This is a genomic window from Caballeronia sp. HLA56, from assembly GCF_054655155.1.
The window spans coordinates 975,676-1,033,162 of record NZ_BAAHOB010000005.1; the positions used below are offsets into that span (position 1 = coordinate 975,676).

The following is a 57,487-nucleotide window of genomic DNA, read 5'->3' on the forward strand; positions in this document are numbered from 1 at the left end:
GCGTACGTCGATAGGATTGCCGCCGAGGGTAACTTGACTCATGTTGCGCTCCAGAGAATGTGTCAGATGCTGACGGGAAAGCGCGCGCGTTCGTTCATCTTCGATGCCAACGCGCGCGTCAGAAGGGACAGGGTTCGTGCGGCCGCGCGGGCACGCATCACGGATAGAAAACTTGAACCCTGTAGTTCGCGGCGACCGCATCGCCCGTATCCAGCCTCACGACGACCGGCTGCGCGCTTTGCGGCGGAAGGCCGATGGGGAATATCGTACCCGGTCGGGCGTAATCCTGCGGCCACAGCACGCGGCGCACGGCGACGTTGCTTTTGTCGTCGAGCAGGGTGAGTTCGAGCGCAGGATAAGCCAGCGATACCTCCGACCGATTGCGCAGCGACAGCTTCAGTTCGAGCTTGTGCGGACCGTCGACCTGACGCAGCCCGGAGCTCTCGATCTGCAGCCCGTCGATATAGCGCGGCGGCGCGATGGTGCAGCCGAGCTGATAGCAGATATCCGCGTAGAGCGAATGCGTGCCGGGAACGTAGACCATGACGGATTCGCGTTGCCACCACAATATCTGGCCGATCAGCGTCAGCACGAGCAGCACCGAGAGCACGATACCCGCCGCGCGCCAGCCCGTGCGCGGACGCGTCCATTCGGGATCGGGCGGATCGAGCGGACCGAGTGCATCGCGCGATTCGCGGATGACCGGGAACGCTTCGTTGGCGCTGGCCGCGTGCGCGGCGCCCGGCGGGCGCGGTGACTTTGCGCCGAAGGCCGGCTCGGGGTCCTTGCCCCAGTCGGCGGCGGGCGCTGGCTCCGGTGCGGGGCGTGGCGGTTCGGCCGCGGTCGGCGTCGGCCCGATGAACGGCTCCGCGCGATCGTCCGGCGGAACGAAGCGTGCGGCGGGTGTCTCGGACGGAGGGACAGGGCGCGTTGGAGATTGTGCGGCCGGGGCGACGTGATCGGCTGGCGGTGCATCGACACGAACGAACTGCTTCGCGGGATGGTTCTGCGCTGGTTGCGTGGATGCAGGCGTATTCGCGTAGACGGTGCGGTCGCTGTCCTCGCCAGGCGCCAAAGGCACGGGCGGCGCGGGCGGATTATTCGCGCCGAGATCGAGCGGTCGAGGCGCAGATGCAGACGGTCCGCTTGGAACCGGCGCGGGTGTCTTTCGCGTGATCGGCTTGGCGGCGGGAGGCGTCGAAGGCTTTACAGCGGCAGGCGCTGCCGGACTCGGCGTCGCCGGCTTCTCTATTTCCTTCGCTATCTTCGGCGTTGCCGGCGCCGTAACACCCGGAGATTCCGCTGCCACCGAATTCGCCGATGCATCGCCATTCGCGTCGGACGCAAAGCTTGCAGGACCGACGGCGACTTCATCGTCGATGATCGCCGCATGTTGCGCCTCGTGCGGCGCGGCATGCTCTTCCGGAAGCTCGAAGCGATGATGCGCGGCGTCGAAGACTTCCTGACAATGGCCGCAACGCACGCGGCCGTCATGCGGCGCGAGCAGATGCGGGTCCAGCCTGAAGACGGTTTCGCAGTGTGGGCAGCGGGTTGCCAGCGCCATAGGAGAGTGCCATTGGCCTCGCGGCCTAGTCGTGGACGATGGCGTTATTCTAAAGGCTTTCGCGCCGAGTTCCGGCGAGGCACACCCAGCCTTCGTGCTCGCGCCAGACAGCGATGTCGATCCACTGCGCGTAGACCGCCGCGACCTCGTCGGCCTGCCGCGCGAGAATGCCCGACAACGCGATACGGCCGCCCGCTTTCACCTTCGAGGCAAGCATCGACGCCATCAGCTTGAGCGGATTGGACAGAATGTTGGCAACGACGATATCGAACTCGCCGGCAGGACATTCGTCGGGCAGACCGTAGATGACGTCGGCGTGATTGCGTTCGCTATTCTGACGCGCGGATTCCACCGCCTGCGGGTCGATGTCGATGCCATATACCGGCTGTGCGCCGCACTTCTTCGCGAGAATCGCGAGGATGCCCGAGCCGCAACCGTAATCGAGCAACGACTGTCCGGGTTTCACCGACTGCTCCAGCCACTCCATGCAGAGCCGCGTGGTCGGATGGCTGCCCGTACCGAACGCGAGGCCCGGATCGAGTTCGAGCACGAGCGCGTCCGGGTCGGGCGCGTCATGCCACGAAGGCACGACCCAGATACGCTCGCCGATATGAATCGGATCGAACTGCGCTTGCGTGAGCCGCACCCAATCCTGCTCTTCGACTTCGCGCAGGGAATAGGCGGGCGTGTCGGCAAGACCGATCTCATTCGCGGCGGCCGCGAGAAGCACGGCGGGATCGGCGTCGTCGGCGAGCAGCGCGACCACGCGCGAACGCTTCCACGCGCTCTTCTCCGGCGTGAGGCCGGGTTCACCGAAAAGCGGTTGCTCGTCAGGCGTGTCGGCGTCGGCGTCCTCGACGGAGACCGACAGCGCGCCCACGTCGAGCAACGCATCCGACAGCGCTTCCGCGTGCTCGCGATCCAGCTCGGCGATCAATTCCCGGTAACTCATGCTAATCGACTCGCTTATGCCTTCGACTCTTCGGCCACCGCCGCCTTGCGCGCGGCGAGCTTGTTTTCGAGGTAATGGATGCTCGTGCCGCCTTCGACGAACTTGGCGTCGATCATCAGTTCGCGATGCAGCGGGATGTTGGTCTGAATGCCTTCCACGACCATTTCCGAGAGCGCGATCCGCATGCGGTTGATCGCCTGCTCGCGCGTCGCGCCGTAGGAGATCAGCTTGCCGATCATCGAGTCGTAGTTGGGCGGGACGAAATAGCCGTTGTAGGCGTGCGAATCGACGCGGATGCCCGGACCGCCCGGCGCGTGCCACGACGTAAGACGTCCCGGCGACGGCGTGAACTTGAACGGATCTTCCGCGTTGATCCGGCATTCGATCGCGTGGCCGCGAAACTGGATGTCTTTCTGGCGGATCGAGAGCTTCTCGCCAGCCGCGATGCGGATCTGTTCCTGCACGATATCCACGCCCGTGATGAGTTCCGTCACCGGATGCTCGACCTGCACGCGCGTATTCATTTCGATGAAGTAGAACTCGTTGTTCTCGTACAGGAACTCGAACGTGCCCGCGCCGAGATAGCCCATCTTCTTGCACGCGTCGGCGCAGCGGTCGCCGATACGCTCGATCAGCCGCCGCGCGATGCCCGGCGCCGGCGCTTCCTCGACCACTTTCTGGTGTCGGCGCTGCATGGAACAGTCGCGCTCGCCGAGCCAGATCGCGTTGCGGAACGAATCAGCCAACACTTGAATCTCGATATGCCGCGGGTTCTCCAGGAATTTTTCCATGTAGACCTGCGGATTGCCGAACGCACGGCCCGCTTCCTCGCGCGTCATGTTTACCGCGTTTACGAGCGCCGCTTCCGTATGCACGACGCGCATGCCGCGTCCGCCGCCGCCGCCCGCCGCCTTGATGATGACCGGATAGCCGACCGTGCGCGCAATCTTCACGATCTCTTTTGGATCGTCCGGCAACGCGCCTTCCGAGCCCGGCACGCACGGCACGCCGGTCTTGATCATGGTCTGCTTGGCCGTGACCTTGTCGCCCATCATGCGGATGGTTTCGGGACGCGGCCCGATGAACGTGAAGCCCGATTGCTCGACGCGTTCGGCGAAATCGGCGTTCTCGGAAAGGAAGCCGTAGCCGGGGTGGATGGCTTCGGCGTCCGTGACTTCGGCCGCGCTGATGAGCGCGGGCATGTTCAGATAGCTGAGGTTCGACGGCGCCGGACCGATACACACGGCTTCGTCGGCCAACTTCACGTACTTTGCTTCCTTGTCGGCTTCCGAGTAGACGACAACGGTCTTGACGCCCAGTTCGCGGCACGCGCGCTGGATGCGAAGCGCGATCTCGCCGCGGTTCGCAATGAGGATTTTTTCAAACATGGCTGTGGGTCGGCTCATCAACGGGCGCGACGGGCGCGCCCTCGGGAATCGAATCGGCGGCGCGCGGTTCGGGCATCGGGGAAAACCGATGCGAAGCGCGCGGACACGGCGGGCAGCCGGAGATCGAAAACACGGTGCGAGCCATCGTGATGAGGTGCATCCGGCGTCGTCCGGCGTAACGCGTCAGTCGCCGATCACGAAGAGCGGCTGGCCGTATTCGACCGCCTGACCGTTCTCGACGAGGATCTCCTTTACGACGCCGGATTTGTCGGCTTCGATCTCGTTCAGGAGCTTCATGGCTTCGATGATGCAGATGGTCTGGCCTTCCTTGACCGTATCGCCGACCTGGACGAACGGGTCCGCGCCCGGCGACGGCGCGCGGTAGAACGAGCCGACCATCGGCGAAGTGACGATGTGTCCTTGCGGCGCGACGGCAGCGGGGCTCGCGGCGGGCGCCGCCGAACCTTCGCCTGCGCCGCCGGCGAACGGCGCGGGTGCGGCCTGCATTTGCGGCGCGTATTGCTGAGGCGCCTGCATGTAGACCGGCGCCGCATTCTTGACGATGCGAACCTTGCCTTCGCCTTCCGTCACTTCGAGTTCCGAGATGCCGGATTCCGAGACGAGGTCGATCAGCGTTTTAAGTTTACGAAGGTCCATCGAAAATTCCCCTTTCAATGCTTGGAGACCGGGACTGTCCCCGGTGCTTGACTTGACTTTGTGGTGTTCTGACTGTCAGCCGCGGACCGGCAGGGCCAGCGCTTCGGCACGCGTTTGCTGCAAGCGCCGTGCGCTGAACCAAACGTGAGCCGAAGTTGCGGCGGCAGAATCGATTGGCACGCAAGGCGCGTTCATGTCGAATGCGTCATCGTGATCGTTTTAAAGCGCGCTCCCCGATGGCCTGCGAAAAGGCTGGCGCACACCAAACGCGTGTCGGTTTCGACAGCAATGTCGCCTTGCGGCACCGGTTGAGTGTTCATGGTCGCTTCGGGTTGTGCGGAATTCGGCGCACTTTAGCGCTCTTTAGTGAATTTTGTCTAGTTTTACCGTTCCGACAGGGTCCGATCATTAGGGCAGAAGTTCGGACAAGTCGTAGCGAAAGAGCGAAGTTCCGGCAAGATCGGCGTTCAACCTGCTAACTTGCTGCTTATTGAGCGACACTTCGGTTAAAAACGCAGCGAATTTTTACAGCGCGTCGAGTGTACGCTTAAGTTCGGCGACGTTGACTTCACCAAGCTTGGTCGACCGGACCACGCCTTTTGCGTCGATCACCACGGTGAACGGCAAACCGCCCGCGTTATTGCCGAAGCTGCGCGCGAGGTCGGCGCCGCCGAAGCCCGTCACATAGACGGGATAGTCCACCTTCACCTTTCCGAGAAAATCGTTGACGTTCTTCTCGCTGTCCACTCCCAAGCCGATAAATGTGATGCCTTTTTTCTCATATTCGCGATGTAGCGCCGACAACTCCGGCATTTCCTTGACGCACGGTCCGCACCACGAAGCCCAAAAGTTCACGACGACCGGTTTTCCTTTGAAGGATGCAAGCGGTTGCGCGGTGCCCGAGGCTCCCGGCGGCGCGGCCTTCCATAATTGTTCGACGGCGTTGCCGTTGTTCTGTGTCGCGGCCACGGTTTCGCCGCCGGTGAAGACATGCCCCGCGTAGAAGCCGCCCACCGTCGCCGCGACCGCGACGACTAGAAGCGCCAGAATCCGTTTGCTGTTCATAGGAAAAAATAGAGTCAGCCGCTGATTTCGAGCGACGGGGTATCGGGATGATCGAGCAGCGTGCGTACCGTCGCGGCGTTCGCACGCGCGAGACGTCCGCGGCCATCGGCGCGCACGGCGCCACGCAAGTCGTCAGGATCGTAGAGCGCGATGTGCAGGCCCATTGGTTCCTCGCCCGGTATGCGCTGCAAAAAACTCAGCGTTTCTACGTAACCGCGCCCGGCGAAATGCCGCGTCTCCGACACGTCGTACTGAATGTTCGCATTCAGCAAGTAGATCGCGACTTCCTTCGGGTTGTCGCAGAAGCATTGCAAGTGGACGTCGGAATGCTCGCCCGCCGTGCCGTTGAGTACCGCGCCCGTCAGATAAGGATCGAAGGGCTTCAACCGTTCCATCCATTCGAGCGCGAACTCGCGCATGCGGCGCAGGACGACAGGCTGACTGTCGCTCTGGAAGATCGCCTGATACTCGCGGATCTCCTCTTCGATCTGATCGTTGTCGGGCAAGAACTCGCCGCCGATCTTCGCCTCGCCGACCACCTGCCGCGCCGCCTTGCGCTTGGCTGTGGAGTAGTCGAGGCCGTCTTCGGCGATCATTCTCGCGGCCGCGATGGCGATTTCCTCGCGCACGCGCTGCGGATCGAAATGTGATTTGCGAACCATGGCGAAATAATACTAGATATCGTTGAACGGCTTCGATCGGGTCTCGATCGAGCGTTGATCGGCCCTCGATCGCGCCGGTTTGCATCGGCTGCCGGCGGGCGTAAGGTGGCGGAGTGCGTCGGTTACAATATGCGCCTCCAGGCGTCTTCGCGCACGGCGTGCACGCGGCGCCGTTTCATGTTTCCCGCACTCTTCGCCCACGCGGCGCGACACGGTTTATGCACATCCACATCCTCGGCATCTGCGGCACCTTCATGGGCGGACTCGCCGTGCTGGCGCGCGAAGCGGGCCACAAGGTCACCGGCTGCGACGCCGGCGTCTACCCGCCGATGAGCACGCAACTCGAAGCGCAAGGCATCGAACTGATCGAAGGTTACGGCGTCGAGCAACTCGCGCTCGAACCCGACCTGTTCGTGATCGGCAACGTGGTGTCGCGAGGCAACCCGCTGATGGAGGCCATTCTCGACCGCAGCCTGCCTTACACGTCGGGTCCGCAGTGGCTCGGCGAGCACGTGCTTACGGGCAAGTGGGTTCTGGCGGTTGCGGGCACGCACGGCAAGACCACGACGAGCTCCATGCTTGCGTGGTTACTGGAAGATTCGGGCTTGAATCCGGGCTTTCTCATTGGCGGCGTGCCGCTCAACTTCGGCATTTCCGCGCGACTGACCGACTCGAGCTTCTTCGTCATCGAAGCCGACGAATACGACACCGCGTTCTTCGACAAGCGCTCGAAGTTCGTCCACTATCGGCCGCGCACGGCGGTGCTCAACAATCTCGAATTCGATCACGCCGATATCTTCCCTGATCTCGCCGCCATCGAAACACAATTTCATCATCTCGTGCGCACGGTGCCGGGCATCGGACGCATCGTCACGAACGGGCGCGAAGGCGCGCTCGAACGCGTGCTGACGCGCGGCTGCTGGTCGAGCGTCGAACGCTTCGGTGTGGATGGCGGCTGGCAAGCGCTACCCGCGACCGAGGGCGTGCGCGTCGACGAGCAATTCGCGGTGTATTGGGAAGGCGAGCGTCAAGGCGTGGTCGAGTGGCAAGTGCAGGGCGAACACAATCGCATGAACGCGCTCGCGGCGATCGCAGCGGCGCGCTCGGTCGGCGTGCCGGCGTCGCAAGCGGTCAAGTCGCTGGCGAGCTTTCGCAACGTCAAGCGGCGCATGGAAGTGAAGGGCAGCGTGGATGGCGTCACCGTCTACGACGACTTCGCGCACCATCCAACCGCCATCGAAACCACCGTTGCCGGCCTGCGCACGCGTATTGGCGACGCGCGCATTCTGGCCGTGCTGGAGCCGCGCTCCAACACCATGAAACTCGGCACGATGAAAGCGCAGTTGCCCGGCAGTCTCGCCGACGCGAATCTCGTGTTCGGCTACGGCGCGCGTGATGGCCGCGACAAACTCGGCTGGGATCTGGCGGAAGCGCTCGCACCGCTCGGCGACAAGGCACAGGCATTCAACGAGATCGAACCGTTGGTGAAGGCGGTCGCGGCCGCCGCGCGCCCCGGCGACCACGTGCTCGTGATGAGCAACGGCGGCTTCGGCGGCGTGCATCAAAAGCTGCTCGACGCACTTTCGGCGCGTCCGTCCGGAGGAAACGCGTGATTCTCTACCTGCACGGCTTTCGCTCCTCGCCCCAATCTTTCAAGGCGCGCGTCATGCGTGCGCGTCTGGCGGACCTTGGGCGGCTGAGCGAATGGCAGTGTCCGGTATTGCCCGTCTCGCCGAAAGAAGCGATCGAACTGGCGGAATCGCTCGTCGCGAATACATCCGCTGCCGAAATCACCGTGGTCGGCAGTTCGCTCGGCGGTTTCTACGCCACGTATCTCGCCGAAAAGCACGGCTGGCGCGCCGTGCTGCTCAATCCCGCCGTGGTGCCGCAGCGCGATCTGAGCCACTATCTCGGCGAACAGCCGCTGTGGCATGGCGGCGGCAGCATCACCGTGTTGCCGCGCCATCTGGACGAACTGCGCGCGCTCGCCGTCGATAAGATCACGCAGGCCGAGCGTTACTATCTGATTGCGGCCACCGGCGACGAAGTGCTCGATTACCGCACCATGCTCGCCCACTACCCCGGCGTGCGCACCACGCTGATCGAAGGCGGCGATCACGCCATCAGCGACTTCCCCGACTATCTGGACGACGTGCTCGCGTTCTGCGGACGCGAACCGCCGCCCGCCGTCGCATCCGCGGCCGCATGACACACGCGCGGCGCGAGGACATAGCCCATTCAACCGCCGGCGCGCTTGCCGCGACCCGGTCCACCGTTTTACGAGAGTATTGAGTGAACGTTTTCTTCGAGGAATCGGGTAGTTTCAAGGCCGGATCGGTGCTGTCCAAACAGGGCGATGCCTTCCAGGTCGAATTGCCGGGCGGACGGCGTGCGAAAGTGCGCGCGAAAGACGTGCTGATCGAATTCGATAAACCCGCTGCGGGCGAGCTGATGCAGGAAGCCGACGCCATCGCGCAGGAAATCGATCTCGACTTTCTGTGGGAATGCGCGCCCGACGACGAATTTCCGTTCGCCACGCTCGGCGCGGATTACTTCGGCGACAAATTCGGCGCGGCCGAACGCGCGGCGCTCGTGCTGCGCATGCATGGCGCGCCGGTGTACTTTCGCCGCAAGGGGCGCGGGCAGTATCAGCGAGCGCCGCAAGAGCAATTGCAGATGGCGCTTGCCGGGCTCGAACGCAAGCGTCAGCAGGCGCTCGTGCAAGCGGGCTACGAAGAGGAACTGAAGGCGGGTAAGTTGCCCGAGGCGCTCGCGGGCAAGGCAATCGGTTTGCTCACGAAGCCCGACAAGAACTCCATCGAGTACAAGGCGCTCGAAGCGGCGGCGGCCGCGCGCGGAATTTCGCAAGCGCGGCTCATGCTGGAATGCGGCGGAATTGCCTCGGCGCGCGCCTTGCACGAAGCGAAGTTCCTGTCGGAGTTCTTTCCGCACGGCGTCGGTTTTCCGTCGCTGCAACCCGCGCCTTTCCCGGAAGACTTGCCCGAAGCGGATGTCGAAGCATTCTCCATCGACGACGTCACGACGACCGAGATCGACGACGCCTTTTCCGTCCAGCATCTCTCCGATGGCCGCGTGCGCGTGGGTATTCACATCGCGGCGCCGGCGCTTGGCATCGCGCGGGGCGATGCGATCGACGCCATTGCGCGTGGCCGGCTGTCCACGGTCTACATGCCGGGCGACAAGATCACCATGTTGCCCGACGACGTCGTCAATGTTTTCACGCTCGGTGAAGGCGGCTTGCGCCCGGCGCTGTCGCTTTACATCATCGTGAATCGCGAGACGCAGGAGATCGTCGCCACCGAAACGCGCGCCGAACGTGTATTCGTGAAGTCGAATCTGCGCCACAACCATCTCGACGAACACGTCACCGAAGAGACGCTCGCGGACGGCAGCGGCGATTATCCGCACAAGGCGGACATTGCCGTGCTCTGGCCGCTGGCTCAAGCGCTCTTCGAAAAGCGACAGCAGGCGCGCGCCACTTACGGTCTGAAGCGCGAAGTGCAGCGCAACAACGACTTCAATTTCTATGTCGAAGGCGAGCACATCACCATTACGCCGCGCCGCCGTGGCTCGCCGCTCGATCTGATCGTCGCCGAACTGGCGATTCTCGCGAATTCGTCGTGGGGCGCGTTTCTCAACGATCACGGCGTACCGGGCATTTACCGTTCGCAGCGCGGTTTCGGCGGTCCCGGTCCAAAGCGCACGCGCATGCAGACCACGCCCGCGCCGCACGAAGGCTTGGGCGTCGCACAATATGCGTGGAGCACCTCGCCGCTGCGCCGTTATGTCGATCTCGTGAATCAGTGGCAATTGCTCGCGTGCGTGCAGCATGGCGTGACGGCCAAGCTCGCCGCGCCGTTCAAGCCGAAGGACGCGGATCTCTTCGCCGTGGTGCAAGGTTTCGACGATACCTACACCGCTTATGCCGATCATCAGCGCCGCATGGAGTATTTCTGGTGTCTGCGCTGGCTCAAGCAGGAGAACAAGCGGCAAGTTCCAGCATCGGTCATCAAGGACGATCTGGTGCGTCTCGAAGAAATTCCGCTGATCCTGCATGTGCCCGGACTCGGCGTGCATGCGCGCGGCACGCGTTTGATGCTCGAAGTCGTATCTATCGATGAACTGACCGTCGAGGCGTCGTGCCGCCTGCTGCACGTGATCGACGCGCCCACGCAAAGCGCGCCGGTGGAAGAAGACGAAGCCGAGGAAGAGATCGTCGAAACCGTCGATCTCAGCGCCGAGAGCGAAGCCGAAGCGCAGGCGGAAGTCTCCGCGACGGAGCCGTCGGCCGAAGGTGCCGAAGGTGCCGGCGGAGTCGAGGGTGCAGGCGAATCGCAAGAGTCTTCGGAGCGGGCGGAATGAAGCCGCGCGCCGGCATGATCCAGAGCGCGCACGCCGCGCGCCAACTCACGGGACGCGCGCGATGACGCAACGCGATCAATACGTGGTGATCGGCAATCCGATCGAGCACAGCAAATCGCCGTGGATTCACGCGAAATTCGCTATCCAGACCGGCGAGCCTATCGAGTACGGACGCATCCTTGGGCCGCTCGGCGGCTTCGAGGAGCAAGCCAGAACGTTCATGGCGTCGGGCGGACGCGGCATGAACGTGACCGTGCCCTTCAAACTCGACGCCCACGCTTTCGCCAATACACTCTCGCCGCGCGCGGCCGCTGCGGGCGCGGTCAACACGCTGTCGTTTGGTGCGGATGGCGTGCGCGGCGACAACACGGACGGCGTCGGCCTCGTGCGCGACATCGAAGTGAATCTCGGCGTGAGCCTCACGGGCAAGCGCGTGTTGCTGCTTGGCGCAGGCGGCGCGGCGCGCGGCGTCGTGCTGCCTATCTTCGATCGCTCGCCGGCGGCGCTCACCATCGTGAATCGCACGGCTGAGAAGGCGCTGCAACTGGTCGATCAGTTCGCGGAAGCCGCGCTCGCGTCGAACGTGCGGTTTGCGGGCGGCAGCGCGAAGAGCGCGGAAGAAGGGCGCTACGACGTCATCGTCAACGCGACCGCGGGCAGTCTCGACGCCGCCTTGCCCGACTGCGACGACGCCGCGTTCGGCGCCGGCACGCTCGCCTACGACATGATGTACAGCGCGAAGCCAACGGTGTTCATGCAGCACGCCGAACGCCTTCAGGCGCGCGCGGCGGATGGCCTCGGCATGCTCGTCGAACAGGCGGCCGAATCGTTCTTCATCTGGCGCGGCGTGCGCCCGGACGGCGGCGCGGTATTGCGCGAGCTGCGCCAGGTGCTCGCAGCCAAAGTCTGATGACGACCGCACCCATTTCCGAGCACACGCGCACGCGGCAGCGGCGCGGGGTGCGGCTCGGTCCCGCGCGCTGGATCGGTTATGGCGTGTCGGTACTGGTTATCGCCGCGCTCGCGACGCAGCTCTACTTCTTCGCGCAGATCGCGGTCTGGACCGTGGTAAATCCCGGCGCGACGGCCTTCATGCGCGCCGACGCCTGGACCCTCGCGAAAGAGCGTCCTGGCATCGAACTGCAACGCACGTGGGTTCCGTACGACCAGATTTCGCGCAATCTGAAGCGCGCGATCATCGCGTCGGAAGACTCCAACTTCGTCAATAACAACGGCTACGAAACCGACGCCATCTTGCAAGCCTGGGAAAAGAACAAGGCGCGCGGAAAGATCGTCGCGGGCGGTTCGACCATTTCGCAGCAACTGGCGCGGAATCTGTTCTTGTCGCGTGAGAAAAGCTATATCCGCAAGGCCGAGGAACTCGTCATCACGTCGATGCTCGAGCTTTTGATGGACAAGCAGCGCATCTTCGAGATCTATCTCAATTCGGTCGAGTGGGGTAATGGCGTCTACGGCGCGCAGGCTGCGGCCCAGTATTACTACAAGACGACGGCGGCAAAGCTGTCCGCGTCGCAAAGCGCACGGCTTGCCGTCATGCTGCCGCGTCCGAAATACTTCGACGATCACCGCGCGACGCCGTATCTGACCAGGCGCGCCAACGTAATCGCGCGGCGAATGGGCGCGGCCGAGTTGCCCGAGTGAAATTTAGCTGGCCGCGATAAACAAGTTAAAGCCCTGATTTATCAGGGCTTTTTTGTTTTCAAAAGGCTGTCGGCCGTCAGCTTTACTCCCATTATGTGAACAGTGCGATCACATATTGAATTATCGAGATAGGCGGAACTACAATCCGACCACAGCATAAAAAGCACACGCGCCAGTCATCCGAGACGGGCGCGACGAAGAATATCCAGAACAACGGAGACAAGTCATGCAATCGATCGCCTGCCCGCGTTCGCGGGTCGCGTCACGCGCCTCATCTTTCGGATTCGTCATCGCTTCGGCGGGCGCTTGGGCTTGTGCCGCGCGCGCCGTCCAGCTTGCACGCTTCGCATGACGCGCGTCGTGTTCATCGAGGAACGAGCGGCATGACCAAAATCGAACAAACCGAATCCGCGCCGAACGTGCGCGATATGTCGGCCAACGCCATGAACGACGGCGCCGACAAGAAAAGCAACGGCCATCATCGGCGCGATCCGGACGCCTTCGCGCTGCCGAGCGCGCTCGTCGACATCACGCCGCAACAGGCAGGCACGCAAACGCTTTTGCGCGGCCTCGCGATTCTCGAAGCCGCCGCCAACGGCGCGCGCGATCTGCGCTCGTTCGGCGCGGCGCTCGGCACCACGCGCAGCACGACGCATCGGCTCGTGAGTTCGCTCGTGCAGGCGCGTTATCTCCGGCAAGTGCAGGGCGGCTATCTGCTCGGGCCGAAACTGATCGAACTCGGCACCATCGCGCTCGAACAGATGCCGCTCACGGCGGTCGCGCGTCCGCATTTGCAGTCGCTCGCGGAACACACGCACGACACCATTCACCTCGGCGTGCGCGACGGCGACGACGTGCTCTACATCGACAAGATTCCGGGCACGCGCGGGTTGGAAATGCGCTCGCGCGTGGGGCATCGCATGCCGCTGGCATCGACGGGAATCGGCAAGGCAATGATGCTCGACCTCGAAGCCAACGTCTGGAAGAAGCTGCTCGACGCGTCGCTGCGCGCGCTCGCCCGCACGAGTTTCAAGCCGGAGAACCGGCCGGACATGGACACGTTTTTGCAGCGCATGACACGCTATTCGCAAGGTGGCTTTACCTTCGATCTCGAAGAGAACGAGGCGTCGATCCGCTGCGTGGCGGCGCCCGTGCGCGATGCGTCGGGTGCGATCGTCGCGGCGCTTTCGGTGGCGAGCACGATTCCCTATATGCCCCACGAACGCATGGAAGAACTGATTCCGGTCGTGCAGCGCGAAGCGCGCGCAATCTCCGAGGAACTCGGCTGGCGCGCGCCGCAAGCCAACCGCAGGATCAAGCGATGAGCGCGCCCGTTCTGATCGCGCTCGACTGGGGCACGACGTCCCTGCGCGCTTATCTGCTCGATGCCGCGGGCGCCGCGCTCGACACGCGCGCTTCGTCGGCGGGAATCATGAAGCTGCCCGCTGGCGGCTTCGATCAGGCTTTCGAGGAAACCTGCGGCGCTTGGCTGAGCGCAAATGCGCAACTGCCCGTCATCGCGGCGGGCATGGTCGGCAGCGCGCAGGGTTGGATGGAAGCGCCTTATGTCGAAACGCCCGCCGATGCCGACGCGCTCGTCGCGGGCATCGTCACGGTAAAGGCGGCGCGGGGCGCGACCGTTCATGTCGTGCCGGGCGTGCTCGAACGCGGCACGCTGCCGAACGTGATGCGCGGCGAGGAGACGCAGATTTTCGGCGCACTCGCGAGCGATGCGTCGCTGAACACGGCGAGTGGCGCGCTCATCGGTCTGCCGGGCACGCATGCCAAGTGGGCATTCGTGCAAGCGGGACGGATCGAACGCTTCTATACGTTCATGACGGGCGAGACCTTCGGCGCACTGCGCGATCACACCATCCTCGGCCGCACGATGGAGCAGGACGCAAAGCCGGACAGCGCGGCGTTTCTGAGAGGCGTCGATACCGCGCGCGATGCCGGTCATGCCGGCCTTCTGGCGACGATCTTCAGCACGCGCACACTCGGACTGACCGGTCAGCTCACGGCGGCCGAGCAGCCGGATTATCTGTCGGGACTTTTGATCGGCCATGAACTGCGCGGCCTGAACGAAGTGCTGGCGCGCGAGAACGCGACGCTCGCGGGCAAGACGTTGCGTCTGATCGGCAACGATGCGCTGTGCGACCGCTATCGCGCGGCCCTCGCGCAATACGGATGCAACGACGCGCAGACGGTGGCGCAAGCGACCGAATCCGGGCTTTATCGAATCGCATTGCAGGCCGGGTTGATCGCCAAGCCCGCGCGCATGTGACACGGAAAGGAGAAACGAATGCAACCGCCCATCAATCTACCCGCGCCTTACGGCATGCACGGCGGCCTCGCGAAAGCGTTCGCCGCGTGTCCGCTGATCGCGATCCTGCGGGGCATCACGCCCGAGGAAGCCGAGGCGCACGGCCGCGCGCTGTATGAAGCGGGCTTTCGCATCATCGAAGTGCCGCTCAATTCGCCGCAGCCGTTCGACAGCATCGCGGCGATCCGCCAGGCGCTGCCCGCCGATGCCATCGTCGGCGCGGGCACGGTGCTGCATGCGAGTTACGTCGACAGCGTGCGCGCGGCAGGCGGCGAACTGATCGTGATGCCGCACAGCGACGCCGATGTCGTGCGCGCGGCGAAAGCGCAGGGGCTCGCCTGCGCGCCGGGCGTGGCAACGCCGAACGAAGCGTTTCTCGCGCTCAAGAACGGCGCGGACGTATTGAAGATGTTCCCCGCCGAACAACTCGGCGCGCATGTCGTGAAGGCGTGGCGCGCGGTGATCGCGAAAGAAGTGCCGCTGGTGCCGGTGGGCGGCGTCGCGCCGGACAACATGGGGCCATTTCTCAGCGCGGGCGCGAACGGCTTCGGTCTCGGCTCGGCGCTGTACAAGCCGGGGCAGAGCGAAACTGCGACGGCATCGCATGCGAAAGCGTTCATCGACGGACTAGCGGTCGCGCGTTCCACACGGGGCGAGAAGCAATGAACCGCCTCGCCGGCAAGGTCGCGATGATCACGGGCGCCGGGCGCGGCATCGGTGCGGCGATCGCGCTGGCGTTTGCGCGCGAGGGCGCGGCGGTCGCGCTCGCCGAACTCGATATCGAGACGGCGCAAGCGACGGCTGAACGCATCGCGAAGGAAGCGAATTCGACGCGCGTCGTCGCGATCGGCACGGACGTGACGCAGAGCGCATCGGTGAAGGACGCGGTCGCGCAAACCGAAAGCGCGTTCGGCCCGCTCGACGTGCTCGTGAACAACGCGGGCATCAACGTGTTCTGCGACCCGCTCACGATGACCGACGAAGACTGGCGGCGCTGCTTCGCCGTCGATCTCGACGGCGTCTGGAACGGCTGCCGCGCGGCGCTGCCCGGCATGGTCGAGCGCGGCGCGGGCAGCATCGTGAATATCGCCTCGACGCATTCGTTCAAGATCATCCCCGGCTGCTTTCCGTATCCGGTGGCCAAGCACGGCGTGATCGGACTGACGCGCGCGCTCGGCATCGAATACGCGCCGAACAACGTGCGCGTGAATGCCATCGCGCCGGGTTATATCGAAACGCAACTGACGCTCGACTGGTGGAACGGCCAGCCCGATCCAAAGGCCGCGCGCCAGGCCACACTGGATTTGCAGCCGATGAAGCGTATCGGCCAGCCGCGAGAAGTGGCGATGACGGCGGTGTTCCTCGCATCCGAGGAGGCGCCGTTCATCAACGCGAGTTGCATCACGATCGATGGCGGGCGCTCTGCGCTCTACCACGACTGAAGTCACGAATGACGCACTGGCCGTGGTGCGGCATCACTACAAAAACGCGGCCGCCAACCAACTAAGCGCCCGTGCGCGGGCATGATTCGAGCAAAAAGTCGGGAGACAAAACGATGAAACGCAGACTGTTCCTTACGCTTCTCGCCGCTGCGACGGCCACGAGCGCCACCATGATCGCCGCGCCGGTTGCGCAAGCCGCCGACGACGTCAAGATCGGCTTCCTGGTGAAGCAACCCGAAGAACCGTGGTTCCAGGACGAATGGAAGTTCGCCGAAATGGCCGCGAAAGCGAAGGGCTTCACCCTCGTGAAGATCGGCGCGCCGTCGGGCGAAAAGGTCATGAGCGCGATCGACAACCTCGCCGCGCAAAAGGCTCAGGGGTTCATCATCTGCACGCCTGACGTCAAGCTCGGACCGGGCATCGTGGCTAAGGCGAAGGCCGACAAACTCAAGATGATGACCGTGGACGACCGTCTCGTCGACGGTTCCGGCAAGCCGATCGAAGCCGTGCCGCACATGGGCATTTCGGCTTACAACATCGGCAAGCAAGTCGGCGACGGCATTGCGGCCGAGATCAAGAAGCGCGGTTGGGACGTGAAGGAAGTCGGCGCCATCGACGTGACTTACGAACAGCTGCCGACCGCGCATGACCGCACGGCCGGCGCCACCGACGCGCTCGTGGCATCGGGCTTTCCGAAGGCGAACATCATCATGGCGCCGCAAGCGAAGACCGACACCGAAAACGCGTTCAACGCCGCGAACATCGCGCTCACGAAGAACCCGCAGTTCAAGCACTGGGTGGCCTACGCGCTCAACGACGAAGGCGTGCTCGGCGCGGTGCGCGCGGCGGAAGGCCGTGGCTTCAAGGCTGACAACATGATCGGCATCGGCATCGGCGGCTCGGATTCGGCGATCAACGAGTTCAAGAAACCGAACCCGACGGGCTTCTACGGCACGGTCATCATCAGCCCGAAGCGTCACGGCGAGGAAACCTCGGACCTGATGTACGCGTGGATCAAGGACGGCAAGGCGCCGCCGGCACTCACGCTCACGACCGGCATGCTGGCAACGCGTGAAAACGTGGCGTCGGTGCGTCAGCAGATGGGCTTGGCATCGAACTAAGTCATTGGACGAGAGCGGGCCGCGCGTGGCGTGGCTCGCTCGAAGCATAAGGAGGCGATGTGTCAGCGACGCTGCGTTTTGACAATATCGGCAAGGTTTTTCCAGGCGTGCGCGCGCTCGACGGCGTGTCGTTCGACGTCAACGCCGGCGAAGTTCACGGTTTGATGGGCGAGAACGGCGCGGGTAAATCGACCTTGCTCAAGATTCTCGGCGGCGAGTATCAGCCCGATTCGGGGCGCGTGCTCATCGACGAAAAGGAAGTGCATTTCGGAAGCGCCGCGGCTTCGATTGCTTCGGGCATCGCGGTGATCCATCAGGAGTTGCAGTACGTGCCGGACTTGACCGTGGCCGAGAACCTGCTGCTCGGCGCGCTGCCGAACCGGCTCGGCTGGGTCAACAAGCGCGAGGCGAAGAAGCACGTGCGCGACCGGCTGACGGCGATGGGCGTCGATCTCGATCCCAACGCCAAGCTGCGCAAGCTCTCGATCGCGCAGAGGCAGATGGTGGAAATCTGCAAGGCGCTGTTGCGCAACGCGCGCGTGATCGCGCTCGACGAACCGACGAGTTCGTTGTCGCATCGCGAGACGGAAGTGCTGTTCAAGCTCGTGCGCGATCTGAAGGCGGACAACCGCGCGCTTATCTACATCTCGCATCGCATGGACGAGATTTACGAGCTGTGCAATGCCTGCACCATCTTCCGCGACGGCCGCAAGATCGCGTCGCATCTTTCGCTGAAAGACTTGCCGCGCGACACGCTGGTTCAGGAGATGGTCGGCCGCGAGATCAGCGATATCTACAACTATCGCGCGCGTCCGCTCGGCGACGTGCGCTTCTCGGTCAAGAACCTGCAAGGCGCCGCCCTGAGCGCGCCGGCGAATTTCGAAGTGCGGCGCGGCGAGATCGTCGGTTTCTTCGGGCTGGTGGGCGCGGGGCGCAGCGAATTGATGCACCTCGTCTACGGCGCGGACAAGAAGAAGGAAGGCGCGATCGAACTCGACGGTCAGCCGATCAAGGTGCGCAGCACGGGCGAAGCGATTCGACACGGCATCGTGCTGTGCCCGGAAGATCGCAAGGAAGAGGGCATTGTCGCGATGGCGACGGTCGCGGAGAACATCAACATCTCGTGCCGCAGGCATTATCTGCGCGCGGGTTTGTTCCTCGATCGCAAGAAGGAAGCGCAGACGGCGGATCGCTTCATCCAGCTCTTGAAGATCAAGACGCCGAGCCGCAGACAGCGCATCCGCTTTTTGTCGGGCGGCAATCAGCAGAAAGCCATTCTGTCGCGCTGGCTCGCGGAGCCGGATCTCAAGGTCGTGATCCTCGATGAACCGACGCGCGGTATCGACGTCGGCGCCAAGCACGAGATCTACAACGTGATCTATCAACTGGCGGAGCGCGGCTGCGCCATCGTGATGATTTCGTCGGAACTGCCCGAAGTGCTGGGCGTGTCCGACCGGATCGTCGTGATGCGGCAAGGGCGTATAGCGGGCGAATTGCCGCGCGGGAAGGCGAACGAGCAGTCGGTATTGAGTCTGGCGCTGCCGCAATCGGACACGGTCGCGGAAGCGGCTTAAAGAGAGAAGACAGGGGAGCACATCATGGAAGCAAGAGAAAACATCGTCGGGCAAGCGGGTGAGGCGGTGGCGAACGCGCTGATTCCGCAGAAGAACGACAAGCAAAAGTGGTATCAGCAACTGACGGAATACAGTCTGATCGTGATCTTCGTGGTGATGTTCGCCACGATGTCGCTGACGGTCGATCACTTCTTTTCGATCGAAAACATGCTCGGACTGGCCTTGTCGATCTCGCAGATCGGCATGGTGGCCTGCACGATGATGTTCTGCCTCGCCTCGCGCGACTTCGACCTTTCGGTCGGCTCGACGATCGCCTTCGCCGGCGTGCTTTGCGCGATGGTGTTGAACGCGACGGGCAATACGTTCATCGCGATCATCGCGGCGGTGGCGGCGGGTTCGGTGATCGGCTTCGTGAACGGCGCGGTGATCGCCTATCTGCGCATCAACGCGCTGATCACCACGCTCGCCACGATGGAAATCGTGCGCGGCCTGGGCTTCATCGTGTCGCACGGTCAGGCGGTGGGCGTGTCGTCGGACACCTTCATCGAACTCGGCGGACTGTCGATGCTGGGGATTTCCCTGCCTATCTGGGTCACGCTTGCATGTTTCATCGTTTTTGGCGTATTGCTCAACCAGACTGTGTACGGCCGCAATACGCTCGCAATTGGCGGCAATCCGGAAGCCTCGCGGCTCGCGGGCATCAACGTGGAGCGCACGCGCGTGTGGATCTTCCTGATCCAGGGCGCGGTCACCGCGCTCGCGGGCGTCATTCTCGCTTCGCGGATCACGTCGGGTCAGCCGAATGCCGCAGAAGGTTTCGAATTGAACGTGATTTCCGCGTGCGTGCTGGGCGGCGTGTCGCTGCTCGGCGGACGCGCGACGATCTCGGGCGTCGTGATCGGCGTGCTCATCATGGGCACGGTCGAAAACGTGATGAACCTTTTGAACATCGACGCGTTCTATCAGTACCTCGTGCGCGGCGCGATCCTGCTGGCCGCCGTGCTGCTGGATCAGCTGAAGAATCGCGGGTCGCGGGACTAAGCCTCCGGTCGTGTCGTTTGCATCGCCGCGAAAGCCATACGGCTTTCGCGAAGCCAAACTCTTGTGAACAAGCCCATGTCAGCCACTGAAAAGAAGCTCGCCGTTTATCCCAGCCTCGCGGGCAAGACCGTGCTCATCACGGGCGGCGCCACCGGTATCGGCGCGTCCTTCGTGGAAAACTTCGCCGGTCAGGGCGCGAAGGTCGCGTTCTTCGATATCGATACGGCCGCGGGCGAAGCGCTCGCCGACCGGCTCGGCGCGTCGCTGCCCGAAGGCCGTTTCAAGCCGCTCTTCTTGCGTATCGATCTGACCGACATCGACGCCTTGCGTAAAGGCATCGTCGATGTGCGCTCGGCGCTCGGGCCCATCAGCGTGCTCGTCAACAACGCGGCGAACGACAAGCGTCATTCGATCGAATCGGTGACGCCCGAATCGTACGATGCCGGCATCGCGGTGAACATTCGCCATCAGTTCTTCGCGGCGCAGGCGGTCATCGAAGACATGAAGCAGCTCGGCGGCGGCTCGATCATCAATCTCGGCTCCATCAGCTGGATGCTCAAGCAAGGCAATTTCCCGGTCTACGTCACGTCGAAGTCGGGCGTGCAGGGCATGACGCGCGGCCTCGCGCGCGATCTCGGCAAGTTCGGCATTCGCGTGAATACGCTCGTGCCGGGCTGGGTGATGACCGAAAAGCAAAAGACGCTCTGGCTCGACGACGCAGGCCGCGAAGCCATCAAGCTCGGCCAGTGCATCGACGCCGAATTGATGCCGGAACATCTCGCGCGCGCGGCGCTGTTCCTGGCGTCGGACGACAGCAGCATGTTGACCGCGCAGGATATCGTCGTCGACGGAGGATGGGCGTGAAAGCGCGCCTTCTCGTCGACAGCCAGTGCGCGCTCGGCGAAGGCGCGACGTGGTGCGCGCGAAGCGGCCGCTTCTACTGGACCGATATCGAAGGCAAGCGTCTGTGGCGTTACGATCCGCGCGATGGCAAAAGCGAATCCTTCGAAATGCCCGAGCGGCTCGCGTGCTTCACGCCGTGCGCCGATGCGGGACGCTTGCTGCTCGGCCTTGCATCGCGGCTCGCGTTCTTCGACCTGACGACGCGCGAGATCGAGACCATCATGCTCGTCGAAGCCGACTTGCCGACGCGTCTGAACGATGGCCGCTGCGACCGCGAAGGGCGCTTCGTGTTCGGCACCAAGCACGACGTGGAGGATGCGCAGGCGGTCGGCGGGTTCTATCGGCTGAATCACGATTTGTCGCTCGAACGGTTGCCGCTTCCGGACTGCGCGATCTCGAACAGCATCGGCTTCAGCCCAGATGGCGCGACGATGTACTACTGCGATTCCCCGACGCGCCAGATTCGCGCGTGCGATTACCCGAGCTTCGCGAACGACCGCGTGTTCGTCGAATTGAGCGATGCGACGGGCGTTCCCGACGGTTCCATCGTCGATGCCGATGGCGGGCTCTGGAACGCGCAATGGGGCGGTTATCGCGTGGTGCGTTATGCACCCGATGGCCGCGAAAGCGCGCGTGTCGATGTGCCGAGCGCGCAACCGAGTTGCGTCGCGTTCGGCGGCGCGGACTTCGCATTGATGTATGTGACGAGCGCGCGCGTCGGACTGAACGAGCGTGCCTTGCAGACCGATCCGCATGCAGGCGGCGTGTTCATCGCCACACCGGGTGTGCGCGGAATCGAAGAAGCGGTATTTCAGGGCAAGCCATGAAACCAAGGCGCCGCGCTCTGCGTTCAAGCGCGCCCAAGCCCGGCCACGCCGGGCAGTTTCGCCTCTCGCTGGAGTACGAGCCATGACTGCTGCGCGCACAGAAACAGGATCGAACGCGGTATCCGCATCCACGGCGCAGGCGAACGCCCGCCGTTCTCGTCTCGCCGCCGCCAAGGAGCCGCCGATACGCCCCGGCCCGGGCACCGCGGCGGTCGCTATCGGCAGCGCGGGCGTCGCTGGCTGCATCACGCTTGCAAACGCGCATTTGCGGCTCGATGTCGCGCCTTCGCTCGGCGGCGGCATTACACGATTCGACTGGCGTCATGAAGGCGCGCTCGTGCCGATCTTCCGACCTTGCATCGAACCGGGCCCGGACACCGATCCGAATCAGCTCGCCTGCTATCCGCTGCTGCCGTATTCGAATCGCATCGGCAATGGGCAGTTCGAGTTTTCCGGCCGCGCGATCGACGTGCCGTGCAACCGCGCGGGCGAACCGCTGCCCATTCACGGCGACGGCTGGCTCGGCGCGTGGCAAGTGGAAGACGAAGACGCAGACGCAGCCCATGTGCGCATGACGCTCGACCGGCGCGACGGCAAGCCGTATTCGTATCGCGCAACGCAGACTTATGCCTTGGACGACGCGACGCTCGTCGTGACACTCGACGTTCAGAACACGGGCGATCAGGCGCTGCCGTTCGGTCTCGGGCTGCATCCGTTTCTAATGCGCGAAGCGGATACGGAGTTATCCGCGGCGGCGGGCGGTCTCTGGCTTTGCGGCGACGACTGGCTGCCGGTGCGTCACGTTCCCGCGCCGCCCGCGTGGCAGTTCGGCGTGGCATACCCGATGCCGTCCGAGATGGTGAACAACGCCTTCACCGGCTGGAGCGGACGCACGAGCGTGCTGTGGCCCAGGCGTCGGCTGTCGCTCATCATCGCCGCCGATACCGACTACTACGTGCTCTACGCGCCGCCCGGCGAGAACTTCTTTTGCTTCGAGCCGGTGGATCATCCGATCAACGCGGTGAACCTGCCCGGTGGAGGCGAGGCGCACGGCATGACGGTGCTCGAACCGGGCGAGCGGCTCGCGCGTACGTTTCGCTTCACGGTCGAGCGAACGGGCGATGCGTCGCGGCGGGCCAGTCCACGCACGCGCGCCCGCGCGGGTTCGGGCGCGAAGGCGAAGGCACGCGCAACGCATGCACGCGTGGATGGCTGAAGGAAAGCCAGATGACAGACGCCTGAGAGCAAGCGATAAAAGCGGCGGCTTGCCGGACGATTCGGAGGAGTAGGGTGGAACGCCGGCACGTTAAAATGCGTGCCATCGACGTTCTTCGAGAAGCCTCCCGCCATGTCCTTCATTCAATCGCTCAACGCCGCGTGGTCGCGCACGCAATCGCTGCTGTGCGTCGGTCTCGATCCCGAGCCGTCGAAGTTCCCGGCCGCGCTCAATGGCCGTTCGGACGCGATCTTCGAGTTCTGCCGCGATATCGTCGATGCCACCGCGCCTTACGCGTCATCGTTCAAACCGCAGATCGCGTACTTCGCGTCGAATCGCGCGGAAGATCAACTCGAAGCGCTGATCGCGCATGTCCACGAGAAGCATCCCGGCATTCCCGTGATCCTGGATGCCAAGCGCGGCGACATCGGCAGCACGGCGGAGCAATATGCGCGCGAGGCGTTCGAGCGCTATCGTGCGGATGCGGTCACGGTCAACCCGTACATGGGTTTCGATTCCATCGAGCCGTATCTCGCGCATAAAGGCAAGGGCGTGATCGTGTTGTGCCGGACCTCGAACGCGGGCGGCTCCGATCTGCAGTTTCTCGATACAGGCGGCAGGCCGCTTTATCACGTGGTCGCGACGCTCGCGGCCGAAAGGTGGAATAAGAACGGTCAGCTCGGACTCGTGGTCGGCGCGACGTTTCCGAGGGAAATCGAAGCGGTGCGTTGTATCGTCGGCGAGATGCCGTTGTTGATTCCAGGTATCGGCGCGCAAGGCGGAGATGTCGAAAGAACCGTGCGCGCGGGCCGCACTGGCAACGGCACGGGCATGCTGATCAATTCGTCGCGCGCGATCATCTACGCGAGCAAGAGCGAGGATTACGCTCAAGCCGCTGCGGACGCGGCGAAGAAAACGCGCGATTCGATCAACGCGTATCGATAAGAACGATGCGCGGCTTCGGCAATGCGACGATGCATTAAAGCCGCGCTGAAACGTGGATCAGCGGGTACCGATGAATTCGCGGCGTTTCAACGCTACGCCAACTCACGACCAATACCGCGAAGTCAGAACGCGATGCGATCGAAGCCACATCGCGCTTACTTCTCCCTGCGCTCCAGCAACTCCAGCAAGCCCCTCAACGCATGCGCCGCCGCCTGTGTGCGTACTTGTTCGCGGTCCCCCTTGAACAACTGCGTCTCGACAGCCGTATGCAGCCGATTGCTCCACGCAAACGACACCGTTCCCACCGGCTTCACCTCGCTGCCGCCCCCTGGCCCCGCCACGCCCGTGATCGACACCGCCACCTGCGCGCGGCTGTTGCGCAAGGCGCCTTCGGCCATTGCTTTCGCCACCGGCTCGCTCACCGCGCCATGCTGTTCGATCAACGCAGCCGGCACGCCGATCATCTCGGTCTTCGCGAGGTTCGAATACGTGACGAAGCCGCGCTCGAACCACGCACTGCTGCCGGAAATATCCGTGATCGCCGCCGCGACCATGCCGCCCGTGCACGACTCGGCGGTCGCGAGCGTCAGCCGTTCGTCGCGCAGCTTGTTGCCGACGCGAATCGCGAGTTGGTGAACCACGGTATCGGTTGCCATGACGATGTTCCGAAGGGTTGAAGGTGAGAAGAACGGCCGTCAGACGGTCATGCGCCAGAGCGCGATCACGAGCAGCGAGAAGAACGCCGCGACCAGATCGTCGAACATGATGCCGAAGCCGCCTTTCAAATGGCGGTCGAAATAGCGAATGGGCGGTGGCTTGACCATGTCGAAAAAGCGAAACACGACGAACGCCCACAACTGTCCGGTGAACGTCGCGGGCGTGACGAGCAGCAGCACGAGCCAGAACGCAATGATCTCGTCCCACACGACCGCCGACGGGTCCGCGACATTCATCTTCTTCGCGGTGAAGCCGCAGAACCAGCATCCGGCAACAAAGCCGATGACGATCAGCGCGCCCCATTCGGCCACCGTCAGATACTGATTGAACACGACGAACGAAACCCACGCGAAGAGCGTACCGACGGTGCCGGGCATGATCGGCGAAAGCCCGCTGCCGAAACCGAGCGAAAGAATATGCAGCGGATGCGTGAGCATGAAGCGCGCGCTCGGCTTGCGCGGCGCGCCGCGCGCAGTGGGGGGATCGCCCGGGAGCGCCGGGGTCGGGTCAGTCTGCATGAAAGTGGTCGAAGCCTTGCAACGTCAGTGAAAGCGGCGCGCCCGTGTTGTCGCGCCAGTCGATGGCGGGCGTACTCGTCGTGCACGGCGCGCTCATCGCTTCGATTGTACCGATGCGCGTCAACGCCACGCCCACGCGTGCTGCAATGCGAGCCACGGCGTCACGCCGCTCGCGCGGCGCGGTGAAGCAGAGTTCGTAGTCGTCGCCGCCCGCGAGCGCGCATTGGCGGCGCGCGGCTTCGGGCAACGCGCGAACGGCATCGGAGCACGGCACGGCGTCGGCATCGACGATGGCGCGCACGTTCGACCGCCTGAGGATATGCATGAGATCGCCGGCCAGGCCATCGGAGATATCGAGCGCCGCGTGCGCCACGCCGCGCAGCGCGAGACCGAGCGCCACGCGCGGCTCGGGGCGTTCGAGCGCCACGTTCCATGCGGACGACGCCGCCGGCCATTCGCCGCGTATTGCGCCGAGTCCCGCGCGGGCATCGCCCAAGGTGCCGGAAACGTAGATGTCGTCGTCGGGCATCGCGGCATCGCGACGCAATGCCGCGCCATGCGGCACGTCGCCGAAAACGGTGATGCAGATGTTGAGCGGACCGCTCGTGGTGTCGCCACCGATCAGCGCGCAGTCGAAGCGCTGCGCGAGCGCGAAGAGGCCGTCGCTGAATGCGGCGAGCCACGCTTCGTCGGCGCGCGGCAAGGCGAGCGCAAGCGTGAACGCGTGCGGCTTCGCGCCCATCGCGGCGAGATCGGAAAGGTTCACGGCGAGCGCCTTGTGGCCGAGCGCGTTCGGATCGACATCGGGAAAGAAGTGACGGCCTTCGACCAGCATGTCCGTGGAAATAGCCAGTTGATGTCCGGCGGGCGGCGCGATCAGCGCGCAATCGTCACCGATGCCAAGCGGCATGGCGGCCGCGTTGTCGTGTCGTGACGATGGCGGGCTCGCGCGGCGGGCGAAGTATCGATCAATCAGTGAAAACTCGGAGAGCATCGTGGGCGTCAAGGCTGATTGTTGCGCTGCAAGATAGAAATGTATTGGACGGCAAAATGCATCGGTGAGCGGTGAACGTACCCGCATCGTGTCTCGAAAAAACCGGCCGATGCGCTGAAAGCCTTGCTGTGCTTCAGGATCAGACCTTTTAAAGTCACGGCACTTGTAGCTGAATTGCATGGACTGCGGGCTAAAGCGCTACACGAATGGCGCTACAATGCGTTCGAACTTCCATTCTAATTCCCGCACTGCTAGCCCGCCTTATGACGACTGACGCCAATACCAAGCTTCGCGAAGCCGCGCTCGACTATCACGAGTTTCCGGTCCCCGGAAAGATCGCAATTGCGCCGACCAAGCAGATGATCAACCAGCGCGATCTCGCGCTGGCTTACTCGCCGGGCGTCGCGTTCGCGTGCGAGGCGATCGTTGAAAATCCGCTCAACGCCGCACGCTTCACCGCGCGCAGCAACCTCGTGGGCGTCGTGTCGAACGGCACGGCGGTGCTGGGTCTCGGCAACATCGGTCCGCTCGCTTCCAAGCCGGTGATGGAAGGCAAGGCCGTGCTCTTCAAGAAGTTCGCGGGTATCGACGTGTTCGACATCGAGCTCAACGAAAGCGATCCGCACAAGCTCGTCGAAGTGGTCGCCGCGCTCGAACCGACGTTCGGCGGCATCAATCTGGAAGACATCAAGGCGCCGGATTGCTTCATCGTCGAGCGCGAGTGCCGCAAGCGCATGAAGATTCCCGTCTTCCACGACGATCAGCACGGCACGGCTATCGTGGTCGCGGCAGCCATCACCAACGGCCTGAAGGTGGTCGGCAAGGACATCGCCGAAGTAAAGCTCGTGGCGTCCGGCGCGGGCGCGGCGGCGCTGGCCTGTCTCACCTTGCTCGTCGATCTCGGCATGAAGATCGAGAACATCTTCGTCACGGACTTGGCCGGCGTGGTCTATAAAGGCCGCACCGAACTCATGGACCCGGACAAGGAACGCTTTGCTCGCGAGACCAGCGCGCGCACGCTCGCCGAAGTGATGGAAGGCGCGGACGTGTTCCTCGGCTTGTCGGCAGGCGGCGTGCTCAAGCAGGAAATGGTCAAGGGCATGGCCGCGAAGCCGCTCATTCTCGCGCTTGCCAATCCGACGCCGGAAATCCTGCCGGAACTCGCGCTCGAAGTGCGCCCCGATGCCGTGCTCGCCACCGGCCGCACGGACTACCCGAATCAGGTCAACAACGTTCTGTGCTTTCCGTTCATCTTCCGTGGCGCGCTCGATGCGGGCGCGACCACCATCACGAAGGAAATGGAAATCGCGGCGGTGAACGCAATCGCGGAACTGGCGCGTCAGGAACAAAGCGATATCGTCGCGACCGCGTACGGCATTCAGGACTTGTCGTTCGGCCCCGAGTATCTGATTCCGAAGCCTTTCGATCCGCGTCTCATCGTGAAGATTGCGCCAGCGGTGGCCAAGGCCGCGATGGACAGCGGCGTGGCGACGCGTCCTATCGAGGACATGGACGCCTACGAACAGCACTTGCAGCAGTTCGTCTACCACAGCGGCACGACCATGAAGCCCGTGTTCCAGCTCGCGCGCAGCGTGGAGCCGGAGAAGAAGCGCATCGTGTTCGCGGAAGGCGAGGAAGAGCGCGTGCTGCGCGCCGTGCAGATCGCCGTCGACGAAAAAATCGCCAAGCCAATTCTCATCGGCCGGCCGGCGGTCATCAGACAGCGCATCACGAAGTTCGGTCTGCGGCTCACGCCGGATGTCGACTTCACGATGGTCGACACCGATCACGACGAGCGCTACCGCGACTTCTGGCAGACGTACTACAAGATGATGGCGCGCAAGGGTATCAGCGAGCAGATGGCCAAGCTCGAGATGCGCCGCCGCACCACGCTCATCGGCGCGATGCTGGTGGAAAAGGGCGAAGCCGACGGCATGATCTGCGGTACGGTAAGCACGACGCATCGGCATCTGCACTTCATCGATCAGGTGATCGGCAAGAAGGAAGGCGCGAAGGTCTACGCGGCCATGAACGGCCTCGTGTTGCCGGGCCGCCAGATTTTCCTGGCCGACACGCACGTCAACGTCGACCCGACGCCCGAGCAGCTCGCGGAAATCACCATCATGGCGGCGGAAGAGGTGAAGCGTTTCGGCATCGTGCCGAAGATCGCGCTGCTGTCGCATTCGAACTTCGGCACGAGCAACGCGCCGACCGCGCAGAAGATGCGCGACGTGCTGGCTATCCTCAAGCAACGCGCGCCCGATCTCGACGTCGATGGCGAAATGCACGGCGACGTCGCGCTCGACTCACGTTTGCGCAAGGAAGTGCTGCCGGAATCGACGCTCGAAGGCGACGCCAATTTGCTGATCCTGCCGAACATCGACGCCGCGAACATCTCGTACAACCTGCTGAAGACGGCGGCGGGCAACAACATTGCCATCGGTCCGATGCTCCTCGGCGCGGCAAAACCGGTGCATGTGCTGACGGCATCGGCGACGGTGCGGCGTATCGTCAACATGACGGCGCTGCTCGTGGCCGACGCGACCGCTGCACGGTGAACGAATGAACTGAGCGTCTGCCGTACGACGACGTGCCAATTGAACGCGGCGGAATTTTCCGCCGCGTTTTTTTTGGCAGCAAAAAACGCGGGCGAAAAAAAAAGCGTGCCGTGGGTCGTTGGCACGCTTCGAGGCAAGAGCAAAGGGGCTTCACTCGCCCTCCAAGGGTCAAAAACAGAGCCTCGGCGGAGCGCCTGCCGTGAAGCCGACAAGTGAGGCGACTCGTCATATGGCTTCGCGGCTCTGCGGGACAAATTATTATCTCGTTCAGGATAAAAATCTCTCAGATTTGGGCTAAATATTGACTTGATTTTTTGCCAATCTCCATGCTTTTTGGCAATTTCAAGGAAGAATTGCCGATTTCTCGCGGAACGTTGCTTCCCCTTGTCATTAGCGATACCCTTGCATCTTTCATGGTCGTCGAATTCTGATAACGCGGGGACAACCGTTTCGTGATGCGTGCATGGGTTTCAACCATCGTCGCCTTGAGTCTCATTCTTGGCGGGTGTGGCAAGGACGAATCCCGTGGCGGCGCACCAGATGCGGCATCCGCGGGTCCCGCTGCCATTCAGGCAAGCGAGGCGCCGGGAACGCCCGCCGAATCGGCAGGGTCTCTTGGTCGGGGACCGGTGCGGGAACCCACGCAACGGTCTGCCGAATCCGGCCGGCCTGAGCGTGACGGGCTCGCCACCATCGGCATTGCGCAGTTGCCGAAGCAGGCAGTGGCGACATTGCGGCTGATCGAAGCGGGCGGCCCTTTCCCTTATCCAAAGGACGGAGTCGTGTTCGGCAATCGCGAGCGTGTGCTGCCGCGGCATCCGCGTGGTTATTACCACGAGTACACGGTGCCCACGCCGCGTTCGCGTGACCGGGGCGCCCGGCGAATCGTGTGTGGCGGGTCGAAGCGGCAGACCGGCGACTGCTACTACACGGACGACCATTACGCCAGTTTCAAACGCATTGCGGACTAACTAGGGATTAACGGCATGAGCGACAACATCTACGCGCACGACCACGGCGTCGCGAGTGATCTTTTCGCAACCGGCGATGGCAACCTGTTCCAGCGAGTATTGCGGCTACGCATGACAGAACACGACAACAGACCCGATGACGAGCCGAATCCGGTGCAGGCGCATCCTCAGGAACCGGCGGAGGAATCCGAGTCTCTTTTCGCGACGGTGCGGCCGAATATCGTGCAATCCATCCGCGCGTTCCGTGTTCAGGAACTCGCCGACGAAGCGAATCGACTCGAACAGCATTTTCTTTACGCGTATCTCGGGCAGGCGCAGAGCAAGCAGGAAATCCTGGAGACCATTGCGACGTCGTTCCTGTTTCCCAAGCACTTCGGCAAGAACTACGACGCGCTGTACGACTCGCTGACCGATCTCGTCCACAAGGCGGGCTCGCAACCGGGCTTCGTGATCGTGCTGGAGCAATTGCCGATTGCGCAGAAATTCGACAAGGAAGGGCGCGAGACGCTGCTCGACGTGTTCCGCGACGCGGCCGAGTTCTGGGCCGAACGGCGCGTGGCGTTCCGCGTGTTCTATTCGTTCGTGTGACGCGCTGAAGCGAGCGCTGCTCGCGCGACGTTTGAAATGAATCAGCCCGATGGGTCTTGCTCATCGGGCTGATTTTGTTTTGCGGGCTGTCGTCCCGTTCACCAGCCGCCCCAACGCGCGGCGAGCGCGGCCAGCACCGCGATTCCCGCCGTCTCCGTGCGCAACACGCGCGGTCCGAGACCGAGCGCGGAGAAACCCGCCGCCACGATCTCACTTTCTTCCGATGGCGAAAATCCCGCCTCCGGTCCAATCAGCAAAGTCACCGGTTCGCGCGGCGCTTTTGCGGGCAGCGTCGCGAACGTGAGTTCCGCGCGCGGCGAAAGCAGCAAGCGCAGCTCACCATCGGAGGAGGGCGGCAAGTCGGCGAGCCAGGCGTCGAGATCGCGCGGCGGCGCGACGTGCGGTACGCGATTGCGTCCGCATTGCTCGCAGGCGGCGCGCACGAGCGCTTGCCAGTGCGCCTGACGCTTGAGCGCACGCTCGCCCGCAAGCCGCACGACGCCGCGCTCGGTGGTCAGCGGCACGATATCCGCGACGCCCAGCTCCACCGTTTTCTCGATCAGCCAGTCCATCTTGTCGCCGCCTGCGACGCCTTGCGCGAGTATCACGCGATACGGCGGCTCCGCGTCACGTTCGTCGTGTTCGTCGATCCGCGCGCTGGCCGCACGTTTCGCGATCTCGGTCAGCTCCGCGCGATACTCGCCGCCTTCGCCATCGAAGAGCGTGATGACATCGCCGGTCTGGAGGCGCAGGACGTGCACGTGGCGCACGACATCGTCGGGGAGGGGCAAGGTTTGGCCCACCGCGAGCGGGCCGTCAACGTAAAAGCGTGGCATAGGTAACGATCGCGGATGCAGAACCCGCGGATAGTGAAGTTGCCTTGAGGGAATGAAACAGCGCTTAGTTCAGATGCCGCGCAATCGCCCAGCGATAGCCATCCGGATCTTCGATCTGCGCAAAGCGGTCGCCCCAGAACTGATCCTGTGGCTCGATGAGCGCTTTCGCGCCCACGGCGATGGCCTGCGCGAAGGTGGCATCCACGTCGTCCACATAAAGATAGAACGACTGCGGCGCCATGATGCCGGAGCTCTTCGGCGTGCGCGCCTGCGAGCCGTAAGCGCCCTCCGGCGCGAACATCACGATCAACTGGCCGCGATACGTCATCTCGACGTGGATGATGCTGCCATCGTCGTTCACGCTGTCGCGCACCGCGAAGCCGAGCGCCTTCTCGTAGAACCCGATGCTCACGCGCGCATCGCGCACGGTGAGATAGGGCGTCAACCAGGGCACGTCGGCCGGGCGTGGGTCTGTCATCGAAAGCACTCCTTCAAGCCTTGCTGCACGAATACGGTGAGGGACATTCTGCCACGAAGCCCGGCATGCCATCCGGAGGCGCCGGCGCTCGAAGCGAAGCAGCCGCTGCACGGAACGTGCCCGCCGCGATGGTCAGCGATGCGCGTTGAACGGCGATGCTTTGGCGCTTGCTCGCGGCCTGTCAATCGGACCGGTCTGTTAGAATGACGGCCTCCCGATCCTCGTCGTTTCTCGTCGTTCCGGTCCTGAAAACGTTGTGTGCCGCGGGTCCGGCGCGTAGCAGAATCACTGCGGATTATTTCAGGACCAGCCGGAAGCTCCCGAGCTTTCCAAGCACTCGACACGACATGACGACCCAGCCCTCCAGTCAGACCGCCCTCATGGCCAACGCGATCCGCGCGCTTGCCATGGATGCCGTTCAACAAGCCAACTCCGGTCACCCCGGCATGCCCATGGGCATGGCCGAAATCGGCGTCGCGCTGTGGTCGCGCCATCTGAAGCACAACCCCACGAATCCGCACTGGTTCGACCGCGACCGTTTCGTTTTGTCGAATGGTCACGGCTCCATGCTGCTGTATTCGCTGTTGCACCTGACCGGCTATGATCTGCCGATCGGTGAACTGAAGAACTTCCGCCAACTGCATTCGAAGACGCCGGGCCATCCGGAAGTGGGCATGACGCCGGGCGTCGAGACCACCACCGGGCCGCTCGGTCAGGGCGTCGGCAACGCGGTCGGCATGGCGCTCGCCGAAGCGTTGCTGGCGGCCGAGTTCAACAAGGCCGACGCGAAGATCGTCGATCACCATACGTATGTTTTCCTCGGCGACGGTTGCCTGATGGAAGGTATCTCGCACGAAGCCGCATCGCTCGCGGGCACGCTCAAGCTGAACAAGCTGATCGCGCTGTACGACGACAACGGCATCTCCATCGACGGTCACGTCGAACACTGGTTCCACGACGACACCCCGAAGCGTTTCGAAGCCTACGGCTGGAACGTGATCCGCGCGGTAGACGGCCATGACGTCGAAGCGGTCGATGCCGCCATCGCCACGGCGAAGAACTCGGACAAGCCCACGCTGATCTGCTGCCGCACGGTCATCGGCAAGGGTGCGCCGACGAAGGCAGGCGGTCACGACGCGCACGGCGCGCCGCTCGGCGACAAGGAAATCGCCGCGACGCGCGCGGGCCTTGGTTGGAATTACGAGCCGTTCGTGATTCCGCAGGAAGTCTATGCGGCGTGGGACGCGAAGGAACAAGGCACGCACGCCGAAGCCGAGTGGAACAAGGCGTTCGAGGCATACCGCGCGAAGTACGGCAGCGAAGCGGTCGAATTCACGCGCCGCATGAAGGGCGAATTGCCGGCTGACTGGAAGGCGAGCGCGGCGAAGATCATCGAAGATGCGAACCAGCGCGCCGAAACGGTCGCTTCGCGCAAGGCATCGCAACAGACCATCGAAGGTCTGGCCGCTGCGTTGCCGGAACTGCTGGGCGGTTCCGCGGATCTCACGGGATCGAACCTCACGAACTGGAAAGCGTCGAAGCCCGTACGCGCTGCCGGCGATGCAGAAAACGCGAACCCCGGTCACGCGGGCATCCAGTGGGGCAACCACATCAATTACGGTGTGCGCGAATTCGGCATGAGCACGGCCATCAACGGTCTAGCGCTGCATGGCGGCTTCCGCCCGTTCGGCGGCACGTTTCTGACGTTTTCGGATTACAGCCGCAACGCGCTGCGCGTCGCGGCGCTGATGAAGTCGCGCTCCATCTTCGTGTTCACGCACGACTCCATCGGTCTCGGCGAAGATGGCCCGACGCATCAGTCGATCGAACACGTGTCGAGCCTGCGTCTGATTCCGCAACTGCAGACGTGGCGCCCGGCCGACACCGTGGAAACGGCGGTGGCCTGGACGCATGCAATCGAACATCAAGGTCCGTCCACGTTGATCTTCAGCCGGCAGAATCTGCAATTCTCGCCGCGCAACGACGTGCAGATCGCGAACATCGCGAAGGGCGGCTACGTGCTGCGCGACTGGAACGACGACATTCCGGCGCGCAAGATCATCCTCATCGCGACCGGCTCGGAAGTGCAACTCGCGATGCAGGCGGTCGAGGCGCTGGCGAAGGACGGCATTGGCGCGCGCGTCGTCTCGATGCCCTGCACCAACGTGTTCGACAAGCAAGACGCTGAATACCGCGAGCGCGTGCTGCCCAAGGGCGTGGCGCGCGTGGCGATCGAGGCGGGCGTGACGGATTTCTGGCGCAAGTACGTGGGCCTCGAAGGCGGCGTGGTCGGCATCGACACGTTCGGCGAATCCGCACCGGCGGGCGAGCTGTTCAAGCATTTCGGCTTCACGGTGGAACATGTCGTCGAGACGGCGAAGTCCGTGCTCGCGGCCTGAACCCGGCAGTCAACGGTTTTTTTAGCCATCAGGAGATTGACCATGACGATTCGCGTTGCAATCAACGGCTACGGCCGGATCGGCCGCAATACGCTGCGAGCTTTCTACGAAAACGGCAAGAAACACGACATCGAGATCGTCGCCATCAACGATCTCGGCGATGCCAAGACGAACGCGCATTTGACGCAGTACGACACGGCGCACGGCAAGTTCCCGGGCGAAGTGTCGGTGGACGGCGATTACCTCGTCGTCAACGGCGACAAGATTCGCGTGCTGGCCAACCGCAACCCGGCCGAACTGCCGTGGGGTGAGCTGAACGTCGACGTCGTGCTGGAATGCACGGGCTTTTTCACGACGAAGGAAAAAGCGAGCGCGCACATCAAGGGTGGCGCGAAGAAGGTCATCATCTCGGCGCCGGGTGGCAAGGACGTGGACGCGACCATCGTGTATGGCGTGAACCACCACGTGCTGAAGGCATCCGACACGGTCATCTCGAACGCGTCGTGCACGACGAACTGTCTCGCACCGCTCGTCAAGCCGCTAAACGACAAGATCGGTCTTGTGAACGGTCTGATGACCACCATCCACGCTTACACGAACGATCAGGTTTTGACCGACGTGTATCACGAAGACCTGCGTCGCGCGCGCTCGGCCACGCATAGCCAGATCCCGACGAAGACGGGCGCGGCTTCGGCGGTCGGTCTCGTGCTGCCAGAACTGAACGGCAAGCTGGACGGCTATGCCATTCGCGTGCCGACCATCAACGTGTCGGTGGTCGATCTGTCGTTCATCGCCGCACGTGATACGACGGTCGAGGAAGTCAACAAGATCATGAAGGAAGCAGCGGAAGGTTCGCTCAAGGGCATTCTCGGCTACAACGAGGCGCCGCTCGTGTCGATCGACTTCAATCACAACCCGGCTTCGTCGACGTTCGATGCAACGCTCACCAAGGTGTCGGGCCGTCTCGTGAAGGTGTCGAGCTGGTACGACAACGAGTGGGGCTTCTCGAACCGCATGCTGGACACGGCTGTAGCGCTCGCGAACGCGAAGTAAGCTTGCTGCACTGACCGACGTAAAAAAAGCCGCTCTTCGGAGCGGCTTTTCTTTTCCCGCGCGTGTTCCGGCTTACGCGAAATTGCTGCCGGCAATGCGACACGACGTAAGCCGCAGCCGCCGCAGCCGCGTTCGCCGATGCCGTGCCCCTGAGATCGATTCGACAGCGCATCGCTGGAAAGGCCGGACCTACGCTCGGTGTGGCACCGGAAAATGCACGCCCGCGCGTTGCGCCGCGTTGACGATGTGCCGCTCTATTGCAATGCCGGCTTTCTCGCCGTCACGCGCCTTGAGTGCTTCGACGATCACCATGTGTTCGTTATAAGTCGAAAGCACGAGCTCGCGCCGATAGAACGGCAAGCGCTGGCTCTCTTTCATGATGTCGGCGCTGCCACGCAAGATGGACTCGATGGCCGCATTGCCCGCGAGACTCACGATACGCATATGGAATGCGAAGTCGAGTTGCGCGGCTTCCTCGAGTTCCGCCGCCATGAGCGCGCCTTGCAGCGCGTTCAGATTGTCATCGAGCCAGTCGATGTCGGCGTCGCCGATGGAATGCGCCGCCAGCCGCGCGACGAATCCCTCGAGCGCGAAGCGCATCTGATACGTATCGGGCAACGACGCCTGATCGGCAAACCGCCAGCCATGCGCGCTCGACGCCTGCGCGCTGCTCACATACACACCCTTGCCGGGACGGATGTGCAGCATGCCGAGCGCTTCGAGCGTGGTCAGCGCCTCGCGCAACGAAGCACGGCTGATCGCCAGTTCCTCCGATAGTTGCCGCTGCGCGGGAAGCAAACTGCCCACGGGATACATGCTCGACTCGATACGCTCGCGGATGGTCGCGATGGCGGCATCGGTCACGGTATGCGGAACGTTTTTCATAGGAAGAATTGGAGAATGGCCGGTCTGACCGCCATTGTATGCGCGCCTTTCGTACGCGTGTGCTCCGGTTCGAATCAAGCGATTCCATGCCAGAAGGCAACAGGGTAAACCGTTAGCACGCGTTGCTTGACGCGGTTATATCGGCTTTCTAATATGCCTCATCACATCACTGGTCCGACCAGTCGGAACAGTTGCCTGAAAATGAAACCCTTCAACGACAAGGAGAAGGTCGTGTCGAGATTCCTGAATTCGCTGTTCGGCAGGGTGATGATTGCGCTGGTCATCGGTATCGTGGTCGGCGCGCTTTTTCCCCACTTCGGCCAGTCGCTACGGCCGCTCGGCGATGGCTTTCTCAAGCTCATCAAGATGGTGATCGGGCCGATCGTGTTCTGCGTCGTCGTGAGCGGCATGGCGAGCGCGGGCGATCTGAAGAAGGTCGGGCGCGTCGGTCTGAAAGCGGTGGTCTACTTCGAGATCATGACTACGCTGGCGCTCGTGATCGGCGCGATCCTCGCGTGGGTGACGCGTCCGGGCGTCGGCATGAATATCGACCTGCATACGCTCGACGCGTCGTCGCTCACGACCTATACGGAACACGCGAAGAGCCTCAAGGACACGGCGGGTTTTCTGCTGAAGATCATTCCCGATACCGCCATCGACGCCTTCGCCAAGGGCGACATCCTGCAAGTGCTGGTGTTTTCCGTGCTATTTGGCTCGGCGCTCTCGTTGCTCGGCGACAAGGCGAAACGCGTGACCGGTCTGATCGACGAACTCTCGCACGTGTTCTTTCGCATCATGGCGTTCATCATCAAGCTGGCGCCGCTCGGCGTGCTCGGCGCGATTGCGTTCACGACCGGGCAGTACGGCGTCGAATCGTTGAAGCAACTCGGCCTGCTCGTGGCCGTGTTCTATGCAAGCTGCTTCCTCTTCGTGTTCGTCGTGCTCGCGGTGGTGATGCGCCTCGCGGGCTTCTCCATCTTCAAGCTCGTGCGCTATCTGCGCGAAGAATTGTCGATCGTGCTCGGCACTGCATCGTCCGATGCCGTGCTGCCGCAGATCATGCGCAAGCTCGAATGGATGGGCATCAAGGACTCGACCGTCGGCCTCGTGATTCCGACCGGCTATTCGTTCAACCTCGACGGCTTCTCGATCTACCTCACGCTCGCGGTGATCTTCATTGCGCAGGCGACCAACACGCCGCTTTCGCTGCATGACCTGATCGTCGTGGTGCTCGTGTCGCTCGTGACTTCGAAGGGCGCGCACGGCATTCCCGGCTCGGCCATCGTGATCCTTGCGGCCACGCTGTCGGCCATTCCCGCGATTCCCGTGCTCGGTCTCGTGCTGATTCTGCCGGTCGACTGGTTCGTCGGCATTGCGCGGGCGGTGACGAATCTCATCGGCAATTGCGTGGCGACCGTGGTCGTGGCCGTGTGGGAGAACGACATCGACCGGGCGCGCGCCAGGCGTGTGCTCGACCAGGACGCGGATTATCGCTTCGTGCCGGCCGCGCCCGAAACCTCGCATGGGCATGAGAACGCGCACGCGATCTGATGCCGAAGCTGCGCTCGATCTTCAAATAAAAGGACATACGAATGGCAAACCCGATTCTCGATCCCGATGCGCCCGCCTTCACGCGCCGCTATATGAACCTCGCGGACCCGCGTCTCGGCGCGCAGGCGCTCTTCGCCACGGACGAATTCTTCGCGCCGAAGGAACGCATGCTGGAGCCGCAGCCGGCGGTGTTCATTCCCGGCAAATACGACCAACACGGCAAGTGGATGGACGGCTGGGAAACGCGCCGCAAGCGCACGACGGGCTATGACTTCTGCGTCGTCAAGCTCGCGCGCGCGGGCACGATTCACGGCATCGATATCGATACGAGTCATTTCACGGGCAACTTTCCGCCGGCCGCGTCGGTTGAGGCGTGCTACAGCCCGAACGCCAATCCGGCGAGCGCGCCCGAAGACGGCGACTGGCGCGAGATCGTGCCGGCGACGACCTTGCAGGGCAATCGTCATCACTATGTCGAGATCGCCGATACGCGCGCTTACACGCACTTGCGCGTGAACATTTACCCCGATGGCGGGATCGCGCGGCTACGTGTGTATGGTCAGCCGAAGACGGATTTTTCGCGCATCGAGCGCGGCACGCTGCTGGACCTCGCGGCTGTCGAGAACGGTGCGTATCTGGTCGCGGCGAACAATCAGCACTTCGGGCCAGCATCGCAAATGCTGATGCCGGGACGCGGCGTGAATATGGGCGATGGCTGGGAAACGCGTCGCCGTCGCGAGCCGGGCAACGACTGGGCGATCGTAGCGCTGGCCGCGCCCGGCGTGATCCGCGCGATCGAAGTCGATACCGCGCATTTCAAAGGCAATTTCCCGGATCGCTGCTCGCTGCAGGCGGCGCGTGTCGAAGGCGGCACGGATGAATCGCTCGTGACGCAAGCCATGTTCTGGCCTGTGCTGCTCGACGAGCAAAAACTCGCTATGGACAACGTGCATCGCTTCGAGAAGGAGCTCGCGAAGCTCGGGCCCGTGACGCACGTGCGCTTCAATATTTTTCCGGATGGCGGCGTGTCGCGGCTGCGCGTCTTCGGCGAAATTCAATGAAGACGCCGATGCTTGTCTTGCTCGCGCGCCGAGCGTTCGCGTTCATCGATCAAGGTGCGTGAACGTAATTGCGAATCGTGCGCATACGCATCTCGCAAATCGTACAGGCGAAATGAAACCGCCGTCCATCGTTGCCGATGGGCGGCGGTTTTGCCTATCGCGCGCCGGACACCCGGCGTATCCGCTCAATGCTTGCGGTGCGGGCAGTTTTCTTTCGTGCAGGCGCCGTACAAAGCCAGCGCATGCTCGTGGAGCTTGAAGCCGCGCTCTTTCGCGATGGACTGCTGACGGCGTTCGATCTCGGCGTCGAAGAACTCTTCCACGCGGCCGCAGTCGATGCACACGAGGTGATCGTGATGCGAACCTTCGTTGAGCTCGAAGACGGCCTTGCCCGATTCGAAATTGCTCCGCGACAAAAGTCCGGCTTGCTCGAACTGCGTGAGCACGCGATAAACCGTGGCGAGACCGATATCCAGCTCTTCGGTGAGCAGGTTTCGATACACGTCTTCAGCGGTCAGATGGCGCACCGGACTGTGCTGGAAGATTTCGAGAATCTTGAGGCGGGGCAGGGTCGCCTTGAGCCCGATATTTTTGAGATCGGCGGGATTGGTCATGGCTAGGCATCCCTAGAGTACAATTTGAGGTTCTCATAGTAATGCGTTTTGACCGTTCCCGACATCATGAACAGAAATGACACGGATCGGTCCGCATGAGCACGTGACTGTCGCGTATTGGCTCACGTATTGGCTTGGATTGGCTTGGATTGGCGCGGCCTTCGAAAACGCCTCGCGCGAAAGGTTGAAATGTTCTCAAAAATTTTATCGAATTGCAGGGAGAGCCGTCGCATGCGGGGAACCATGATCGCTGCAACCGTGGCCGCATTGCTGGCCGGTTGCTCGACTTACGACAGCATCACGCAGAAGATCGCGCAGAGCATCACGCCGTATCGGATCACGGTCGTGCAAGGCAATTTCGTTTCGCAGGAAGCAGCAAGCCAGATGCAGGTCGGCATGTCGCGCGATCAGGTCAAGCAAATTCTCGGCACGCCGCTTCTCACCGACATGTTCCACGCGGATCGCTGGGACTACGTCTTTTACTTCAAGCGCGGTTCCACGTCGGTCGTGCAGCAGCGCGACTTCGTCGTGAACTTCGCGAGCGAGCGCGTGGTGAGCTGGTCGGGCGGCGAGAATCTGCCTTCGAACCTCGAACTGCTCGCGGAAATCGACGGCGACAAGGGCGTTAAGGTCGCGAAGGCCGCGGTGCCTCCCGCTTCCGCGCCGGTCGCGGCATCCACCGTGGCCGTGACCGCTCCGGCGGGCGAGCCTTCCACGCAGCCAAACGCAGCGGCGGCTTTTTCGGGCGACGCGAACCAGCAAGCGGCGCAGGCCGCGAATCGCGCGACCGCTCAGGTGGATACGCCAACGGGCCGTCAGCGCTCTTCGGCCTACAGCAGCGCGCCGCAAAGCGCGGGCGGTGCGCCGGGTTCGGCGGGCGCGGGCGGCAGCAACTCGCAAATCCAGTTGCAGCGCAAGCCGCAGCAAATCAACATTCCGGATAGCAGCGCGGTAGGCCCGGCGAGCACGTCGCCCACGCCTTCCAACGCCGGTGGTCAGACGCAGTTCTCCATGCCGCAGTAACGCGGCGCAGACGGGAACCGGCGCGCTCCTCGCGCGGTTCCCGTTGCTTCCAATCTGCATCATCCAGCGCGTGACCGTTGCGCGCTTCGACACGAGACAGCCATGAAGATCGCCATCGCCGGGGCATCGGGCCGCATGGGCCGGATGTTGATCGAAACCGTTCTCAACGATCCCGACGCGGAACTCGTCGGCGCCCTCGACCGGCCCGGCGTGCCGCAGCTCGGCCAGGACGCGGGCGCGTTTCTCGGCAAGACCACGGGCGTCCTGCTCACCGACGACATCGAACGCGTGTTCGCCGCCGCCGATTATCTGATCGACTTCACGCGCCCCGAGGGCACGCTCGCGCATCTCGAAGCCGCGCTGCGTCACAACGTGAAGATGGTGATCGGCACGACCGGTTTCTCCGATGAACAGAAGGCGCAATTGCGAGCCGCGGGGGCGAAGATCGGCGTCGTGTTCGCGCCGAACATGAGCGTTGGCGTGAACGTCACGCTCAAGCTGCTCGAATTCGCGGCGAAGCACTTCGCGGAAGGCTACGACATCGAAGTGATCGAGGCGCATCACCGGCACAAGGTGGATGCGCCCTCTGGCACCGCGCTTGCCATGGGCGAGGCAGTGGCCAAGGCGCTCGGCCGCGACCTCAAGGACTGCGCCGTCTACGCGCGCGAAGGCGTGACCGGCGAACGCGACCCATCGACCATCGGTTTCGCGACCATTCGCGGCGGCGATATCGTCGGGGATCACACGGTCATGTTCGCGGGCATCGGCGAGCGCGTCGAGATCACGCATAAATCGGCGAGCCGTCTGTCTTACGCGCAGGGCGCGCTGCGCGCGGTGAGGTTTCTCGCGAGCCACGACAAAGGCTTCTTCGACATGCAGGACGTCCTCGGGCTGCGCTGAGATTCATGGCGGCCACAGGCGTCATTCATTATCTTCAAAGCGGCGATGCGGTCACGCATGCGATTGCGGGCGTGCTGCTCGCCATGTCGTTCGCGAGCTGGTGTTTTCTGCTGGTAAAGGCGTGGGTGCTCACGCGCGCGAAGCGTCAGGGGCCGCGCGGGGTGCAGCGGTTCTGGCAGGCGGCGACGCTCAAGGATGGCATCGGCGCCTTGCGTGCAGTCGATCGCGAGCGCGTATATCTGCCGCTCGCCGAGGCTGCGTGGCGTGCGTCGGAAGCCGAGATGCCGGGCGCGTTGCTCGCGCGCGTGGAACGCAGCGAACGCGTGCTGCGCGCGTTGCGGCAAGCGTTGCTGAATTCACAGCGGCGGCTGGAGTTCGGGCAGGTTCTGCTGGCGTCGGTGGGCAGCACGGCGCCGTTCGTCGGGCTGCTCGGGACCGTGTGGGGCATTTATCACGCGCTGACCAGCATTGCGGCGAGCGGACAGGCAATGATCGAAACCGTCGCCGGTCCGGTTGGCGAGGCGCTCATCATGACGGCTTTCGGGCTCGTCGTGGCCATTCCGGCGGTGCTCGCCTACAACGTGCTCGGGCGCTACGTGCGGCAGATTTCCGAGGAACTCGACGGCTTCGCGCACGATCTGCACGCGTTCGTGTGCGGTGACGGCAAGTAGGGGAGCGCGACGCGATGGCGTTCGGCGGACTCGACAAAAAGCCCAATAACGCGCCGATGGCGGACATCAACATGACGCCGCTCATCGACGTCATGCTCGTTCTGCTCGTCATCTTTATCATCACCGCGCCACTTTTCACGCATGCGATCCGGCTCGATCTGCCGAAAGTCGCGTCGCAGCCGGCGCGCGAGACGCCGCAGACCATCACGCTTTCCATCGACGATGCGGGCAAGCTCTACTGGAACGACGCGCCCATCAGCATGAACGACATGCGCGCGCGTTTTGCGGATGCCGCCAAGGCCGCGCAAAAGCCCGAAGTGCATTTGCGGGCGTCGAGCGCGACGCGCTACGAGGTCATCGCGCAGGTAATGGGCGCGGCGCAGCAGGCGGGGTTGGAGCGGATTGGGTTCGTTACGCAAGCGGTCGGGCAACCGGCGCGGTAGGCGCGTCTTTTAGTTTTGCGGCGGTTGGCGGCGCCGCGCGGGATGCAACTTCAGCGTGCCGGTCAAATGTATTTGCCCGCTTCGTACACTTGAGCCTTGCAGCGACGGGAGACGCGAAGCGCGGCACAATCCCAATGCGCTCCTCGATCAAGCTTGCATTGCGCGAATGTCGCTCGATCGGCTTACTTGGCGGCGTTTGACTTCTCACCGGCGGGCGCTCGAAGCTTTGCATCGGCGCCAAGCACCGCGCCGCCTCCGCCAGAAAGCCCTGCACACGCAAGTCGAAGCCTGCCGCCATCGCCTGAGCAAGTTGACACGACGGTATAATCGCCCTTTGCCCGTGCTTTGCGTTGCTCGTCAGCAGCAGGACGAAACACCGGGCGCAGCGCCAATCCAGACCGACACGCCGCAAAGCGCGTCCGAGGTCCGTTCCCAGCATTTGCGTAAAGCCACCACACCATGCACGATAAATACGTACCCGCCGACGTCGAATCCGCCGCGCAGAGCAACTGGCGCGCGAACGACGTCTACCGGACGACCGAGACGTCGACCAAGCCCAAGTTCTATTGCGTCTCGATGCTGCCGTATCCGTCGGGCAAGCTGCACATGGGGCACGTGCGCAACTACACCATCAACGACGTGATGTACCGTTATCTGCGCATGAACGGTCACAACACGCTCATGCCCATGGGCTGGGACGCGTTCGGCATGCCCGCCGAAAACGCGGCCATGGCGAACAACGTGCCGCCGGCAAAGTGGACCTACGAAAACATCGCGTACATGAAGAAGCAGATGCAGTCGATGGGTCTCGCCATCGACTGGTCGCGCGAAGTCGCCACCTGCTCGCCCGAGTACTACAAGTGGAACCAGTGGCTGTTTCTCAAGATGCTGGAAAAGGGCATCGCGTACAAGAAAACCGGCACGGTGAACTGGGACCCGGTCGATCAGACCGTGCTCGCGAACGAGCAAGTCATCGACGGGCGCGGCTGGCGCTCGGGCGCGCTCGTCGAGAAGCGCGAAATTCCGATGTACTACCTGCGCATCACCGACTATGCGGACCAGTTGCTCGACGATCTCGAAGGCCTCGGCTGGCCCGAGCGCGTCAAGATCATGCAGCAGAACTGGATCGGCAAGAGCTTCGGCGTGAACTTCGGTTTCCCGTATGAGATCGATGGCGAGGCGAAGCTGCTGCGCGTGTTCACCACGCGCGCCGACACCATCATGGGCGTCACCTTCGCGGCGATCGCGGCGGAGCATCCGCTCGCCACGCGCCTTGCGCGCGACAACGCGGACTTGCAGGCGTTCATCGAGGAATGCAAGCGCGGCGGCGTGGCGGAAGCCGATGTCGCCACCATGGAAAAGAAGGGCATGCCCACCGGTTTCTTCGTCACGCATCCGCTGACGGGCGAACAGGTCGAAGTGTGGATCGGCAACTACGTGCTGATGTCCTACGGCGAAGGCGCGGTCATGGGCGTGCCCTCGCACGACGAGCGCGATTTTGCGTTCGCGAAGAAATACGGCTTGCCGATCAAGCAGGTCATCGCCGTCGAAGGCAAGACATATTCGACCGATGCCTGGCAGGAATGGTATGGCGACAAAACCGCCGGGCGTCTCGTCGACAGCGGCAAGTACGACGGCATGACGACCGAGGAAGCCATCAACGCGATCGCCGCCGACTTGAAAGCGAAAGACTTCGGCGACAAGCAGATCACCTGGCGTCTGCGCGACTGGGGCATTTCGCGTCAGCGCTACTGGGGTACGCCGATTCCGATCATCCATTGCCCGAGTTGCGGCGACGTGCCGGTGCCGGAAAAAGACTTGCCGGTCGTGCTGCCGGAAGACCTCGTGCCGGACGGCACGGGCAATCCGCTCGCGAAGTCCGAAGCGTTCCTGAATTGCGCGTGCCCGAAATGCGGCGCGGCGGCGAAGCGCGAGACCGACACGATGGACACCTTCGTCGATTCTTCCTGGTACTTCTCGCGCTACAGCGCGCCGGACGCCAAGACCATGGTCGACGAACGCACCGATTACTGGATGCCGATGGACCAGTACATCGGCGGTATCGAGCACGCCATTCTGCACTTGCTGTACTCGCGCTTCTGGACCAAGGTCATGCGCGACATGGGCCTCGTGAAGTTCGGCGAGCCCGCGAAGAATCTGCTCACGCAGGGCATGGTGCTCAACGAGACGTTCTATCGCGAAGACGCGGCGGGCAAGAAGACCTGGTACAACCCGCTGGATGTCACCGTCACGCACGACGACAAGGGCCGTCCCACGGGCGCGACCTCGAACGCGGACGGTCAGCCGGTCGTGCTCGGCGGCGTCGAGAAGATGTCGAAGTCGAAGAACAACGGCGTGGACCCGCAGACGCTCATCGACCAATACGGTGCGGATACGGCGCGTCTTTTCGTTATGTTCGCCGCGCCGCCGGAGCAATCGCTCGAATGGTCGGGCGCGGGCGTGGAAGGCGCGAGCCGGTTCCTGCGCCGCGTGTGGCATTTCGGACACGACAACGCTGAAGCGCTGCGTCAGCACGCGAAGCTCGATGCATCGAAACTCAACGATGCCGATCGCGCGCTGCGCCGCGAAATCTATACGGTGCTCAAGCAAGCCGACTTCGACTACGGCCGCCTGCAGTACAACACGGTCGTTTCGGCCGCGATGAAGATGCTCAACGCGCTCGAAGGCGCGAAGCAGTCGAGCGAAGGCGTGCTCAACGAAACCTTCAGCGTGCTGTTGCGCGTGCTGTATCCGGTCGTGCCGCACGTCACGTTTCAGTTGTGGTCGGAACTCGGTTACGCCGATAGCTTCGGTCCGCTGCTCGATGCGCCGTGGCCGAAGGTCGACGAAGCCGCGCTCGAACAATCGGAGATTGAACTCGTGTTGCAAGTCAACGGCAAGGTCCGTGGCGCGCTGACGGTCGCGAAGGACGCATCGCGCGAAGACATCGAAAAGGCCGCGATCGCGCACGAGATGTTCGAGAAGTTTGCCGAAGGGCGTGCGCCGAAGAAGGTCGTCGTGGTGCCGGGACGCCTCGTCAACGTGGTCGTCTGATGATGAGCGCCAAGGGAGTGGATGTGACCGGAAAACGAGTCGAGGCAACCGGCATGGGCAGGCGTTCGTTTCTGGCGCTGCTTGGCGGCGCGCTCGCCGTATCCGCGTGCGGCTTCCAGTTGCGCGGACAGCAGGACTACGCGTTCAAGCGGCTCTCCATTTCGGGCGGCACGCCGCAAATGGTCGCGCGGCTCGAACGCATGGTGCAGGGCGGCAGCGATACGGTCATCGTCAAGGCGGGCGAGAAGCCGGACGCCACTTTGTCGCTGTCCGAGGGCACGGGCATGGGCACGTTGAGTCTGAATTCGCAGGGCGTGGTGCAGGAATACGAGCTCGATTTCCGGCTGACGTATTCGCTGCTCGGCGCCGACGGCACGTTGCTGATTCCGCCTAGCGTCATCGCGCTGAATCGCGCAATGACCTACAGCGACCAGTACACGCTCGCGAAATCGCAGGAAGCGACGCTGCTCTACAACGACATGCGTAACGACGCCGTCGATCAGTTGACGCGCCGGCTTGCCGTCGTGCGTTCGCTGCATCCGGCGCCGAGCGAGCAGACGCCGGGCATCGCGCCACGCGCGCCGTTGCCGACGCCGCCGCTTTGATCGCGCGCGCTCATCGACCATCATGCAGTTGAAGCTCGACGCGCTCGAAGCGCACCTCGCGAAAGGTCCGAAGGGTTTGTACGTCGTTTATGGCGACGAGCACCTGCTCGCGCAGGAAGCGTGCGACCGCATCCGAGCCGCGGCGCGCGCGGCGGGTTTCACGGACCGAACGGTGTTTACCGTCGAGCGCGGTTTCGACTGGAGCGGGTTGATCGGCGCGACGCAGTCGATGTCGCTCTTCGGCGACCGGCAACTGATCGAGTTGCGCATTCCCACGGGCAAGCCGGGCAAGGAAGGCGCGGAAGCGTTGAAGACGCTCGCCGCCGCCAATAACCCCGACATCCTCGCGCTCGTCACCTTGCCGCGTCTCGATGGCGCGACGCAGAAGTCCGCGTGGTTTACGGCGCTGATCGGCGCGGGCGTCGCGCTGAAAATCGATCCAGTGGAACGCGCGCAATTGCCCATGTGGGTCGGTCAGCGGCTTTCGTTGCAAGGCCAGCGTGTGGCGCCAGGCGAAGAAGGGCGGCGAGCGCTTCTGTTCATCGCCGAACGCGTGGAGGGCAATCTGCTCGCGGCGCATCAGGAAATCCAGAAGCTCGGGCTGTTGTATCCGCAAGGCGTATTGAGTTTCGAGCAGATTCACGATGCCGTGCTGAACGTCGCGCGCTACGACGTCTTCAAGCTCAACGAGGCCATGTTGACCGGCGATATCGGCCGGCTCGCGCGCATGCTCGACGGTCTGAAGGGCGAAGGCGAAGCCGCCGTGCTCGTGCTGTGGGCGCTGGTCGAAGAGGTGCGTACGCTGCTGCGTATCAAGCGCGGCGTGGCATCGGGCAAACCGCTCGCCACGCTCATGCGCGAGAACCGCGTCTGGGGTCCGCGCGAACGGTTGATCGGCCCGGCGCTCTCGCGCGTGACCGAGGAAGCGCTGGAGAAGGCGCTTTCGCTGGCGGCGCGGCTGGATCGGCAGGTGAAGGGGCTGTCCGGCAGCACGGGCAAGCGCGGCAGCGAACCGCCGCCCGATCCCTGGGCCGGCATGTTCGAGCTAGCCATGGCTGTCGCGCAGTCCAGCAAGGCCGCGCATGCCGTCGCCGTTGCGCCACCGGCGCGAGTTCGTCGCTAGACGCTTGAGCCGGCGCTGTTGCAATACGCTTAACCGCTTAGAATGATTTTTTTAGCGCTCGCCGTTGTTCGGACGAAGCGCGATATCCAGACATTGCGGACGCCTGCGGCCCGCAAAGAGACACATGATGAACATCGATCACTACATGGCCGACCTTGGCCGGCGCGCGCGCAAGGCGTCGCGTGCCATGGCGCGGGCATCGACGGCGGCCAGAAACGCGGCGCTGCATGCGGTGGCGCTCGCTATTGCCGAGGAACGCGTAGCACTCAAAGCGGCGAATGCCCGCGATCTCGCCCGCGCGCGCGAGAAGGGACACGACGCAGCGTTCATCGACCGTCTGACGCTGTCGGACAAGGCGCTCGACACGATGGTCGAAGGCTTGCGACAGGTCGCGGCGCTGGCCGATCCCATCGGTGAAATCAGCGGGCTCAAGTATCGGCCGAGCGGCATTCAGGTCGGGCAGATGCGCGTGCCGCTTGGCGTGATCGGCATCATTTATGAATCGCGGCCGAACGTGACGATCGACGCGGCCGCTCTGTGCCTCAAGTCGGGCAACGCCACCATTTTGCGCGGCGGTTCCGAGGCGCTGGAATGCAACACGGCGCTTGCAAAGCTCATCGCCAAGGGCCTCGAAACGGCCGGCTTGCCGCAAGATGCGGTGCAGGTCGTCGAGACGGCGGATCGCGCGGCGGTCGGCAAGCTCATCACCATGACGGAGTTCGTCGACGTGATCGTGCCGCGCGGCGGCAAGAGCCTGATCGCGCGGCTCATGGAAGAAGCGCGCGTGCCCATGATCAAGCATCTCGACGGCATCTGCCACGTTTATGTCGACGACCGCGCGGATCTCGCCAAGGCTGCGGTGATCTGCGACAACGCGAAGACGCATCGCTACGGCACCTGCAACACGATGGAAACGCTGCTCGTTGCGCGAGGCATCGCGCATGAGGCACTGCCGGCGCTCGCGCGCGCGTTTCAGGCAAAGGATGTCGAACTGCGTGTGGACGGACTTGCGCGCGCGGTGCTCGAAGCGGCGAACGTGGGTTCGCTCGTCGATGCCACCGAGGTCGACTGGACCACGGAATATCTCGCGCCGGTTCTGGCGATCAAGGTCGTCGAGGACCTCGATGAAGCGATCGAGCACATCAACATCTACGGCTCGCATCACACGGATGCCATCGTCACCGAAGACCACGACCGCGCCATGCGTTTTTTGCGTGAGGTCGATTCGGCGAGCGTGATGGTCAACGCATCGACCCGTTTCGCCGATGGCTTCGAATTCGGGCTCGGCGCGGAAATCGGCATCTCGAACGACAAGCTGCACGCGCGCGGACCTGTCGGGCTGGAAGGGCTGACGTCACTGAAATACGTCGTGCTCGGGCGCGGCGAAGTGCGTCAGTAAGGTCACGCGATGCTCTGGATCAAATCGCTGCATATCGTGCTGGTCGCGTCGTGGTTCGCGGGGCTTTTCTATCTGCCGCGCATTTTCGTGAATCTCGCGATGGAGAAGGACGCGGCTGCAACCGCTCGCTTGCTGCTCATGGCGCGCAAGCTGTTTCGCTTCATGACGTTCATCGCGGTGCCCGCCCTGGCGTGCGGGCTTTGGTTGTGGCTCGTGGTAGGCATTGGCGCGGGGCAGGGCTGGCTGCATGCGAAGCTCACCGTCGTTGCGCTGATCATCGTTTATCACGCTTATTGCGGGCGCTTGCTGCACACGTTTCAACGTGGCGAGAATAAGCGTTCGGACAAGTGGTATCGGATGTTCAATGAATTGCCGGTGCTGGGTCTTTTAGGCGCGACGTTGCTTGTCGTGGTCAAGCCTTTTTAGCTGCTTGCCATTTTCACGCGTCGCGCTGTTCAAGTAGCGCGAGCGCCATTTCGCCGAATACTTCCGGCCGTCCCTCGAAGAAGCGTTGCACGACTTTAGTCTCAAGCATCCACGCGCGTAGCGCTTCTCTCTCATCCCGGTTATTCGCCAACCGGACAGCAGCCTCAACGTAGTCGTCCACAGTCGTGGCGACCATCCATTCCGGCATCGACGCGCGTGCGAACATCGCGCCGTCGATATGCTCGAACACTTCCGGTCCCGTTTTGCAGATACCGGGCAAGCCGACGGTGAAGGCATCCACGATTCCGTTTGTATTGCCGAAGGGAAAGGGGCTCAGAAACATGTCCATGTTGGCGAGCTGTTCGGCGTATTCCTCGTAGGGCAAGAATCCGTGAATCGTGAATGAGCCAAAAGGAAGATACTCGATCAGCACGCGATTCAGGTGCATCAAGGTGAACACGTTGCTGCCGCTCGCAATGAAATTCAGATGCACTTGCGGCTCTGCCCGCTGCACGATTGCCCTGCAGGCAGTGAAGAAGGACGGATTGAGCTTCATCGGCGTCGCGGCGATGGCAATGTCAGTGCGGTTCTTGGCAACCGGCGTGCGGGCCGGAACCGCGCTCAATAAACTCGATGCGATATAAGGCTGTCCGTCCTTCGGCAGCCGCATGAGTTTTTCGCTGAAGCAAGCCGGGTCGCCGACATAATCATCTTCGACACTGACGTAGTCGATGCGGTCCGAATGCGTCGTCGCCGGGTGCCCGAGCGCCGCAATTTGCAGCGGCGCGACGCGGATGTTCGATAAGAATATGGTCAGAACCGACATGCCCACGCTCGGCATGTACAGCACGCTTGGGTGCTCCGTTTGCGCGAAGTCGCGAATGAGGCGGACTTGGTCGAGCACGTTGGCGCCTTCCGGGAGATCGATAGTTCGATCGAATACCCGACGACCCGCATCGTCGATAGAGCGAGGTGCGCAGAACGCGACGGTTTCGAAGCAACGTCTTGCCGCAGCGAGCGTTGCGGAATGCGTTCGCACGATCGAATGCCCGCTGTTGAAACTTTCCGCGACGACCAGCATGAGCGGACGTGCGTTCCGTTCGCGCTCGGGTGGTGACTTGGTCGTATCGAGATCGGTCAGCCCGAAATTCGCAAGACCCAGGCGCACGAGACCGTTGATGCCTTGTTTCACGGCATGGCGGTTTCCCTCGGTGTAAGTGCAATGCATATACAGCGCCCAGAGACTCGTCAGATCGAGCGGCGGCGACTCATTCAGTTTGTCGATGGAGCCGGTCAGCCATTCGAGCAAGCGGATGCGTCGTGCACACGCAACCGCGCTGCCGCCGAATTGTTCTCCTCCGATACCGATGGCAAGACTCAACGCCGAAGCGCGGTCGGCGTTCCAAAGTTGCGCGATATCGAGGTCGATGCGTGATTCCGGGCTGTACAGAATGCTCAGGCGTCGAGCGGTGTCGGCAGAAAGAGTGGATGCGTCAGCATTGCCTTGGCGGCGAGCAAGCAACTCACGCACGAAATGGTCGGTATGACCGGGCGACGTGGCGGCCGCGATGCTCCAGATGAGCGAACGCTGCGCTTGCAACGATTGCAAGCGAACGTCGGTCCAGGTGAATCGCGGATTCACGAGCATGCTTCCTAAAGCATGACAAACGCGGCTGGCGAAATGCTCGTCCGACTCGGATCTATTGGCGAACGCTCGGGCGTCGCCGTGGGACATGAGGTCGGCCAGATTCATATACGGAAATCTTGCCAACTGTTCCGAGAACTTGCCGAACAGGGCGAGAGCTTCATCGAAGTCTTCGCCATTGATACAGGACTCGAAACGTTCAAGTGAAAATACGCCGCTGGTTTCCATTTGCTCTACTGATCACTTAATCGCTGAAGCTCATACTAAATGATCATACTGGCAAAGTAAGCCGATTGAACCAACTGTCACATTCGCGGCCGGTGTGCTGCGTCGATCAAAGGTCGACGCGTCTTCGTTCCAGCACATCCTTGGCCTCGGCAAGACGCGCAGCCAACTCGGGGCCACGTGCCAACGCCATGCCGACCGCGAGAATATCGCCGATGGCCAAGTGCGATACGCGGGAAGTCATCGGCGAGAAAATATCCGTGTCTTCGTCGACATTCGCGAAAAGCCCGATATTCGCCATGCGCGCGAGCGGCGAATTGCCATGCGTGATAGCGATCACGCTCGCGCCGCGATCCATTGCCGATTTGCACGCGTCGAGAATGTCTTTTGTGCGGCCAGTATTGGAAATGGCGACGACGACATCGCCGGGTCCGAGCAGCGCCGCCGAAGTCGTATAGGTATGCGGGTCCGAATACGCAACCGACGGCACGCCGAGGCGGAAGAACTTGTGCTGCATATCCAGCGCCGCGATGCCCGATCCGCCCGCGCCATAGAACTCGATGCGACGCGCGTTGGCCAGCACGCCAATCGCGGCGGCGACGCTGTCCGACGACAAGCTGTTGCGCACCTGGATCAGCGCGCCGATGGTGCGGTCCAGAACCTTCGCGGCAACGCCCGCAGGCGGCTCGTCGCTGCGGACATCGCGATAAACCGTGGGAACGTCCCCTGCCACGCTTTGAGCAAGACGAATCTTGAACTCGCGAAAGCCGGAAAAGCCCAACGCCTGACAGAAGCGCGCGATCGTCGGCTGACTGACGCCGGCCCGCGCCGCAAAATCGGTCATCGACAAGTCGAGTACCTCGCGCGGCGCTTCGAGCACGTAGTCGGCCAGCTTGCGCTCCGAAGGGCGCAATTGTTCTCGCATCGCCTCGACTTGGGACAGCAACATCGGGAATCTCGCCTATGCTGGAAAATTGCCTGCGACTATAGCTGATCGCTGCTTTGTACATTTACTACACGATCCGATGTGTAGGTTTAGGGGATTTCCCTGAGTTCGCTGCCGGTAAAAGCGCCAGATACGCGAACGCTTAACAAATAAAGGCGGATCGCAAGTTGTCTGCTTGTAGTTTTTCTACTAACATTTCGTTTCACGGCACGACGCAAAATAATCAGATAGCTGCCAGTCCTCGCGACGTCCAACCCAATACCTCGACGGCAAGCACGCCGGGAGTGAGACAAAGGAGCTCCGATGGTTTCTCCGCATTCGCAACTCAAGAAGGTCACCGACCGCGTGATCGAACGCAGCAAGTCCACCCGTTCGGCCTATCTGGCGCGCATCGACGCCGCGCGCGGCAAGTTTCCGGCGCGCGGCGCGTTGTCGTGCGCCAATCTCGCGCACGGCTTCGCGGGTCTCGAAGGGCAGGAAAAGTTCGCGATCAAGGCGGTGCGCGAGCCGAACATCGGCATTGTGTCTTCTTATAACGAAATGCTGTCGGCGCACGCGCCGTACAAGAGCTTCCCCGACATCATCAAGCAGGCGGCTCAGCAGCACGGCGGTATTGCGCAATTCGCGGGCGGCGTGCCGGCCATGTGCGACGGCATCACGCAGGGCAACGCTGGCATGGAGTTGTCGCTGTTCTCGCGCGAAGTCATCGCCATGAGCACGGCCGTGGCGCTCACGCACAACATGTTCGATGCCGCCTTGTGCCTCGGCGTATGCGACAAGATCGTGCCGGGTCTCGCCATCGGCGCGCTGCAGTTCGGACATCTGCCGACCATCTTCGTGCCCGCCGGTCCGATGACGAGCGGCCTCACCAACGACGACAAAGCGAAGGTTCGTCAGGAGTTCGCGACGGGCAAATGCAACCGCGACGCATTGCTCGAAGCGGAAGCGGCGGCTTATCACGGTCACGGCACATGCACGTTTTACGGCACGGCGAACAGCAATCAGATGCTGATGGAAGTGATGGGCCTGCATCTGCCGAGCGCTGCGTTCGTGCATCCGCATACGCCGTTGCGCGATGCACTTACCGCCGAGGCCGCGCGTCGCGTACTGGATATCACGCTCGAACGCGGCCACTACACGCCGATTGGCCACGTCGTCGATGAGAAAGCGATCATCAACGGCATCGTTGCGTTGCTGGCGACGGGCGGCTCCACGAATCACACGCTGCATCTGGTGGCGATTGCGCGCGCGGCGGGGATCATCATCGACTGGAACGACTTCGATCAACTGTCGCAGGTCGTGCCGTTACTCGCGAAGATCTATCCGAACGGCAAGGCCGACGTGAACCATTTTCACGCGGCGGGCGGCGTTGCGTTCCTCGTGCGCAATCTGCTCGAAGGCGGCTTGCTGCATGAGGACGTGCAGACGGTCGTCGGTCATGGGCTGTCGCATTACACGAAGGAGCCGAAGCTCATCGACGGCAAGCTCCAATGGGTCGACGGCGCTAAAGAAAGTCATGACAGCAAGGTGCTGCGTAGCATTGGCGAGCCGTTTCAGCCGGATGGCGGTTTGCGGCTCATGCAAGGCAAACTCGGGCGGGGTGTGATCAAGATCTCGGCGGTTGCGCCTGAACATCGCGTGGTGAAGGCGCCGGCTATCGTGTTCAATTCGCAGGAAGAAGTGCAGGAGGCGTTCGACAGGGGCGAGCTCAAGCGCGATTTCGTGGCGGTCGTGCGCTTTCAGGGCGCGCGCGCGAATGGCATGCCGGAGTTGCATCGATTGACGCCGTTGCTTGGCGTGTTGCAGGATCAGGGCTTCCATGTGGCGCTCGTGACCGATGGGCGCATGTCGGGCGCATCGGGCAAGGTGCCCGCTGTGATCCACATATCGCCTGAAGCGTTGTTGCATGGTCCGATCGGCAAGGTGCGCACGGGCGATATGATCGTGATCGATGCACCGGCGGGCGTGCTCGACGTCGATATCGATGCCGATGAATGGGCGGCGCGCGAAGTGGAGGCGCCGCTGCATCAGGCGCAAAACGAGGCGGGCTTCGGGCGTGAGCTGTTCGGCGTGTTCCGTCACGCGGCGTTGCCGGCGGAAGAGGGCGCGTCGGTGTTTGGCGCGCTGCTTGACGCCGCGTCTGCTCCGTCGCACCGCTCGCCCGATGTCGTGAAGGCGCACGCGACACATTGAGTCAAAGGCCGTTGCTGCCTGAAACAAACCTCGCGGCTTGGCCGTTAGACAACGGCGCCGCATCAAACACCAGGAGTCGTATCACATGAAAACGGTAAGCGAAATCGTCCGTCTTGGTCCTGTCATTCCTGTTCTTGCCTTCGATTCGGTCGAGCAGGGCGAGCACGTCTCGCGCGCGCTGCACGCTGGCGGCGTGAAGGTGTTGGAGATTACTTTGCGCACGGCCGCGGGTATCGCGGCAATCGAACGCGCGAGTCAGCTTGCGGACGATATCGTCGTGGGCGTCGGCACGATCACGAAACCCGAGCATTGTGCACAGGCAAAGAAGGCGGGTGCGCAATTCGGTGTGTCACCCGGCTTGACGCGAGACATGCATAAGGCTGCGCAAGATGCGGGCTTGCCATTGCTGCCTGGCGTGATGACCCCGAGCGACATCATTACGGCGATGGAACTTGGATATGAAATCGTGAAGTTTTTCCCGGCGCAGCAGGCGGGTGGAATTCCGATGCTGCAGGCTTTCCATGGGCCGTTTCCGAATTTGAAGTTCTGTCCGACGGGCGGGATTACTGCCGAGACGGCGACGAGCTTCTTGGCGCAGCCGAATGTGGTTTGCGTGGGCGGGTCTTGGTTGACGCCGAAGGCTGCGCTGGCTGCGCAGAATTGGGAGGAGGTTACGAGGCTGGCGCGGGCGGCTACGGAGTTGGCGGCGCAGGGGTGAGTTGCTGGGCTAAAGAGGTGTGATTTCTCTCGCGCATGAGCTTGTCCTTGGAGGCGCGTCCTTTGTACGAAGGTGACGTGCCCTGAGCCGAGCTCGCGTTTCGTGGTGGAACTCGCTTATCGAGCCCTTTTCCGATCTAGTCGGTTCTTGTCGGCCCTCATCTTCGACGTGACGCTTCAAATATCGACTTCTACTTTTGTGCGTCACGCCCGTTCTGCACACACCCTTGATGGCGGTGACGTAGGACCCAAGAGCTCATCCTTCAAAATGCTTATGGGTTCTTCAACAAAGTTCGGCTGACACTGACGAGTTAAGCGTTGTGTCGTGTTGAGTAAGAGTTCAGCACTTGGTCGTCGACGTTTTTAGTCTTATCCGTCAGAACCAACGGCTCGAGCAAGCCGTCGCTGAGTGGCTCCGCACCACTGGCTGCATCACGGCAAGATGCAGACGACGTGTGAATTAACATTTTAATCGATGCTTCTAAGTTGAATTTGAGCATCTTGAAAATTGAAATCTACTCAACGTGCGAAACGGCCCGATGGTTTCGTTTGTTGAGCGATTTGGTTCGAACCAATACTGTTCGCCAATTTATTAAAACAGGCCGAGACAGGTGTGGATTGGAATAAATAGTTTCTGCGAATTTTATCCGCTATGCGCCGTCAGATAATTGAAATCGTGATCCGCCAACACGAATTTTTTGTAGTCTATAAAAGATGTGAGCTAAGACGAAAATGATTGGTTTTCGCACTAGTGATGGCTGCAAGCAGAGTGACAGAGAAATGAACTTGACCGAAGAAGGTTGAACCAGAAGTGATTGCTTCTGTAAAACTCGATATTTGCTGACGCTTGCAAACGAGCAACGAGCAACGAGCAACGAGCAACGAGCAACGAGCAACGAGCAACGAGCAACGAGCGACAAGCGACAAGCGACAAGCGACAAGCAACTTACGACGTGAAGCGAAATCGGCAGGTTTCAACACCTAGTGCGCCTTCTCTTCTTCCTAAGCGGAACAGGTACACATGGCTCGATGTATTGGTCGACCGCACCTCGACGCTATAGAGTGACGGAGGCCACCGAACTGCACTGGGCCGGCGTCGGTGCGCGCATTCGTGCATTTTCATTCGTCGCAATCAAAACGCTGCTAATGCAATGCTTGCAACGCGTATCTCGTTCATGAGCGAGTCGGCGAATCTTGCCGACATGGTGGGCGCGGACATCGAGGCAGTGCGGCGTGGCATAGGATCGTGCCGTCAAGACGAGCCTCAGTGATACAAAGCGAGACATCGTTACGAACTGTGGCGACGCTTTCTTGCGCCGATCTTCCGCACGCTCTTTTGAGCAAAATGCCCCGAAACTTCTTGGCTTTTCCACCGAAAGCGGTCGGACGTTTTAGCCTGCCGGACTGCCTTTCAGCGTTGGCAGACTAGAACCCTGGCACCGTCATAGGACGACTCTCATAAAACGTCAGGTTCACTGGGAATTTCAGGTGTTCTTCTATATATTTGACCAAGGAATCCGCTTTTTGTCCTCCGGCAAAAACGCTTGATTACGGTCTCTCCTGCTTCCCATCAGCGTTTGGCAAATGGCAACGCGTGCTTCTTTGGGCACGGCAGTCTCTCAAACGCAAAGCCAACAGCGCAGCGTTTCAATTTTTGAAAATGCGCTCCGTCATTTTAGGGATAACAACTAATGACAATCCGCATTGGAATTTCTGTCGTAACGCATCAAGGACAGAACATCTGGCAGAACGGGCTTGGGCAAAATGTCATCTTCTTGGCGGAAGCTCTCCAACGGTTACCGTTCGTAGAAAGCGTTTCGTTGATTGATGTTGGCGATCAAAACGCGATGCCGCCGCAAGTCGATCTGTCGTCAAGAAAGGTGCGCATCATGCGCGCAGCGGATGCAACCAATCTTGTCGATGTGATTTTCGAGATGGGCGGCGCGCTGGATACCCAGTGGCTTGATCTAATGCGCGCACGCGGCAAGAAGGTGGTTTATTACTGCTGCGGGCAGCCCTACGTTGGTCTCATTGAGGCGCCTGTTTTCGATAAACCGGTTCACGTCATGCGGCCGGACCGCTATGACGAAATCTGGTTGATGCCGAAAGATCGATTGTCAATCCCCATGATGCGTACGCTCCACCGTTGCGACGTTCATCTTGTGCCATTCATCTGGCATCCGCAGTTTCTCGAACAACGCATTGCCGAAGTAAGCGAACACGGACTCCATTTCGGATATCAGCGTCGGAGCGGAACTTCATTGGAAGATCCACCACATGCGCAGGGCTTTCGTGTCGCAATGTTCGAGCCGAACATTTCAGTTGTGAAGACGTCGAGCATTCCGATGTTGGTATGCGAAGAAGCTTATCGAGCCGTACCTTCGAGCGTGTCGCACATGCATGTGCTCAACTCGCTGCACATGAAGGATCATCCGACGCTCGTGCAAATGGCGAATTCGCTCAACATCGTGAAAGACAGCAAGGCAACATTTCACGGTCGAAATGATATTGCAGGCTTCATGGCGCAGTACGCAGATGCCGTCGTCTCTCATCAATGGGGAAACGACCAGAATTATCTTTATCTCGACGTGTTGTATGGCGGCTATCCGCTGGTGCACAACTCGCCTTGGCTCGACGCGGGCTACTACTACCCGGATTTCAACGCGCAAGAGGGCGGCCGGCAACTCTTATTGGCTGCTCGCGAACACGACGCATCGCTAGCTGACTATCGCGCACGAGCCCAGCGTGTAATCGACTCGGTCAATCCGTTTCAACAAGCAAATCTCGATAGTTTTGCCAATCGGTTGCTGCACCTCTGCAACCACAGCACTGTGAAGCTCGGCGTATGAACAAGCAAACAAAACCCCGCATGCCGGAGCGGTTGAATGTCGGCGTTTCCATTTTTATCCGAAAAGGCGAGCAGTCGCTCTGGGAGAACGGCATTTTCCAGAACTGCCTGTATCTCGTCATGCTGCTAAAGCGTTCTCCGCGCGTAAAAGCCACTTATTTGGTGACGGGGGGCGGCGATGGTGGCCCGGAGGACGCCAAGCGTTTCTTGGTCGATTCGCCGGCACCGCTCATCGACATGGAAACAGCCATGACGAAGCTCGACGTAATGATTGAGATGAGCGCCCAGCTCAATAAGGAATGGTCGATCAAGTTTCGAGAC

General features: G+C 62.3%; 51 protein-coding genes and 3 pseudogenes (2 of these 54 running past the window's edge). 38 read left to right on the forward strand and 16 right to left on the reverse strand.

Going from position 1 to position 57,487, the window contains the following annotated elements:
- The 7 genes from tpx to ACYQ47_RS24155 form a co-directional block, all read right to left on the reverse strand.
- Positions 1 to 42, reverse strand: partial view of a thiol peroxidase gene (tpx, locus tag ACYQ47_RS24125; RefSeq protein ID WP_250465680.1) — the beginning only. Its footprint begins 459 nt before the window's first position; only the first 42 of its 501 coding nucleotides appear in the window; its start codon is at positions 40 to 42; its stop codon lies off the left edge, out of view.
- 115 nt (positions 43 to 157) lie between these two features.
- A complete protein-coding gene (locus tag ACYQ47_RS24130) occupies positions 158 to 1,564 on the reverse strand; it encodes a DUF3426 domain-containing protein (protein WP_459907275.1) in 1,407 nt (468 codons plus the stop codon).
- A 49-nt stretch (positions 1,565 to 1,613) separates the two neighbouring features.
- Positions 1,614 to 2,516 (reverse strand): 50S ribosomal protein L11 methyltransferase, encoded by a 903-nt coding sequence (prmA, locus tag ACYQ47_RS24135; RefSeq protein WP_250465677.1) that lies wholly within the window; start codon positions 2,514 to 2,516, stop codon positions 1,614 to 1,616.
- A 14-nt stretch (positions 2,517 to 2,530) separates the two neighbouring features.
- Positions 2,531 to 3,904: an acetyl-CoA carboxylase biotin carboxylase subunit gene (gene accC, locus ACYQ47_RS24140; RefSeq protein ID WP_244826262.1), complete on the reverse strand. Its 1,374-nt coding sequence runs from the start codon at positions 3,902 to 3,904 to the stop codon at positions 2,531 to 2,533.
- 183 nt (positions 3,905 to 4,087) lie between these two features.
- Positions 4,088 to 4,561, reverse strand: a complete 474-nt coding sequence (gene accB / locus ACYQ47_RS24145) for an acetyl-CoA carboxylase biotin carboxyl carrier protein (protein WP_244826261.1) — start codon at positions 4,559 to 4,561, stop codon at positions 4,088 to 4,090.
- Positions 4,562 to 5,086: 525 nt separating this feature from the next.
- Entirely contained in the window at positions 5,087 to 5,626 is a 540-nt protein-coding gene (locus ACYQ47_RS24150; protein ID WP_244826260.1) for a TlpA family protein disulfide reductase, read from the reverse strand.
- Between the two features lie 14 nt (positions 5,627 to 5,640).
- Positions 5,641 to 6,288: a UDP-N-acetylmuramate--alanine ligase gene (locus ACYQ47_RS24155; protein WP_244826259.1), complete on the reverse strand. Its 648-nt coding sequence runs from the start codon at positions 6,286 to 6,288 to the stop codon at positions 5,641 to 5,643.
- 218 nt (positions 6,289 to 6,506) lie between these two features.
- On the opposite strand from ACYQ47_RS24155, the gene mpl reads away from it, so the two are divergent.
- The 16 genes from mpl to pyrF all read left to right on the forward strand — a co-directional run bounded on the left by mpl (position 6,507) and on the right by pyrF (position 23,725).
- Positions 6,507 to 7,901, forward strand: coding sequence for a UDP-N-acetylmuramate:L-alanyl-gamma-D-glutamyl-meso-diaminopimelate ligase (gene mpl, locus ACYQ47_RS24160; RefSeq protein WP_459907280.1), 1,395 nt, complete (start codon positions 6,507 to 6,509; stop codon positions 7,899 to 7,901).
- Complete coding sequence (locus tag ACYQ47_RS24165; RefSeq protein ID WP_309962414.1) at positions 7,898 to 8,497, forward strand: YqiA/YcfP family alpha/beta fold hydrolase; 600 nt, start codon at positions 7,898 to 7,900, stop codon at positions 8,495 to 8,497. The genes mpl and ACYQ47_RS24165 overlap by 4 nt, the downstream gene beginning before the upstream one ends.
- 83 nt (positions 8,498 to 8,580) lie before the next feature.
- Positions 8,581 to 10,671, forward strand: coding sequence for a ribonuclease catalytic domain-containing protein (locus ACYQ47_RS24170; protein WP_459907282.1), 2,091 nt, complete (start codon positions 8,581 to 8,583; stop codon positions 10,669 to 10,671).
- A gap of 61 nt (positions 10,672 to 10,732) precedes the next feature.
- Positions 10,733 to 11,581 carry a shikimate dehydrogenase gene (aroE, locus tag ACYQ47_RS24175; protein ID WP_250492725.1) on the forward strand — a complete coding sequence of 283 codons (849 nt, stop codon included), beginning with the start codon at positions 10,733 to 10,735 and terminating at the stop codon, positions 11,579 to 11,581.
- The gene (gene mtgA, locus ACYQ47_RS24180; RefSeq protein WP_244826254.1) at positions 11,581 to 12,333 is read left to right on the forward strand and encodes a monofunctional biosynthetic peptidoglycan transglycosylase; all 753 of its coding nucleotides are present in this window, start codon (positions 11,581 to 11,583) and stop codon (positions 12,331 to 12,333) included. The genes aroE and mtgA overlap by 1 nt, the downstream gene beginning before the upstream one ends.
- Before the next feature lie 443 nt (positions 12,334 to 12,776).
- Positions 12,777 to 13,658 carry an IclR family transcriptional regulator gene (locus ACYQ47_RS24185; protein WP_244828117.1) on the forward strand — a complete coding sequence of 294 codons (882 nt, stop codon included), beginning with the start codon at positions 12,777 to 12,779 and terminating at the stop codon, positions 13,656 to 13,658.
- Positions 13,655 to 14,617, forward strand: coding sequence for a 2-dehydro-3-deoxygalactonokinase (locus ACYQ47_RS24190; protein WP_244826253.1), 963 nt, complete (start codon positions 13,655 to 13,657; stop codon positions 14,615 to 14,617). The genes ACYQ47_RS24185 and ACYQ47_RS24190 overlap by 4 nt, the downstream gene beginning before the upstream one ends.
- Positions 14,618 to 14,635: 18 nt before the next feature.
- Entirely contained in the window at positions 14,636 to 15,322 is a 687-nt protein-coding gene (locus tag ACYQ47_RS24195) for a 2-dehydro-3-deoxy-6-phosphogalactonate aldolase (protein ID WP_250465664.1), read from the forward strand.
- Positions 15,319 to 16,098 carry an SDR family oxidoreductase gene (locus ACYQ47_RS24200; RefSeq protein ID WP_250526252.1) on the forward strand — a complete coding sequence of 260 codons (780 nt, stop codon included), beginning with the start codon at positions 15,319 to 15,321 and terminating at the stop codon, positions 16,096 to 16,098. Before ACYQ47_RS24195 ends, ACYQ47_RS24200 begins: the two co-directional genes overlap by 4 nt.
- Positions 16,099 to 16,211: 113 nt before the next feature.
- Complete coding sequence (locus ACYQ47_RS24205) at positions 16,212 to 17,219, forward strand: arabinose ABC transporter substrate-binding protein (protein WP_244826250.1); 1,008 nt, start codon at positions 16,212 to 16,214, stop codon at positions 17,217 to 17,219.
- Between the two features lie 59 nt (positions 17,220 to 17,278).
- Positions 17,279 to 18,793, forward strand: coding sequence for an L-arabinose ABC transporter ATP-binding protein AraG (gene araG, locus ACYQ47_RS24210; protein WP_250465661.1), 1,515 nt, complete (start codon positions 17,279 to 17,281; stop codon positions 18,791 to 18,793).
- A 24-nt stretch (positions 18,794 to 18,817) separates the two neighbouring features.
- Positions 18,818 to 19,834 carry an L-arabinose ABC transporter permease AraH gene (araH, locus tag ACYQ47_RS24215; RefSeq protein ID WP_244826248.1) on the forward strand — a complete coding sequence of 339 codons (1,017 nt, stop codon included), beginning with the start codon at positions 18,818 to 18,820 and terminating at the stop codon, positions 19,832 to 19,834.
- A 75-nt stretch (positions 19,835 to 19,909) separates the two neighbouring features.
- Positions 19,910 to 20,698 carry an SDR family NAD(P)-dependent oxidoreductase gene (locus ACYQ47_RS24220; RefSeq protein WP_244826247.1) on the forward strand — a complete coding sequence of 263 codons (789 nt, stop codon included), beginning with the start codon at positions 19,910 to 19,912 and terminating at the stop codon, positions 20,696 to 20,698.
- The gene (locus ACYQ47_RS24225; protein ID WP_459907287.1) at positions 20,689 to 21,564 is read left to right on the forward strand and encodes an SMP-30/gluconolactonase/LRE family protein; all 876 of its coding nucleotides are present in this window, start codon (positions 20,689 to 20,691) and stop codon (positions 21,562 to 21,564) included. The genes ACYQ47_RS24220 and ACYQ47_RS24225 overlap by 10 nt, the downstream gene beginning before the upstream one ends.
- An 82-nt stretch (positions 21,565 to 21,646) precedes the next feature.
- Positions 21,647 to 22,780, forward strand: a complete 1,134-nt coding sequence (locus ACYQ47_RS24230; RefSeq protein WP_250465656.1) for an aldose 1-epimerase — start codon at positions 21,647 to 21,649, stop codon at positions 22,778 to 22,780.
- A gap of 132 nt (positions 22,781 to 22,912) precedes the next feature.
- Positions 22,913 to 23,725: an orotidine-5'-phosphate decarboxylase gene (gene pyrF, locus ACYQ47_RS24235; protein WP_459907290.1), complete on the forward strand. Its 813-nt coding sequence runs from the start codon at positions 22,913 to 22,915 to the stop codon at positions 23,723 to 23,725.
- A 155-nt stretch (positions 23,726 to 23,880) separates the two neighbouring features.
- Here pyrF and ACYQ47_RS24240 read toward each other — a convergent pair whose 3' ends face one another.
- Genes ACYQ47_RS24240 through thiL form a run of 3 tightly spaced genes read right to left on the reverse strand, consistent with a single transcriptional unit; the run spans position 23,881 to position 25,954 of the window.
- Positions 23,881 to 24,381, reverse strand: coding sequence for a CinA family protein (locus tag ACYQ47_RS24240; protein WP_459907292.1), 501 nt, complete (start codon positions 24,379 to 24,381; stop codon positions 23,881 to 23,883).
- Between the two features lie 39 nt (positions 24,382 to 24,420).
- A complete protein-coding gene (locus tag ACYQ47_RS24245) occupies positions 24,421 to 24,960 on the reverse strand; it encodes a phosphatidylglycerophosphatase A family protein (RefSeq protein WP_244826242.1) in 540 nt (179 codons plus the stop codon).
- Positions 24,950 to 25,954, reverse strand: a complete 1,005-nt coding sequence (gene thiL, locus ACYQ47_RS24250; RefSeq protein WP_459909288.1) for a thiamine-phosphate kinase — start codon at positions 25,952 to 25,954, stop codon at positions 24,950 to 24,952. The genes ACYQ47_RS24245 and thiL overlap by 11 nt, the downstream gene beginning before the upstream one ends.
- Positions 25,955 to 26,217: 263 nt before the next feature.
- Here thiL and ACYQ47_RS24255 point away from each other — a divergent pair, with 263 nt between their 5' ends.
- The 4 genes and pseudogenes from ACYQ47_RS24255 to ACYQ47_RS24270 form a co-directional block, all read left to right on the forward strand.
- The gene (locus tag ACYQ47_RS24255; RefSeq protein ID WP_244826241.1) at positions 26,218 to 28,512 is read left to right on the forward strand and encodes an NADP-dependent malic enzyme; all 2,295 of its coding nucleotides are present in this window, start codon (positions 26,218 to 26,220) and stop codon (positions 28,510 to 28,512) included.
- Between the two features lie 452 nt (positions 28,513 to 28,964).
- Positions 28,965 to 29,483, forward strand: coding sequence for a ribonuclease (locus ACYQ47_RS24260; protein WP_250509480.1), 519 nt, complete (start codon positions 28,965 to 28,967; stop codon positions 29,481 to 29,483).
- Positions 29,484 to 29,498: 15 nt separating this feature from the next.
- A pseudogene (locus ACYQ47_RS24265) lies at positions 29,499 to 29,606 on the forward strand (barstar family protein); the annotation flags it as partial.
- A 69-nt stretch (positions 29,607 to 29,675) separates the two neighbouring features.
- Positions 29,676 to 30,071: pseudogene (locus ACYQ47_RS24270) on the forward strand (barstar family protein); the annotation flags it as partial.
- Between the two features lie 98 nt (positions 30,072 to 30,169).
- Here ACYQ47_RS24270 and ACYQ47_RS24275 read toward each other — a convergent pair.
- On the reverse strand, positions 30,170 to 30,907 hold the full coding sequence (locus ACYQ47_RS24275; protein ID WP_459907295.1) for a 16S rRNA (uracil(1498)-N(3))-methyltransferase: 738 nt from the start codon (positions 30,905 to 30,907) through the stop codon (positions 30,170 to 30,172).
- A 64-nt stretch (positions 30,908 to 30,971) separates the two neighbouring features.
- Entirely contained in the window at positions 30,972 to 31,385 is a 414-nt protein-coding gene (locus ACYQ47_RS24280; RefSeq protein ID WP_244826237.1) for a VOC family protein, read from the reverse strand.
- A 347-nt stretch (positions 31,386 to 31,732) separates the two neighbouring features.
- Here ACYQ47_RS24280 and tkt point away from each other — a divergent pair, with 347 nt between their 5' ends.
- Together tkt and gap are read left to right on the forward strand one after the other, a co-directional pair.
- Positions 31,733 to 33,784, forward strand: a complete 2,052-nt coding sequence (gene tkt / locus ACYQ47_RS24285; RefSeq protein ID WP_250465645.1) for a transketolase — start codon at positions 31,733 to 31,735, stop codon at positions 33,782 to 33,784.
- 42 nt (positions 33,785 to 33,826) lie between these two features.
- A complete protein-coding gene (gene gap / locus ACYQ47_RS24290) occupies positions 33,827 to 34,837 on the forward strand; it encodes a type I glyceraldehyde-3-phosphate dehydrogenase (protein WP_244826235.1) in 1,011 nt (336 codons plus the stop codon).
- A gap of 189 nt (positions 34,838 to 35,026) precedes the next feature.
- On the opposite strand, the gene ACYQ47_RS24295 is transcribed toward gap, so the two are convergent.
- Positions 35,027 to 35,722 carry a FadR/GntR family transcriptional regulator gene (locus tag ACYQ47_RS24295; RefSeq protein ID WP_244826234.1) on the reverse strand — a complete coding sequence of 232 codons (696 nt, stop codon included), beginning with the start codon at positions 35,720 to 35,722 and terminating at the stop codon, positions 35,027 to 35,029.
- 231 nt (positions 35,723 to 35,953) lie between these two features.
- Between ACYQ47_RS24295 and ACYQ47_RS24300 the strand changes: the two genes are divergently transcribed.
- On the forward strand, positions 35,954 to 37,273 hold the full coding sequence (locus tag ACYQ47_RS24300; protein WP_244828113.1) for a C4-dicarboxylate transporter DctA: 1,320 nt from the start codon (positions 35,954 to 35,956) through the stop codon (positions 37,271 to 37,273).
- A gap of 41 nt (positions 37,274 to 37,314) precedes the next feature.
- Positions 37,315 to 38,334, forward strand: coding sequence for an allantoicase (gene alc, locus ACYQ47_RS24305; protein ID WP_459907298.1), 1,020 nt, complete (start codon positions 37,315 to 37,317; stop codon positions 38,332 to 38,334).
- A 185-nt stretch (positions 38,335 to 38,519) separates the two neighbouring features.
- Here alc and fur read toward each other — a convergent pair whose 3' ends face one another.
- Entirely contained in the window at positions 38,520 to 38,948 is a 429-nt protein-coding gene (fur, locus tag ACYQ47_RS24310) for a ferric iron uptake transcriptional regulator (RefSeq protein ID WP_244826232.1), read from the reverse strand.
- Between the two features lie 231 nt (positions 38,949 to 39,179).
- Between fur and ACYQ47_RS24315 the strand changes: the two genes are divergently transcribed.
- The 9 genes from ACYQ47_RS24315 to ACYQ47_RS24355 all read left to right on the forward strand — a co-directional run bounded on the left by ACYQ47_RS24315 (position 39,180) and on the right by ACYQ47_RS24355 (position 48,592).
- A complete protein-coding gene (locus tag ACYQ47_RS24315) occupies positions 39,180 to 39,971 on the forward strand; it encodes an outer membrane protein assembly factor BamE (RefSeq protein ID WP_250526245.1) in 792 nt (263 codons plus the stop codon).
- A 102-nt stretch (positions 39,972 to 40,073) separates the two neighbouring features.
- Positions 40,074 to 40,871 (forward strand): 4-hydroxy-tetrahydrodipicolinate reductase, encoded by a 798-nt coding sequence (dapB, locus tag ACYQ47_RS24320; RefSeq protein WP_250509475.1) that lies wholly within the window; start codon positions 40,074 to 40,076, stop codon positions 40,869 to 40,871.
- 5 nt (positions 40,872 to 40,876) lie between these two features.
- Positions 40,877 to 41,542, forward strand: a complete 666-nt coding sequence (locus ACYQ47_RS24325; protein WP_459907302.1) for a MotA/TolQ/ExbB proton channel family protein — start codon at positions 40,877 to 40,879, stop codon at positions 41,540 to 41,542.
- 14 nt (positions 41,543 to 41,556) lie between these two features.
- Entirely contained in the window at positions 41,557 to 41,985 is a 429-nt protein-coding gene (locus ACYQ47_RS24330) for an ExbD/TolR family protein (RefSeq protein ID WP_244826228.1), read from the forward strand.
- 459 nt (positions 41,986 to 42,444) lie between these two features.
- Complete coding sequence (gene leuS, locus ACYQ47_RS24335; protein WP_459907304.1) at positions 42,445 to 45,039, forward strand: leucine--tRNA ligase; 2,595 nt, start codon at positions 42,445 to 42,447, stop codon at positions 45,037 to 45,039.
- A 53-nt stretch (positions 45,040 to 45,092) separates the two neighbouring features.
- Complete coding sequence (locus tag ACYQ47_RS24340; protein WP_244828112.1) at positions 45,093 to 45,644, forward strand: LPS-assembly lipoprotein LptE; 552 nt, start codon at positions 45,093 to 45,095, stop codon at positions 45,642 to 45,644.
- A gap of 22 nt (positions 45,645 to 45,666) precedes the next feature.
- A complete protein-coding gene (gene holA / locus ACYQ47_RS24345) occupies positions 45,667 to 46,767 on the forward strand; it encodes a DNA polymerase III subunit delta (RefSeq protein ID WP_250465635.1) in 1,101 nt (366 codons plus the stop codon).
- A gap of 127 nt (positions 46,768 to 46,894) precedes the next feature.
- The gene (locus tag ACYQ47_RS24350; RefSeq protein ID WP_459909291.1) at positions 46,895 to 48,166 is read left to right on the forward strand and encodes a glutamate-5-semialdehyde dehydrogenase; all 1,272 of its coding nucleotides are present in this window, start codon (positions 46,895 to 46,897) and stop codon (positions 48,164 to 48,166) included.
- Positions 48,167 to 48,175: 9 nt separating this feature from the next.
- Positions 48,176 to 48,592 (forward strand): CopD family protein, encoded by a 417-nt coding sequence (locus tag ACYQ47_RS24355; RefSeq protein ID WP_244826225.1) that lies wholly within the window; start codon positions 48,176 to 48,178, stop codon positions 48,590 to 48,592.
- A 13-nt stretch (positions 48,593 to 48,605) separates the two neighbouring features.
- On the opposite strand, the gene ACYQ47_RS24360 is transcribed toward ACYQ47_RS24355, so the two are convergent.
- Together ACYQ47_RS24360 and ACYQ47_RS24365 are read right to left on the reverse strand one after the other, a co-directional pair.
- Positions 48,606 to 50,465 (reverse strand): hypothetical protein, encoded by a 1,860-nt coding sequence (locus ACYQ47_RS24360; protein ID WP_459907307.1) that lies wholly within the window; start codon positions 50,463 to 50,465, stop codon positions 48,606 to 48,608.
- 106 nt (positions 50,466 to 50,571) lie between these two features.
- Positions 50,572 to 51,411, reverse strand: coding sequence for a MurR/RpiR family transcriptional regulator (locus ACYQ47_RS24365; protein ID WP_244826223.1), 840 nt, complete (start codon positions 51,409 to 51,411; stop codon positions 50,572 to 50,574).
- Between the two features lie 300 nt (positions 51,412 to 51,711).
- On the opposite strand from ACYQ47_RS24365, the gene edd reads away from it, so the two are divergent.
- From edd to ACYQ47_RS24390, 5 genes and pseudogenes are all read left to right on the forward strand, one after another.
- Entirely contained in the window at positions 51,712 to 53,601 is a 1,890-nt protein-coding gene (edd, locus tag ACYQ47_RS24370; protein ID WP_459907309.1) for a phosphogluconate dehydratase, read from the forward strand.
- Between the two features lie 85 nt (positions 53,602 to 53,686).
- Positions 53,687 to 54,319 carry a bifunctional 4-hydroxy-2-oxoglutarate aldolase/2-dehydro-3-deoxy-phosphogluconate aldolase gene (eda, locus tag ACYQ47_RS24375; RefSeq protein WP_250526237.1) on the forward strand — a complete coding sequence of 211 codons (633 nt, stop codon included), beginning with the start codon at positions 53,687 to 53,689 and terminating at the stop codon, positions 54,317 to 54,319.
- Positions 54,320 to 55,457: 1,138 nt separating this feature from the next.
- Positions 55,458 to 55,565 (forward strand): annotated as a pseudogene (locus ACYQ47_RS24380) (hypothetical protein); the annotation flags it as partial.
- A gap of 444 nt (positions 55,566 to 56,009) precedes the next feature.
- A complete protein-coding gene (locus ACYQ47_RS24385) occupies positions 56,010 to 57,167 on the forward strand; it encodes a DUF2827 domain-containing protein (protein ID WP_459907311.1) in 1,158 nt (385 codons plus the stop codon).
- Positions 57,164 to 57,487, forward strand: partial view of a DUF2827 family protein gene (locus ACYQ47_RS24390; protein ID WP_459907313.1) — the 5' portion only. 204 nt of this gene lie beyond the right edge of the window; 324 of the gene's 528 nt are visible here — the first part of the coding sequence; it begins with the start codon at positions 57,164 to 57,166; its stop codon lies off the right edge, out of view. The genes ACYQ47_RS24385 and ACYQ47_RS24390 overlap by 4 nt, the downstream gene beginning before the upstream one ends.

Coding starts and splice junctions, on each gene's coding strand:
- ACYQ47_RS24130 (WP_459907275.1), bottom strand. CDS start 1,564: ATGGCGCTGGCAACCCGCTGCCCACACTGCGAAACCGTCTTCAGGCTG.
- prmA (WP_250465677.1), bottom strand. CDS start 2,516: ATGAGTTACCGGGAATTGATCGCCGAGCTGGATCGCGAGCACGCGGAA.
- accC (WP_244826262.1), bottom strand. CDS start 3,904: ATGTTTGAAAAAATCCTCATTGCGAACCGCGGCGAGATCGCGCTTCGC.
- accB (WP_244826261.1), bottom strand. CDS start 4,561: ATGGACCTTCGTAAACTTAAAACGCTGATCGACCTCGTCTCGGAATCC.
- ACYQ47_RS24150 (WP_244826260.1), bottom strand. CDS start 5,626: ATGAACAGCAAACGGATTCTGGCGCTTCTAGTCGTCGCGGTCGCGGCG.
- ACYQ47_RS24155 (WP_244826259.1), bottom strand. CDS start 6,288: ATGGTTCGCAAATCACATTTCGATCCGCAGCGCGTGCGCGAGGAAATC.
- mpl (WP_459907280.1), top strand. CDS start 6,507: ATGCACATCCACATCCTCGGCATCTGCGGCACCTTCATGGGCGGACTC.
- aroE (WP_250492725.1), top strand. CDS start 10,733: ATGACGCAACGCGATCAATACGTGGTGATCGGCAATCCGATCGAGCAC.
- mtgA (WP_244826254.1), top strand. CDS start 11,581: ATGACGACCGCACCCATTTCCGAGCACACGCGCACGCGGCAGCGGCGC.
- ACYQ47_RS24185 (WP_244828117.1), top strand. CDS start 12,777: ATGAACGACGGCGCCGACAAGAAAAGCAACGGCCATCATCGGCGCGAT.
- ACYQ47_RS24190 (WP_244826253.1), top strand. CDS start 13,655: ATGAGCGCGCCCGTTCTGATCGCGCTCGACTGGGGCACGACGTCCCTG.
- ACYQ47_RS24195 (WP_250465664.1), top strand. CDS start 14,636: ATGCAACCGCCCATCAATCTACCCGCGCCTTACGGCATGCACGGCGGC.
- ACYQ47_RS24200 (WP_250526252.1), top strand. CDS start 15,319: ATGAACCGCCTCGCCGGCAAGGTCGCGATGATCACGGGCGCCGGGCGC.
- ACYQ47_RS24205 (WP_244826250.1), top strand. CDS start 16,212: ATGAAACGCAGACTGTTCCTTACGCTTCTCGCCGCTGCGACGGCCACG.
- araH (WP_244826248.1), top strand. CDS start 18,818: ATGGAAGCAAGAGAAAACATCGTCGGGCAAGCGGGTGAGGCGGTGGCG.
- ACYQ47_RS24220 (WP_244826247.1), top strand. CDS start 19,910: ATGTCAGCCACTGAAAAGAAGCTCGCCGTTTATCCCAGCCTCGCGGGC.
- ACYQ47_RS24225 (WP_459907287.1), top strand. CDS start 20,689: ATGGGCGTGAAAGCGCGCCTTCTCGTCGACAGCCAGTGCGCGCTCGGC.
- ACYQ47_RS24230 (WP_250465656.1), top strand. CDS start 21,647: ATGACTGCTGCGCGCACAGAAACAGGATCGAACGCGGTATCCGCATCC.
- pyrF (WP_459907290.1), top strand. CDS start 22,913: ATGTCCTTCATTCAATCGCTCAACGCCGCGTGGTCGCGCACGCAATCG.
- ACYQ47_RS24240 (WP_459907292.1), bottom strand. CDS start 24,381: ATGGCAACCGATACCGTGGTTCACCAACTCGCGATTCGCGTCGGCAAC.
- ACYQ47_RS24245 (WP_244826242.1), bottom strand. CDS start 24,960: ATGCAGACTGACCCGACCCCGGCGCTCCCGGGCGATCCCCCCACTGCG.
- thiL (WP_459909288.1), bottom strand. CDS start 25,954: ATGCTCTCCGAGTTTTCACTGATTGATCGATACTTCGCCCGCCGCGCG.
- ACYQ47_RS24255 (WP_244826241.1), top strand. CDS start 26,218: ATGACGACTGACGCCAATACCAAGCTTCGCGAAGCCGCGCTCGACTAT.
- ACYQ47_RS24275 (WP_459907295.1), bottom strand. CDS start 30,907: ATGCCACGCTTTTACGTTGACGGCCCGCTCGCGGTGGGCCAAACCTTG.
- ACYQ47_RS24280 (WP_244826237.1), bottom strand. CDS start 31,385: ATGACAGACCCACGCCCGGCCGACGTGCCCTGGTTGACGCCCTATCTC.
- tkt (WP_250465645.1), top strand. CDS start 31,733: ATGACGACCCAGCCCTCCAGTCAGACCGCCCTCATGGCCAACGCGATC.
- gap (WP_244826235.1), top strand. CDS start 33,827: ATGACGATTCGCGTTGCAATCAACGGCTACGGCCGGATCGGCCGCAAT.
- ACYQ47_RS24295 (WP_244826234.1), bottom strand. CDS start 35,722: ATGAAAAACGTTCCGCATACCGTGACCGATGCCGCCATCGCGACCATC.
- alc (WP_459907298.1), top strand. CDS start 37,315: ATGGCAAACCCGATTCTCGATCCCGATGCGCCCGCCTTCACGCGCCGC.
- fur (WP_244826232.1), bottom strand. CDS start 38,948: ATGACCAATCCCGCCGATCTCAAAAATATCGGGCTCAAGGCGACCCTG.
- ACYQ47_RS24315 (WP_250526245.1), top strand. CDS start 39,180: ATGCGGGGAACCATGATCGCTGCAACCGTGGCCGCATTGCTGGCCGGT.
- dapB (WP_250509475.1), top strand. CDS start 40,074: ATGAAGATCGCCATCGCCGGGGCATCGGGCCGCATGGGCCGGATGTTG.
- ACYQ47_RS24325 (WP_459907302.1), top strand. CDS start 40,877: ATGGCGGCCACAGGCGTCATTCATTATCTTCAAAGCGGCGATGCGGTC.
- ACYQ47_RS24330 (WP_244826228.1), top strand. CDS start 41,557: ATGGCGTTCGGCGGACTCGACAAAAAGCCCAATAACGCGCCGATGGCG.
- leuS (WP_459907304.1), top strand. CDS start 42,445: ATGCACGATAAATACGTACCCGCCGACGTCGAATCCGCCGCGCAGAGC.
- ACYQ47_RS24340 (WP_244828112.1), top strand. CDS start 45,093: ATGGGCAGGCGTTCGTTTCTGGCGCTGCTTGGCGGCGCGCTCGCCGTA.
- holA (WP_250465635.1), top strand. CDS start 45,667: ATGCAGTTGAAGCTCGACGCGCTCGAAGCGCACCTCGCGAAAGGTCCG.
- ACYQ47_RS24350 (WP_459909291.1), top strand. CDS start 46,895: ATGAACATCGATCACTACATGGCCGACCTTGGCCGGCGCGCGCGCAAG.
- ACYQ47_RS24355 (WP_244826225.1), top strand. CDS start 48,176: ATGCTCTGGATCAAATCGCTGCATATCGTGCTGGTCGCGTCGTGGTTC.
- ACYQ47_RS24360 (WP_459907307.1), bottom strand. CDS start 50,465: ATGGAAACCAGCGGCGTATTTTCACTTGAACGTTTCGAGTCCTGTATC.
- ACYQ47_RS24365 (WP_244826223.1), bottom strand. CDS start 51,411: ATGTTGCTGTCCCAAGTCGAGGCGATGCGAGAACAATTGCGCCCTTCG.
- edd (WP_459907309.1), top strand. CDS start 51,712: ATGGTTTCTCCGCATTCGCAACTCAAGAAGGTCACCGACCGCGTGATC.
- eda (WP_250526237.1), top strand. CDS start 53,687: ATGAAAACGGTAAGCGAAATCGTCCGTCTTGGTCCTGTCATTCCTGTT.
- ACYQ47_RS24385 (WP_459907311.1), top strand. CDS start 56,010: ATGACAATCCGCATTGGAATTTCTGTCGTAACGCATCAAGGACAGAAC.